The 57,671-nt window shown below is 54.7% G+C and carries 53 protein-coding genes (2 of these 53 only partly in view); 29 read left to right on the top strand and 24 right to left on the bottom strand.

What is annotated here, in order from left to right; translation table 11 throughout:
* Window positions 1–2,320: the 5' portion of an inverse autotransporter beta domain-containing protein gene (locus tag HHI26_RS04520; protein ID WP_171148677.1), read on the bottom strand. 296 nt of this gene lie to the left of the window's left edge; the window shows 2,320 of its 2,616 coding nt (coding positions 1–2,320); it begins with the start codon at window positions 2,318–2,320; the stop codon falls past the left edge of the window.
* Between the two features lie 34 nt (window positions 2,321–2,354).
* Window positions 2,355–2,909: a LuxR C-terminal-related transcriptional regulator gene (locus HHI26_RS04515; protein WP_133843312.1), complete on the bottom strand. Its 555-nt coding sequence runs from the start codon at window positions 2,907–2,909 to the stop codon at window positions 2,355–2,357.
* 291 nt (window positions 2,910–3,200) lie between these two features.
* On the opposite strand from HHI26_RS04515, the gene HHI26_RS04510 reads away from it, so the two are divergent.
* The 6 genes from HHI26_RS04510 (at window position 3,201) to HHI26_RS04485 (ending at window position 7,056) form a co-directional block, all read left to right on the top strand.
* Window positions 3,201–3,947: a winged helix-turn-helix domain-containing protein gene (locus HHI26_RS04510; RefSeq protein ID WP_133843314.1), complete on the top strand. Its 747-nt coding sequence runs from the start codon at window positions 3,201–3,203 to the stop codon at window positions 3,945–3,947.
* A complete protein-coding gene (locus tag HHI26_RS04505; RefSeq protein WP_133843316.1) occupies window positions 3,944–4,414 on the top strand; it encodes a hypothetical protein in 471 nt (156 codons plus the stop codon). The genes HHI26_RS04510 and HHI26_RS04505 overlap by 4 nt, the downstream gene beginning before the upstream one ends.
* A 213-nt stretch (window positions 4,415–4,627) precedes the next feature.
* Window positions 4,628–5,047: a translesion error-prone DNA polymerase V autoproteolytic subunit gene (gene umuD / locus HHI26_RS04500; RefSeq protein WP_133843318.1), complete on the top strand. Its 420-nt coding sequence runs from the start codon at window positions 4,628–4,630 to the stop codon at window positions 5,045–5,047.
* Window positions 5,048–5,049: 2 nt separating this feature from the next.
* Entirely contained in the window at window positions 5,050–6,312 is a 1,263-nt protein-coding gene (umuC, locus tag HHI26_RS04495) for a translesion error-prone DNA polymerase V subunit UmuC (protein WP_171148676.1), read from the top strand.
* Window positions 6,313–6,493: 181 nt separating this feature from the next.
* Window positions 6,494–6,772, top strand: a complete 279-nt coding sequence (locus tag HHI26_RS04490; RefSeq protein ID WP_171148675.1) for a type II toxin-antitoxin system RelE/ParE family toxin — start codon at window positions 6,494–6,496, stop codon at window positions 6,770–6,772.
* Complete coding sequence (locus HHI26_RS04485; protein ID WP_133843350.1) at window positions 6,772–7,056, top strand: HigA family addiction module antitoxin; 285 nt, start codon at window positions 6,772–6,774, stop codon at window positions 7,054–7,056. Before HHI26_RS04490 ends, HHI26_RS04485 begins: the two co-directional genes overlap by 1 nt.
* A gap of 34 nt (window positions 7,057–7,090) precedes the next feature.
* On the opposite strand, the gene HHI26_RS04480 is transcribed toward HHI26_RS04485, so the two are convergent.
* Window positions 7,091–7,237 (bottom strand): hypothetical protein, encoded by a 147-nt coding sequence (locus HHI26_RS04480; protein WP_159337277.1) that lies wholly within the window; start codon window positions 7,235–7,237, stop codon window positions 7,091–7,093.
* A 274-nt stretch (window positions 7,238–7,511) separates the two neighbouring features.
* On the opposite strand from HHI26_RS04480, the gene HHI26_RS04475 reads away from it, so the two are divergent.
* From HHI26_RS04475 to HHI26_RS04460, 4 genes are all read left to right on the top strand, one after another.
* Window positions 7,512–7,892: a putative holin gene (locus HHI26_RS04475; RefSeq protein ID WP_133843352.1), complete on the top strand. Its 381-nt coding sequence runs from the start codon at window positions 7,512–7,514 to the stop codon at window positions 7,890–7,892.
* On the top strand, window positions 7,879–8,166 hold the full coding sequence (locus tag HHI26_RS04470; protein ID WP_133843354.1) for a phage holin family protein: 288 nt from the start codon (window positions 7,879–7,881) through the stop codon (window positions 8,164–8,166). The genes HHI26_RS04475 and HHI26_RS04470 overlap by 14 nt, the downstream gene beginning before the upstream one ends.
* Before the next feature lie 179 nt (window positions 8,167–8,345).
* Window positions 8,346–10,097, top strand: coding sequence for a glycosyl hydrolase family 28-related protein (locus HHI26_RS04465; RefSeq protein ID WP_133843356.1), 1,752 nt, complete (start codon window positions 8,346–8,348; stop codon window positions 10,095–10,097).
* A 300-nt stretch (window positions 10,098–10,397) separates the two neighbouring features.
* Entirely contained in the window at window positions 10,398–10,598 is a 201-nt protein-coding gene (locus HHI26_RS04460) for a hypothetical protein (RefSeq protein WP_133843358.1), read from the top strand.
* Window positions 10,599–10,609: 11 nt separating this feature from the next.
* Here HHI26_RS04460 and HHI26_RS04455 read toward each other — a convergent pair whose 3' ends face one another.
* Both HHI26_RS04455 and HHI26_RS04450 read right to left on the bottom strand, forming a co-directional pair.
* On the bottom strand, window positions 10,610–10,858 hold the full coding sequence (locus HHI26_RS04455; RefSeq protein ID WP_133843360.1) for a hypothetical protein: 249 nt from the start codon (window positions 10,856–10,858) through the stop codon (window positions 10,610–10,612).
* Window positions 10,859–11,124: 266 nt separating this feature from the next.
* On the bottom strand, window positions 11,125–11,370 hold the full coding sequence (locus HHI26_RS04450) for a DinI-like family protein (protein WP_133843362.1): 246 nt from the start codon (window positions 11,368–11,370) through the stop codon (window positions 11,125–11,127).
* A 154-nt stretch (window positions 11,371–11,524) separates the two neighbouring features.
* Between HHI26_RS04450 and HHI26_RS04445 the strand changes: the two genes are divergently transcribed.
* Window positions 11,525–11,749: a YgdI/YgdR family lipoprotein gene (locus HHI26_RS04445; protein WP_133843364.1), complete on the top strand. Its 225-nt coding sequence runs from the start codon at window positions 11,525–11,527 to the stop codon at window positions 11,747–11,749.
* A gap of 55 nt (window positions 11,750–11,804) precedes the next feature.
* Here the strand turns inward: HHI26_RS04445 and HHI26_RS04440 are convergent, their stop codons facing one another.
* A complete protein-coding gene (locus tag HHI26_RS04440; protein WP_133843366.1) occupies window positions 11,805–12,479 on the bottom strand; it encodes an MBL fold metallo-hydrolase in 675 nt (224 codons plus the stop codon).
* Window positions 12,480–12,499: 20 nt separating this feature from the next.
* Window positions 12,500–13,423 (bottom strand): muramoyltetrapeptide carboxypeptidase, encoded by a 924-nt coding sequence (ldcA, locus tag HHI26_RS04435; RefSeq protein ID WP_167864558.1) that lies wholly within the window; start codon window positions 13,421–13,423, stop codon window positions 12,500–12,502.
* Between the two features lie 196 nt (window positions 13,424–13,619).
* Between ldcA and emtA the strand changes: the two genes are divergently transcribed.
* Window positions 13,620–14,255 (top strand): membrane-bound lytic murein transglycosylase EmtA, encoded by a 636-nt coding sequence (gene emtA / locus HHI26_RS04430; RefSeq protein ID WP_159337275.1) that lies wholly within the window; start codon window positions 13,620–13,622, stop codon window positions 14,253–14,255.
* Between the two features lies 1 nt (window position 14,256).
* Here emtA and HHI26_RS04425 read toward each other — a convergent pair whose 3' ends face one another.
* Entirely contained in the window at window positions 14,257–14,997 is a 741-nt protein-coding gene (locus HHI26_RS04425; protein WP_133843371.1) for a flagellar brake protein, read from the bottom strand.
* Between the two features lie 200 nt (window positions 14,998–15,197).
* On the opposite strand from HHI26_RS04425, the gene HHI26_RS04420 reads away from it, so the two are divergent.
* Complete coding sequence (locus HHI26_RS04420; protein WP_133843372.1) at window positions 15,198–15,446, top strand: GlsB/YeaQ/YmgE family stress response membrane protein; 249 nt, start codon at window positions 15,198–15,200, stop codon at window positions 15,444–15,446.
* A gap of 54 nt (window positions 15,447–15,500) precedes the next feature.
* Here HHI26_RS04420 and HHI26_RS04415 read toward each other — a convergent pair whose 3' ends face one another.
* From HHI26_RS04415 to HHI26_RS04395, 5 genes are all read right to left on the bottom strand, one after another.
* Entirely contained in the window at window positions 15,501–17,630 is a 2,130-nt protein-coding gene (locus HHI26_RS04415; protein WP_159337274.1) for a TonB-dependent siderophore receptor, read from the bottom strand.
* Window positions 17,631–17,889: 259 nt separating this feature from the next.
* Window positions 17,890–19,572, bottom strand: coding sequence for an alpha,alpha-trehalase TreA (gene treA / locus HHI26_RS04410; RefSeq protein ID WP_171148674.1), 1,683 nt, complete (start codon window positions 19,570–19,572; stop codon window positions 17,890–17,892).
* Window positions 19,573–19,783: 211 nt separating this feature from the next.
* Window positions 19,784–20,713, bottom strand: coding sequence for an N-acetyl-gamma-glutamyl-phosphate reductase (gene argC / locus HHI26_RS04405; RefSeq protein WP_171148673.1), 930 nt, complete (start codon window positions 20,711–20,713; stop codon window positions 19,784–19,786).
* Window positions 20,714–21,539: 826 nt separating this feature from the next.
* On the bottom strand, window positions 21,540–22,259 hold the full coding sequence (locus HHI26_RS04400) for a DUF3142 domain-containing protein (protein WP_133843379.1): 720 nt from the start codon (window positions 22,257–22,259) through the stop codon (window positions 21,540–21,542).
* On the bottom strand, window positions 22,229–24,385 hold the full coding sequence (locus HHI26_RS04395; RefSeq protein ID WP_171148698.1) for a hypothetical protein: 2,157 nt from the start codon (window positions 24,383–24,385) through the stop codon (window positions 22,229–22,231). The genes HHI26_RS04400 and HHI26_RS04395 overlap by 31 nt, the downstream gene beginning before the upstream one ends.
* Window positions 24,386–24,694: 309 nt before the next feature.
* On the opposite strand from HHI26_RS04395, the gene HHI26_RS04390 reads away from it, so the two are divergent.
* From HHI26_RS04390 to HHI26_RS04365, 6 genes are read left to right on the top strand one after another with little or no spacing between them, the layout of a single operon-like run.
* On the top strand, window positions 24,695–30,319 hold the full coding sequence (locus HHI26_RS04390; RefSeq protein WP_171148672.1) for an Ig-like domain-containing protein: 5,625 nt from the start codon (window positions 24,695–24,697) through the stop codon (window positions 30,317–30,319).
* Between the two features lie 32 nt (window positions 30,320–30,351).
* Window positions 30,352–31,848, top strand: coding sequence for a TolC family protein (locus HHI26_RS04385; RefSeq protein ID WP_133843514.1), 1,497 nt, complete (start codon window positions 30,352–30,354; stop codon window positions 31,846–31,848).
* Between the two features lie 16 nt (window positions 31,849–31,864).
* The gene (locus tag HHI26_RS04380) at window positions 31,865–32,656 is read left to right on the top strand and encodes an efflux RND transporter periplasmic adaptor subunit (protein ID WP_241008202.1); all 792 of its coding nucleotides are present in this window, start codon (window positions 31,865–31,867) and stop codon (window positions 32,654–32,656) included.
* The gene (locus HHI26_RS04375; RefSeq protein WP_133843384.1) at window positions 32,653–33,972 is read left to right on the top strand and encodes an HlyD family efflux transporter periplasmic adaptor subunit; all 1,320 of its coding nucleotides are present in this window, start codon (window positions 32,653–32,655) and stop codon (window positions 33,970–33,972) included. The genes HHI26_RS04380 and HHI26_RS04375 overlap by 4 nt, the downstream gene beginning before the upstream one ends.
* A 2-nt stretch (window positions 33,973–33,974) precedes the next feature.
* Window positions 33,975–36,077, top strand: coding sequence for an HlyD family efflux transporter periplasmic adaptor subunit (locus HHI26_RS04370; RefSeq protein WP_171148671.1), 2,103 nt, complete (start codon window positions 33,975–33,977; stop codon window positions 36,075–36,077).
* A 33-nt stretch (window positions 36,078–36,110) separates the two neighbouring features.
* Window positions 36,111–36,776, top strand: coding sequence for a tail fiber protein (locus HHI26_RS04365; RefSeq protein WP_133843388.1), 666 nt, complete (start codon window positions 36,111–36,113; stop codon window positions 36,774–36,776).
* A gap of 157 nt (window positions 36,777–36,933) precedes the next feature.
* Here the strand turns inward: HHI26_RS04365 and HHI26_RS04360 are convergent, their stop codons facing one another.
* The 3 genes from HHI26_RS04360 to HHI26_RS04350 form a co-directional block, all read right to left on the bottom strand.
* Complete coding sequence (locus HHI26_RS04360; RefSeq protein ID WP_171148670.1) at window positions 36,934–38,511, bottom strand: methyl-accepting chemotaxis protein; 1,578 nt, start codon at window positions 38,509–38,511, stop codon at window positions 36,934–36,936.
* 214 nt (window positions 38,512–38,725) lie between these two features.
* Entirely contained in the window at window positions 38,726–40,372 is a 1,647-nt protein-coding gene (gene fumA, locus HHI26_RS04355; protein ID WP_171148669.1) for a class I fumarate hydratase FumA, read from the bottom strand.
* Window positions 40,373–40,552: 180 nt separating this feature from the next.
* Window positions 40,553–42,064 carry a DASS family sodium-coupled anion symporter gene (locus HHI26_RS04350; RefSeq protein WP_133843393.1) on the bottom strand — a complete coding sequence of 504 codons (1,512 nt, stop codon included), beginning with the start codon at window positions 42,062–42,064 and terminating at the stop codon, window positions 40,553–40,555.
* 593 nt (window positions 42,065–42,657) lie between these two features.
* Between HHI26_RS04350 and HHI26_RS04345 the strand changes: the two genes are divergently transcribed.
* Entirely contained in the window at window positions 42,658–45,435 is a 2,778-nt protein-coding gene (locus HHI26_RS04345; RefSeq protein WP_133843395.1) for a flavocytochrome c, read from the top strand.
* Window positions 45,436–45,806: 371 nt separating this feature from the next.
* The gene (locus HHI26_RS04340; RefSeq protein WP_171148668.1) at window positions 45,807–46,769 is read left to right on the top strand and encodes an FAD:protein FMN transferase; all 963 of its coding nucleotides are present in this window, start codon (window positions 45,807–45,809) and stop codon (window positions 46,767–46,769) included.
* Here HHI26_RS04340 and dcuR read toward each other — a convergent pair.
* From dcuR to HHI26_RS04320, 4 genes are all read right to left on the bottom strand, one after another.
* On the bottom strand, window positions 46,750–47,469 hold the full coding sequence (gene dcuR, locus HHI26_RS04335) for a two-component system response regulator DcuR (RefSeq protein WP_133843399.1): 720 nt from the start codon (window positions 47,467–47,469) through the stop codon (window positions 46,750–46,752). The genes HHI26_RS04340 and dcuR overlap by 20 nt on opposite strands.
* On the bottom strand, window positions 47,466–49,106 hold the full coding sequence (locus HHI26_RS04330; protein WP_159337267.1) for a sensor histidine kinase: 1,641 nt from the start codon (window positions 49,104–49,106) through the stop codon (window positions 47,466–47,468). Before HHI26_RS04330 ends, dcuR begins: the two co-directional genes overlap by 4 nt.
* A 183-nt stretch (window positions 49,107–49,289) precedes the next feature.
* Window positions 49,290–49,520 (bottom strand): YgdI/YgdR family lipoprotein, encoded by a 231-nt coding sequence (locus HHI26_RS04325; protein WP_133843402.1) that lies wholly within the window; start codon window positions 49,518–49,520, stop codon window positions 49,290–49,292.
* A 15-nt stretch (window positions 49,521–49,535) separates the two neighbouring features.
* Window positions 49,536–49,766, bottom strand: coding sequence for a YgdI/YgdR family lipoprotein (locus HHI26_RS04320; protein ID WP_133843404.1), 231 nt, complete (start codon window positions 49,764–49,766; stop codon window positions 49,536–49,538).
* Between the two features lie 341 nt (window positions 49,767–50,107).
* Here HHI26_RS04320 and HHI26_RS04315 point away from each other — a divergent pair, with 341 nt between their 5' ends.
* Complete coding sequence (locus tag HHI26_RS04315) at window positions 50,108–50,311, top strand: hypothetical protein (protein ID WP_133843406.1); 204 nt, start codon at window positions 50,108–50,110, stop codon at window positions 50,309–50,311.
* 24 nt (window positions 50,312–50,335) lie between these two features.
* Here the strand turns inward: HHI26_RS04315 and HHI26_RS04310 are convergent, their stop codons facing one another.
* The 4 genes from HHI26_RS04310 to HHI26_RS04295 all read right to left on the bottom strand — a co-directional run bounded on the left by HHI26_RS04310 (window position 50,336) and on the right by HHI26_RS04295 (window position 52,263).
* Window positions 50,336–50,584, bottom strand: coding sequence for a biofilm/acid-resistance regulator YmgB/AriR (locus HHI26_RS04310; protein ID WP_133843407.1), 249 nt, complete (start codon window positions 50,582–50,584; stop codon window positions 50,336–50,338).
* Between the two features lie 46 nt (window positions 50,585–50,630).
* Window positions 50,631–50,930 (bottom strand): hypothetical protein, encoded by a 300-nt coding sequence (locus tag HHI26_RS04305; protein ID WP_133843409.1) that lies wholly within the window; start codon window positions 50,928–50,930, stop codon window positions 50,631–50,633.
* Window positions 50,931–51,104: 174 nt separating this feature from the next.
* Entirely contained in the window at window positions 51,105–51,350 is a 246-nt protein-coding gene (gene ycgZ / locus HHI26_RS04300; RefSeq protein ID WP_133843411.1) for a regulatory protein YcgZ, read from the bottom strand.
* Between the two features lie 235 nt (window positions 51,351–51,585).
* On the bottom strand, window positions 51,586–52,263 hold the full coding sequence (locus tag HHI26_RS04295; protein ID WP_133843413.1) for an XRE family transcriptional regulator: 678 nt from the start codon (window positions 52,261–52,263) through the stop codon (window positions 51,586–51,588).
* Window positions 52,264–52,395: 132 nt separating this feature from the next.
* On the opposite strand from HHI26_RS04295, the gene HHI26_RS04290 reads away from it, so the two are divergent.
* The 7 genes in view from HHI26_RS04290 to HHI26_RS04260 are tightly spaced (at most 19 nt apart) and all read left to right on the top strand, a layout consistent with a single transcriptional unit that may run on beyond the window.
* A complete protein-coding gene (locus tag HHI26_RS04290) occupies window positions 52,396–53,313 on the top strand; it encodes a carbon-nitrogen hydrolase family protein (RefSeq protein WP_171148667.1) in 918 nt (305 codons plus the stop codon).
* Window positions 53,306–54,088 (top strand): ABC transporter ATP-binding protein, encoded by a 783-nt coding sequence (locus HHI26_RS04285; protein ID WP_133843417.1) that lies wholly within the window; start codon window positions 53,306–53,308, stop codon window positions 54,086–54,088. The genes HHI26_RS04290 and HHI26_RS04285 overlap by 8 nt, the downstream gene beginning before the upstream one ends.
* A 19-nt stretch (window positions 54,089–54,107) precedes the next feature.
* On the top strand, window positions 54,108–54,944 hold the full coding sequence (locus HHI26_RS04280) for an ABC transporter permease (RefSeq protein WP_241008201.1): 837 nt from the start codon (window positions 54,108–54,110) through the stop codon (window positions 54,942–54,944).
* Between the two features lie 2 nt (window positions 54,945–54,946).
* Window positions 54,947–55,957 carry an ABC transporter substrate-binding protein gene (locus HHI26_RS04275; protein ID WP_133843421.1) on the top strand — a complete coding sequence of 337 codons (1,011 nt, stop codon included), beginning with the start codon at window positions 54,947–54,949 and terminating at the stop codon, window positions 55,955–55,957.
* Window positions 55,958–55,966: 9 nt separating this feature from the next.
* Window positions 55,967–56,188 carry a hypothetical protein gene (locus tag HHI26_RS04270; protein WP_133843423.1) on the top strand — a complete coding sequence of 74 codons (222 nt, stop codon included), beginning with the start codon at window positions 55,967–55,969 and terminating at the stop codon, window positions 56,186–56,188.
* Window positions 56,185–57,558, top strand: a complete 1,374-nt coding sequence (locus HHI26_RS04265) for an amidase (protein WP_133843425.1) — start codon at window positions 56,185–56,187, stop codon at window positions 57,556–57,558. Before HHI26_RS04270 ends, HHI26_RS04265 begins: the two co-directional genes overlap by 4 nt.
* Window positions 57,555–57,671, top strand: partial view of a DMT family transporter gene (locus tag HHI26_RS04260; RefSeq protein WP_171148666.1) — the 5' end (the start) only. 765 nt of this gene lie beyond the right edge of the window; the window shows 117 of its 882 coding nt (coding positions 1–117); the start codon lies at window positions 57,555–57,557; its stop codon lies beyond the right edge, outside the window. Before HHI26_RS04265 ends, HHI26_RS04260 begins: the two co-directional genes overlap by 4 nt.

Raw genomic sequence — 57,671 nt, 5'->3', positions numbered from 1 at the left:
CGCGACTCATTATCATTTCCCCTGAATTGATAAACCAGCTCTCCAGCGTAAAGCTGTAGCTCAGCGTTTTACCGACGGCAGGCGTCGCGGTGATTGTCACCGTTTTCGATCCGGAGGAGGCCTCACCCGCAAAAAGGACGTGTCCCAGGGGATCCACGGTGACCCAACTCTGATCCGATGCCCAGCTAAACTGGCGCGGATCGGCCCCGGGTGTGAGTTTGACGGTGAAGGTCGCACCGCGGAAACCCGTTTTCGGGAAAGATCCCGCGGGAGGAAAATCGGTTCCGGCACTATCCAGATGGGTGTTTATCCCCACAATCTTTGTCTGCGTCAGGGGGGCGGTTAGCATGATCTTCGCCGCGAGTTGATTAAAATCACCCTCGGTATCGCCTGCATATTCGGGTATCAGAGTAAATTGTCCAGCTGTGGTTCCTGATAGCGCTGCGCTGTAAACACCGGGTGCGGTCTCCTGAAGATCGCTGAGGGTGGGCAAGGCAGAAGCGTTCCTCATCACATCCTGCCTGATCGACAGATTGATCCGCTCCGCATGGCGACTGAGGGGCTGGCCGTCGCGATCTTTCAATTCGATGGTCAGCGTACTGGTTTCAAGCCCATCGGCTTCGATAGTGGAGGGCGATAAGGTGAGCGTCGAAGAGACTGCAGAGGGGATTCTGCTGACAATTTCCACCTGAGCGGGTGAGGATATCAGCCCTCTGGCGGAGGCGGTTAACGTCAGACGCTCTTCCTGCATGCCGGCGGTGACGGTCAGCGTATAGACGCCCGCTGACCGTCTTTTTAGCGCCGAAACGAGAGCTGTGGAGGACGCAATATCCGACTCCACGTGAAGGATTATATCGTCCACTGCTTCATCAATGGGTTTTAACTGCTCGTCTATCAGGGTTAACACCAACTCCCGCATGCTGATGCCATCGGCGGGGAGCTGGCTTCTGGCTGGCATTATGCTGCTCTGACTGACGCCGGCGCCAGGATTGTTGACCGTAATCACCAGGTTCTGAGAGAGGGAACGGTTCCCGCGTTTATCCACGGCAATGGCCGAGACCTTATAGATGTTGGCCACCGGGTCGCCGTTGCGCCACGGCGGCAGTATCACATCCTGCTGATGGGGTGTCATGCCACTGATGATTTTTCCGCCCGCTTCCTGCAGTGAGGCTGAAGACCATTCAAGATGGGAAAACCCATGCCGGGCATTTACGCTGATCCCCAGCGGCTTACGTTCACCTGCAGCGCCGTTAAGCGCACCTGCCATCATGAAAGTGATAACCTGCTGTTTACGATATTCCAGAACGATAGTGTTGTTTCTTTCGACCATGTCATTGCGACTACCCGCAAGGCTGCGTCGTGATGATACGGCTGCGGGCGAAAGCTGTTGCTGCAATGAGGAATCCAGCCCCACGGTAAACTGAAGAGACAAATGACGGTCTTTGGTATTCGATTTTCCCTGGCGATGTTCTGCACTGAAGGTCAAAAGGGGAAAAGGCGTATAATTTAGTCCGACCGTTATCGCATAAGGATCTTTCAGCCGGTTCTCAATGTTAAACAGCGCGACTTCATCCCCGTAATATTGTTCAAACATCAGCATCGCCCCCAACTGCGGCCAGGCAGGAAGCCAGGCGTTAGCGCGCGTATCCCAGCCGTTAGCGGGGCGTGCATCATAGTCTTCACGGGTTTTCGCCGATCGCCAGTCAGAGAGGGGAGTGTAATAGTTGGCGCTGAGTTTCAGATCATCACGCCAGTGCTCAATGCCCGCCCCCAGACGGCGGTGATACCCTGACAGGTCATAATCAAAAAAGATGTTGCCGCCATACATCACGCTATCGCTGAAGTAACGTAGCCCAAGCCCGACATTAAGCTGTGCGCGATCGTCGCTACGGTGCAGGCTGGTTTGATTAAAGGTCATCGCATGTTCAGTTTGCCAGAGGGGAATAAGCAGATCGAAGGCGGAGTTTTTTAGCGAAATATTTTCATCGCTTTCTATCTGTACACGGGCGGTGCCAAAGGGGTTGAGGAAGGACTTGAGCTGCTGGCTGACTTCACTGTCGATCTCACGCTGGAGATAGCGAAGTCCCGCTGCGCTGTCTGTTTTAGCCGTAAGAAAATGAATACCCGTATTCACTGCCTTTGAAAGGGCGGTCGCGTTGCTGTCGTGGGTTGGCGTATTTTGCGGGGTGTCATTGAGGGTGAGAAAATCCTCCTCTTGCGGAAAACCGGGGAAATCAGCGGAGGATGCAGGGAAAACAAAAACAGCGGAAGTGATGATAAATACGACGGTTGACGAAAAAATGTTTTTTATAAGTTTCATTTTTATTTAAGTCTGGCTGTGTTTTTTCAAATAATCAAAATCTGATGTTATGCGATGAAATTTGATGCAATAATTCATAGGTGGTTCGGACAGAGAGTTTCTCTCTGGCGCTGCTTATTCTGCTGTAAATGGTTTTTACGGGAGTTTTTTGTATTTCTGCTATCGCATTGACGGAATGTCCGCTGGACAACATTTTTAACATCATGTTTTCAACGGGCGTCAGATCGGCATGTAAAGTGGCTGGCGTAGGGGTGTTTTCATTTTTATCGTTTACCATCAGGTTTTCCATTATTCTTATCATTTCACTTTTTACCGACTGGATATCATGATGAAGGTCGATGGTGAAATCTGCGATCCTGGGTGATAGTTTATCTCTGGCGATGCTGCTTAAGTAAATTCGTGGGGCAGGATTTTCCTGTATACTCAGAGACAGAATGTCGACACAACGCAAATCAACAATCAGAAAATAACCCGTAGCAATATGACCTTCGTTGTTAATCTCCGCCATTATCTGCATTAATGATTTTTTAAGATAGATGCAGTCAGTGAGAATATTATATTTAATTCTGCTTCCAGGTGCTGATGTCACGTTTTATCCTTCTCGAATCCTTAAGGGAAATGCATCTTAGCGGGTACATAAAGTGACAGCAATCAGGCGGGTTAAAAGTAACAAGAAGGGCATTTTATTTTTTATTTTTTGTTTTAAATCATAATCTTATTAGTTCTGTTACACGTGTTACCTGTGTCAGGATTGCCTGTTACATCAATAAAGACAGGCGTCATGGAAAAAATATTTTCTGAAGTGGGAAAAATAAATATTCCACAAGGTAATGTAACTTACTATAATTGAAAGAATTTCGCTTTCAGAAGGGTGGTCGAAATGGGGGCGTATTTTGACCCAGTGAACAGTACTTTAAATAATGGTGAAAAGTATATTAAGCTCACCATTCAGGAAGCAAGATGTCTCGATTTTTTCCTGAGAAATGAAGATATCTTTATCAACAGAAAGACGCTTTTAGAAGAGTGCTGGCTGAATCGCGGTGTTATTGTTTCTGATACTGCTGTAAGGCAAACGCTGTATCGCCTGCGACGGGTATTTGATGAGGCAGGGATTGCAGACGATGTCTTGATTACCCAGCCAAGGAAAGGACATCTTCTGCAGAAAGGTATTATTCTGTTCCAGAATACACCTGTTAATGGCATAAATTCCCAGCCAGAAGATCGCCAGGAAGATGCAGTAGAGGCAGAAAATAATCGGGAAGCCCTCACTGTTAGCCGCAAACCTATCCTTCGAATAGCGATGCTTATCACACTAGCTGTTATTTTATTTCTGAGTGCTGCTTATGTCAGAAAGCTAAGCATGGTAACGGAGATAAATTACTCTCCTCCCGTTGAGATTGACGGCACATTTTATTTCTATCTTAACAATAAGCCATACAGCAGAGAAGCGCTGTCCAGAGTGAATTACTGGGTTAAGAACCACTACGTCGCATTAACCAGTATGAAATATGTCTATCTGAATAACGCAGGGCCAGACAATTTATCCTTCTATCTTTGTCACAAGGAAATGGGTAGTGCAGACAGCGACTGCCTCTCTTTCACCGTTATTGGACACCACCGTTCATGAAGATCCTGCTGATGCTCGCCGGAGCATTGATGCTGTGTGCCGCCGGATGGTTTTTTGCCCCCTACCTGATATTTCTGGCTTCAGGGGACTGCGCTTCCAAATCCGTTTTGATTTACGATGAACCCGACAGATACATCGTTAGCCAGGGAAACTGGTTTACCTACCGTGGTGGGAAAGAACACACCTATTCCGCCCGTATCAGTATTGCTGGCCCGGGTAACGCGTTTGAAGATTTCGCTTCAGTCAGAACCATTGAAACAGAAAATCATTTTAAATATGACTCTGTGAATGTCCGCACCGTGAAGTCGTTCCGGATCGCCGGGCCGTTAACGTCAGACCCACGAATAGGTCGCTATATCGATCCCCTCGCCGAAGAGGGATTTACCGGGCGTATCTATTTTTTCCGCTATAAAAATAGCGGCCTGTTAACCGGATTTAAAGGACGCCCGCTGGGCCTGTGCCAGTGATGATTGTCTGCGTTCACTGCTCTTCGTCTGTTCCGGCTCAGGGCGAGTTTCACGCAAGCCGGACCAGGCATAAAGCGTATTAACTCACTCTGAGTGGAACCACTAAATTTCCCGCCACTTCAGGTGCTTTCCAGAATCTCATCGCAAGGCGCTTGATCGCAGCACAGATTCAGCGATACTGTATATAAATACAGTATTATTGAGATTCCCCTTATGCAGTTCATCCGCCCGACCGACAGTTATCACGCCCTGCACCTGCCTTTATTCCTTGAGCGCGTTCCGTGTGGCTTTCCCAGCCCGGCACAGGACTATGTTGAAGATCGCCTCGATCTCAACAAGTTTGCCATTAAGCACCCCAGCGCCACCTACTTTATCAAAGTCAGCGGGGACTCGATGCGTGGGGCAGGGATCGGTGACGGTGATCTGTTGATCGTCGATCGTTCACTGACCGCCGTGCATGGCGATATTGTGGTGGCGGCTGTGGCCGGAGAATTTACGGTCAAAGAGCTGCGTACCCGGCCCACACTGCAACTGGTTCCCCATAACAGCGAGTATTCCGCGATCGTCTTTTTGAGTGAGGAAGAGCTGGAGATTTTCGGCGTGGTGACCTTTACCCTTAAAGCACACAAATAACTATGTATGCGCTGGTGGATGTGAACAGTTTCTACACTTCCTGCGAAACGGTTTTCCGCCCGGACCTGCGCGGGCAACCCGTGGTCGTGGTATCCAATAACGACGGGTGCGTGATCTCCCGCTCGGCGGAAGCCAAAGCGCTGGGGATCAAAATGGGTGCGCCTTATTTTAAGCTGAAACAAGAGCTGCAGCGCCAGCATGTGCATGTGTTCAGCTCTAACTACGCGCTTTATGCCGACCTCAGTGAGCGGGTGATGATGTTACTGACGGAGATGTCCCCGGGCATTGAGATTTACTCGATTGACGAAGCCTTTATTGATGTTGCCGGGGTGGAAAATTGCATGCCGCTGGAAACCTTTGGGCACCAGATGCGCAGCCGCGTATTGAAAGAAACGGGGCTGACGGTGGGCGTGGGAATTGGGCCGACGAAAACGCTGGCAAAACTCGCCAATTATGCGGCGAAAAAGTGGCGCAGGGCTGGCGGCGTGGTTGACCTGTCGAATGTTGACCGCCAGCGTAAGTTACTGGCGCTGGTGCCGGTAGAAGAGGTGTGGGGCGTTGGTCGGCGGATCAGTAAAAAGCTCAATGTGATGGGCATAGAGAATGCGCTGCAACTGGCGGAATCGTCCCTGTGGGTGATCCGTAAAAATTTCAATGTGGTGCTGGAAAGAACCGCGCGTGAACTGCGCGGTGAGCCGTGTCTCGGGGTGGAAGAGTTTGCCCCCACCAAGCAACAGATTATGTGCAGCCGCTCGTTTGGTCACCGTATTACCGACTATGAAGAGATGCACCAGGCTATCTGTGCCTATGCCGAACGCGCCGCCCAAAAATTGCGGCAGGAAAAACAGTTCTGTCGTTTTATCAGCGTTTTTCTGCGCACCAGCCCGCATGCGGAAGGGGAGGTTTTCTATGGCAACCAGGCTTCCGGCACGTTGTTGATCCCTTCTAACGATACGCGTGACATTCTCCGTGTGGCAACGGAGGCCCTCGATCGTATCTGGATTGAAGGGCATCGCTATATGAAAGCCGGGGTGATGTTGGGGGATTTCTTCAGCCGGGGCGAGGCCCAGCTCAACTTGTTTGATGAGTATCAGCCGAAGCCCAACAGTGAAGCACTGATGCAGGTGCTGGATGAGTTGAACCAGTCGGGAAAGGGGAAGGTATGGTTTGCCGGGCAGGGCATCGAAAAATCCTGGGCGATGAAGCGGGAAATGTTATCTCCCGCGTATACCACCCGCTATGCCGATTTCCCGGTGGCGAAATAGCCTGATCGTATCTATCTCATTTATATCAACCATAACAAACTACATCTATCACGACATCACAGCCCTCGCTCTGCCAGGTCGCCGCTGTTTCCACGCGCTGTCGAAAGGTGATGCCTTTTGACTGTTGCACGAGGTGGAACACCTGCTATGATGTTCCACATCACGGAACAAGGACTGCGCCATGATTAAAAGCTTTAAGCATAAGGGACTAAAAAAATTCTTTCTAAAAGATGATAGTAGCGGTATCGAACAAAAGCTGGTGGGTCGAATAAGGAACCGCCTGAGCGTGATTGATGCGGCAGAAAAAATCGGAGCGATCGATATGCCTGGTTACGACCTGCATCCGCTCAAAGGTGATCGGCAGGAAATGTGGTCAGTTAGCGTATCGGGTAACTGGCGTATCACGTTTACGTTTATTGATGGCGATGCTGAGATTCTTAACCTGGAGGATTACCACTGATGAAAATGGCTAACCCTGCTCACCCTGGCGAGATCATTGCAGAAGCACTGGATGATATGCGCGTTAGCGTCCGCCAGTTCGCCCGGGCAATGGAAATTGCACCCTCAACGGCCAGCCGGTTGTTGTCAGGATATACGGCGGTAACACCTGAGATGGCGTTGCGTCTCGCTATCGTTGTCGGGAGTACGGCGGAAACCTGGATGAAAATACAGACAAATTACAGCCTGCATCAGGCACGGAAAACACTGGACACCCGTCATCTGCATCGACTATCGGCAGCCTGAAAAACACAGAACAGCCCGCCTGCAAAGGGCCGGGCTAATGTCTGCTTCTGAGATGCATTCGCTCTTCAAACTGATGCCATAACGCCAGCAGAACGCCCGGCAGGCAAATACCGATAATCACTAAAAAACCAATTAATGGCCCACCGATCAGCAGCAGAGAAAAGAGTAGTGCAGCGTTCATGTTGTTCCTTCGTTATCAGGCTATCGCTGAGATTTTATGCTGTCCCAGCCATGCACAGCATGTTTTGATTACGATCATGATTGATGATTTTGGTTATCGGCGGCACTAAAAAAAACATAAAAAATAACATCCCCGACTCACGCGTACGCAAAAACCGATGTAACTTTATAAAAACACAGTTACCGACATGACAGCGCTAACTGTTTATCAACCCGGCATTTGCCGGGTTTTTTTTATCCCTTAATCGGTAAGAGGGCACAGCAAAGGGGGCAACATGGCAGCAATGATATTCGCAGTGAGCCTGGGGGCTGCAGTCACCAAAGGTGCTGGTGTGGCCGGATTTATCGGCGCCACCGACTACGGTGTTCTGTTTGGCGCTTTTGCCGGTGCCGTTTTCTATGTTGTGACGGCAGCAGAACTCCAGGTTATCCGTCGGGCAGCCTATTTTATGGTGTCCTGGATCGTGGGTATTTATGGCGCAGGACTGGTCGGGGCGAAGATGGCGCTACTACTGGGGTACAGCGATAAACCGCTGGATGGCCTGGGGGCGGTGTTGCTGTCGGCGCTGGCGATTAAAACGTTAACGTTTTTCAGCCAGCAGGACCCGTCAAAGTGGCTGGCGCGCTGGAGAGGAGGACCTCATGGTAACAAATGATCCTATGGTCATCACCAACGTGGTGGTGTGCTCAGCAATCGTGCTGCGCCTGATGTTCTTCTATAAAGCCGGGGCCCGGCATCAGCGGTGGGCATCGTGGCTGGCCTATATGATCATTCTGGCTTACGCCTCTGTGCCTTTTCGTTTTCTCTTCGACGTCTATGCCCATACGCACTGGGCGGCGATTGTCATCAATGTCATTTTTTGCGCGGCGGTCTGGCGTGCAAAAGGCAACGTTGCACTGATTTTTCAGGTGCTGCGCCCACGGCAATAAAAGTCACGCCAACGGACTGAAGATCACCAACATCAACCCGACAATCTACTGAGGAGGTATCCCCAACATCCCGACGTCAGTCACCTTTCCGTGCCGCTTCCCGGCATCGATGACCACTCCTTTCTTCTTGCCCACAGGGCATTCCTGGCAGGTTTTCCTGTCTTTATCCGGAGGTTTATATGATTGAAGTTAACTGCTTTGCCGATCTGCGTACCACCGCACCCGCGAAGGCTGGCGATATTGCCATGCTGAAACGTTATTACGATAAAGACTCGACCTTTCACGGTGGCGGCGATTTTGTCGGCTTCCTCGGCACATCGCCATTGAGTGATGACGGGGGCAGTGTGGCCAAAGGTAACGGCTTTTTCTGGAAGCGTATTATTAATGATACCGAACAGGTGAACCTGTACCACTTTGGTGCCCGCGGGGATGGAGTTACCGACGACAGCGATGCTTTCCTGCGTATGTTCAAGTGGTCGCAGGGATACGATACCAATGCGAAAAACATTGGTGTTCGCTTTCCGGCCGGTAAGTTTTTGATCAACCCGATTGATCTGACGGCCAGTGAGATTGCCTGCTTCGCCCTGTACGGTGATGACAGTCCATACGGTGTGACACCGCGTACGGTGATCGTGTCGGATAAGTCGATTAACCCGGTGCTCAAAGTGAATGCTCGTCGCACGGTGATCCGTGGCATTAGCTGGAATGGTCAGGCCAGCGCCGATACCACCGTCAATACCGGGGCGATCACGCCTGATATGTTGTCGAACGTACAGCCCTTCTTTGAAAACATCACCATTGAAGGGCAGTTCGTTAACATCCGCTGTTTCCGCGTGCAGAATAACGGCGGCACGGCGGTGAAACTGCTGGATACGCTCGACAGTCGTTTTGACCAGATCTATTCGCAGACGACCTATGCCCGCGTCTTCGATATCGGCTGGTCGAACTCACCCCGGGGCGTCTGGGACCATTCCACGGCGGTCGAGTTGACCAACGCCAACTTCCAGAGTGGTTATGGTGATGCCACGCTGATGATGCCGAGAATGACCCAGGGGATTATTCGTAACGTATGGATAGAACATACCCGTTTCCCTGGTGATCTGACCAACGGACAGTGGATTGTTGATGCCCTCAGCGTCGAGAACTGCGACAACCCGCTGTATATGAGTAACAGCCGGGCGCTGGTCCGCCAGCTTAACCTTCAGGCGGGGGCGAAAGTGAACCTCGATAACGCCCCGGGCCGCTGGCTTTCCGGCTATGAGAACGGCTGGCGTCGGGATGAAAACTACGGCACGGTGATGACCGGTTCGATGAAGGCGGGCTGGTACAGCGGCTATAAACTGACGAACACCACCACCAGTGATAAATGGTTCAAGGTGGGCAAATTTATCTTTCCGAAGGTCAATCAGCAGTGGACGATCGAACTGCTGGGCAAAATGTCGACGGCCAATCCTTCCGGCGTCGCGGGTAATCCCACGCAGGCGGTGTCCAGCGGGATGACCTGGTTGAACTTTCAGCGCTGCGCCACTGCCGTATGGGGCGATATGTTCCATCGCGGGCAGCCGGCAGTGTTGGATGTGAAGTACAAACGTAGTTATGAAAATATCGTTGAAGTGTGGGTCAAACTGAAGGCGGGGAGTGGTGACACGATGTTTAATTTACGCTCAACCGGCCCGACGCGTTTTGAGGCGGGCGAGTGTTCCTTGTTTACGCCGGACCTGACGGAAGCGCTGGATGAAACGGAGATCGGTACGGTCACGCCGAATGCCCGTCTCAGTTTACATAACGGGCTGGCGGGCTTTGGTGCAAATGAAAACGGGGTCGCCACGATGGCCACCAGCGTCGCCTCCGCCCCTGCCAGCAGCGTACCGACAGGGTATGTGACACTCAATATCAATGGTGTTGACCGCAAACTGCCGTACTACAGCTGATAAAAAAGTAAATACATTAACCGCCCTTAGTTGGGCGGTTTTTTATTTATCATGATCAATTGTCCGAATCAGACTCTTTTCCTGATAAACCTTAGTGAAACAAGTGATAAATTTCCCTCTGCGAGTCAGTTTTTCCGCGCTTTCAGGCTGGCATTAATCTGAATTAAGGCAAGGAAACGCCTTTTTTAAGCGATAAACGCTTGAAAAGCAGGCAATGGCTGATTTAAATCCAGCGGCGGGGTTGTGATGACGTCACCAGGCTACGTAAAATAGGTCCAAAAGGTAAATCAGGAGAAGATCGTGTCTGAAACTGCATCTGGCGAACATCAATTTGAACGGCTTGAAGAAGCTAAAAATATCGCCCTCGGCTGGCGTATTGTGGGGCAGATGCCACCACAGACCCTTGAAGAAGCCATTCAGATGCTGCGCGACAGCTCAGATTTTGCCGCGAAAGTGTGCGATTTGCTGACAGAAGAGCTGGCTGCGAATAAGCGACGCTAAGGCGCATCGTTTTAATCAGATGACAGCCGCGCTGTTTCACCGCGATGTCGAAAGCGGGACCACTCGTCCCAGCAGTTTTCCGGGTTTATATCACTGAAGTTCTGTGACGGATCGAGCGCAAAGGCGATACGATCGGGAATAGACACACACATGGCGGTATCGCGCAGTGCTTCTACCTCTTCGCGCGTCAGGCTCGCCCCTTTCTGTCGTTCCGCATCGCTCAGTAATCCCATCAGTGAGGGAATATAAATTGTGGCCATAGCATGCCCCATTGGTCTCTTATTGTGATGGTTAATTTTTCGGCATCGCAGAGGGGAACTTTAGTGGCAGGGCTTGCATAGGAGGCTAACTGGTTACAAAAGCTGATATTTTAGACAAAAAAAAGCCCGCTAAGAGCTTTAATGCGGGCCAACACCAGGGAAATCGATTAAAATAAATAATAAGACGAATCTGAATAAATGCAAATGAAAAGCATCTTTTTTACGCATTAAATTCAAAAAATTTGGCATGTCACCGCACATATACATCAAAATTCTTCTGATACCATCCACTGATCGGCTTCATCGAACATCTCTTCAACGATGCGTAACAGCGTGGATTTATCGCTTTTACTGGCGTCGCTCTTCACACCGTTAGCCTGCATGGGTTTTACCTTGACCTGTGCGTCAGGAAACACTCTCTTGACCCGCTTTTCCAGCTCATTAAGAATAAGTTGTTCGGCATTGGCCAGACCAGCTACGTTGCGCTTGTCATAAATCAATTCAACAAACATTTTTGCTCCTTGTGCATTTTTGCTGGATAAAAATACAGGTATCTTATGCCGGGTTCAAACACTATTTCCGCTCTGGCAGGAAGAAAGGCAGCAAACCGCAAAACAGGGCTTCCAGCGGGACTAGAATAGGGCACCGGTTAAAAAGGAGAGCAGCATGAACAAGATGATGGCAAGTGCGATGGTGTTAATGATGATGGGAGTGTTGGCAGGGTGTACCAGCGACCACATCTTGCATATGCGGGATGGCAGTACGGTCGTGGTGGAAGGTAAACCTCACCTGGATAACGCCACTAAAATGCTGGTCTATACCGACGCAACCGGGCGCACCCAGGCCGTGAACCTGGACGAAGTGCAGGGGATGTCCCGGCTGAAAAACTGATCGTCATCCTTATCTGCCAACCGATGCTGAGCGGAAAGAAGAGCAGAATACCCCGCTAATGTCCGCCAATCGGCAGTACCGAGTGGCGCAGATCCAGCACATTATTTTCCGCTTCATCCAGCAGCGCCAGCCACTGGCGCACATCGACCTCCTTCCATGCCAGATGCCCGGCAGTGGTGCCCATCAGGACCACATCCGGGCGTAACGCGCGATAAAACTCCAGCGTCTGCCGCAGTTCACTCTCATTACTTTCATCGACCAGCACGGTGACCCAACGATCATGGGATAGCGTGACAGTGTCACCGACAAATAAATACGTTTTACCATGAGGAGAAGCATACAGATAGCTGGTGCTGCCCGGCGTATGCCCCGGGGTGGGCACCACATGAAAACTACCGCAGTGGACCTCCGCTGCATTGAACGTGGCATCGGCTTCGGCAAAGTGGCTGACCTGGCCTAATGCACGCGCATGACAGTAGAGTGCGGAGTTGAAACGTTGCTGTAAGCGCCGCGTACCCGGACTGGCTTCGTGCCAGTGCGTCAGATAGTGGCGAATAATGCCCCCCTGATCCGCAATCACCTGGTGGTCCTCCGGGTGTTCAACCCGTGATATCAGCAGGTTGCCACGCACATGTTGCAGTAAGAAACCATGCATCATCAATACGGGTTCATCGTCACTGGCAGGAAATTCCGGGGTGGATACCCAGAGATCTTCATATAACTGTTTCATCTTTTTTGCGCTCCCAACGATCAGCGCAGCACAGGATGTCCTGATACCTGTAACGAAGCGGCGGTATTCTCCACCGTCAGCATTCCCTGGGCGCCAAGGGGCAAGGTGACGGTGTCCGCACTGTGGCCGAACGCTAACCCGGTAATTACCGGAATACCCGTCAGATCGCGTATCAGGTTCCAGACACTGGTGAAATCGTAGCCATTGTCGTAATCCGTAGAAGTGGTTCCGCTAAAACTGCCGATAATAATGGCATTCTGGCGGGAAAGAATACCGCTCTGATGCAGTTGCAACAGCATGCGTTCGATACGGAAAGGATGTTCATTCACATCCTCGATCACCAGAATGCCGTCCTGAATATCCGGCATCCACGGTGTGCCGATCAGTGAAGCGATCATCGCCAGGTTGCCGCCCCAAACTGTACCGGTTGCCTGAACGCGTTGTGAGACTGTCGTCCACTCCAGAGTTAATTTAGGCGAAGTTAGCGCGCGCCAGAAGTGTTCAATGGTAAAATCAGACAAAACCTCAGCGCCGAAATTACCCGCCAGCATCGGCGCGCTGAAGCTTTGCATCCCACTTTGCGCCAATAACGCCAGCTGAATGGCAGTAAAATCGCTGTGGCCGCAGAGGGCGAGCGGGGCACCGGCCAGCCGCTCACGCAGTGCCGCGTAGTGAATATGTGGTAAAAGTCGGCTGGCACCATAACCTCCGCGTACTGCCAGAATGATATCCGGCAAGGGATTAAGCTGTACCAGGCCGTTGATATCGGCCAGACGCTGGCTGTCATTACCGGCAAAACGTTGCTCGCGGCGGGCAATAATGCCGCTGTTATCAACCCGGTGGCCATCAGCCTGCAAACGTGTCACACCGCGCGCTGCGGCCGCAGGATTGTGGCAGTAGCCGGAAGGGGCAACCAAATGGATCGTACGTGGAATTGTCGACATAACGCTCACTTTGATGATTTTTTATGCGCCAGCAGTGAATTATTTCGAACCGGGCGCTGTCCAATTGATTCGATGATGACGAATAGCCGCTATGAAGTCACCAGCATGCCGCACAATTTAAGAGTTACGGTAATTTCCTAATGGCCGGCAACCCGTATGATAGTCGCGAAGCTCGGGCTCAGAGGATAATAAAAACGTGAGAAAAAGCGTGAAAATGGCGGCGATGATCGCTGCATTATTGCTGGCAGGTTGTGCCAGTGAACCCCAGAGAAAAATTGTTCGTCAGCCGGATACTCCCTTAACTCAGGCCCCTCCTTCGCAGGTGGCCAGTGCCTGGTCGATGATGACCGAGCAGGCAGCACAGCGGAATGGTGTGGATCAAAAGCTGGTGGAAGCGATTATTAGCGTAGAATCGGGCGGCAACCCCACGGTCGTCAGCAAGTCGAATGCCGTTGGATTGATGCAGATAAAAGCCTCTACGGCAGGGCGGGAAGTGTATCGTTCACAGGGCCGACGTGGGCAACCAACGAAGTCGGAACTGCGTGACCCGGTGAAAAATATCGATATTGGTACTGCGTACCTGCGTATTCTGCAAGAGCAGCAGCTGGCGGGGATTCGTGATCCGAAAACCCTGCGCTATGCCACTATCGTCTCCTACGCTAACGGTGCAGGTGCTTTACTGCGAACCTTCTCTCGTGACCGCGATCGTGCTATTGCGATGATTAACGCCATGACCCCGGAAGCGTTTTACCAGCATGTGCAGGATAAACATCCTGCGGCCCAGGCGCCACGTTATCTGTGGAAAGTCACCACCGCCTATCGCACAATCTGAATCACTCCTGGAAGCGGTTGGCTTTATCACGCGCCAGCCGTTCCAGCGAGAAAATCACCTGTTGCAGCTCACGTTCCTGCCCGGCATTCAGCGACAGGAAGCGGAAGCTGAGGCGCGGTGTTACGATTGTCTCGCTTTTACTGCCCACCACGCTGCGTTTACCAATGGTAATCAGCTGTGCATCCACTTCAAAACGGCCATATTCCCCCATCTCCACGCGCAGCTTTTTAATGCTGTCGCCGATTTGTAGCGTCTCCGGCAGGGCATTATCGGACAACACGCCAACGCCGCCCAGTGAGAGGTCTTGCAAACGCAGGCGACCTTCACCTGATCCATCAGGCCAGGGGATATAGCAGTAAAACACCGGATTGAGCGGTGCCGTTACGCGGAAAAATTCGCGGCGCTGGATCATCCAGAGCAATTCAGGCAGCTCGGCAGAAAATGCCGGTAATCCTTCGTGCTCGTCCTCGCCAAGGGCCACCAGGGCAAACTCAACTTTGGCACCGCGTGTTTCTGCGGTGATATGCAGATTCCGGGCCTCTTTCGCCAGCTGATTGTCGTAATCATTACTGCCGAAATCGAGCAACATGTTCTCTTTATCCGCGTACAGTAGTCGTGTGATGAACTGACCGCGAGCGTGCGACACCATCACGGGTGTTTGACTGTCCAGCAGATCGCGCAGGACGGCCAGAACTGCCAGCGGCCCACGTTTCAGGTATTGTTCTTTGTCGTCCTCTTTCACATCCGGCTCCAGTCGAATAGCAAATCATGCGCGTTAGCGACCCTGTAACGGTTATCGGCAACCCCTTCAAGGGCTTTACAATTATTTTACGCGATAGACAAAGAAAGTTTAGATTTAAATCACAGGCTTAGAAACCTCGCCTATACTTAGTGCGTTTTATTAGGCGAAGCGTTAAATCATAAGATTATAAGGAGTGACTAATGGGTATTATTTCATGGATCATCTTTGGTCTGATCGCCGGTATTATCGCCAAATGGATTATGCCGGGTAAAGATGGCGGTGGTTTCATCATTACCGTGGTTCTTGGGGTGGTGGGTGCCGTTGTGGGTGGCTGGATCAGCACCTTCTTTGGTTTCGGCAGGGTAGATGGTTTTAACTTCGGCAGCTTTATTGTCGCGGTGATTGGTGCGATCGTGGTGCTGTGGATTTACCGTAAGGTACGCAGTTAACACAACGGTTTAGAAACAAGGGAGGCTGAGGCCTCCCTTTTTACTGTCTGGCGTTTAGAAATCGTAACCCACGGTGGCGATCACGCTGCGTTCAGCCCCCACGTAACAGTTGGTGGTGCTGTAACAGGCGGCGATATAGTCACGACCAAACAGGTTATTGGCATTGACCTGCACATAAGCCCCTTTCATGCTGCTGTTCCAGTCGCCCAGATTGGCACGTACAGAGGCGTCGACCAGCGTGACGGAGGGGACCCGTGCGGTATTGTCGTCATTGGCCCACTGTTTACCGATGTAACGTACCCCGGCACCGGCACTGATGCCGTAGTCAAACTGATAGTGTGCCCAGGCAGAGGCCATCTGATTGGGTGTCAGCAGTGGCGTGTGGCCATCATTGCCGTCCTGCAACTCTTTATAACGTACGTGGTTCAGCGTATACCCGGCGATGGTGCTCAGACGCGGGGTCAGCTGATTACGTGCTTCCAGCTCAAGTCCCTGAGAATGCACTTTCCCGGCGGGAATGTAGGTGGCGCTGGCAATATCGTTAGAATCACGTGCCGCGACATCTTTCTGCGTCAGGTCATACACGGCAGCGGTGTACAGATCGCTGGTGCCCGGGGGCTGGTATTTCAAGCCGGCTTCATACTGCTCAGACGTAGACGGTTTCAGCAGGTTGCCATCTTTGCCAGGAAGAATGGATGGCGTGACCGCCTGGCTGTAGCTGACGTAAGGCGACAGGCCGTTTTCAAAGGCATACAACAGCGATGCGCGTCCGCTGATGTGATCATCCTGCAGACGATGTTTAACATCGGTGGTGTGATTATCCTGCTCTGACACCATGCGATCATAGCGGCCGGACAGCGTGGCATGCCAGCGATTCCATTCCAGCTCATCCTGCAAATAGACGCCGGACTGATAGTAGCGGCGAGTGGTGTTGTCCTGAGACGTGACCGTTACGCCGTGAGAGGCGGTGGCGCCGGTGAACGGATTAAGTGGGCTGGCACTCCCGTATCCGCTCCAGACATCGTTTTTATACTGATGGTATTCCGCACCCACCACCAGCTTATGCGTCACGTCGCCAGTGGCGAAATCCGCTTCCAGCTGATTATCCGTTGACCAGGCATCCAGTGAACCGCGTGAGCCACTGTAGCCACGTGCTAACTGGTCACTATCATCGATCCAGCCGTTCTGATACACCTGATCCAGGGCAACGCTGCTGTGCGTGTAGCTGGCATCAGAGCGCACTGCCCATGTCTCATTGAAGCGGTGCGAGAAGGCGTAGCTGTAAACCTGTTCACGTCGTTTGTACTGGTCAACGCTGCTTTCGCCTTCGTTAAAGCCATCCTTTAACCATTTGCCATTATGCTGAGTCAGGTTACCGGAGAGCGGTGTGGAGCCGTGATAACCACCAGAGGGATCTTTTTGCAGGTAGGCACGCAGCAACAGGGAGGTGTCTTCTGACGGCTGCCACAGCAATGACGGCGAGATCGTGTAACGTTCTTCACGTGTGTTGTCATACTGCGTATCGCTGGTGCGCGTCATGCCGATCAGGCGGAAGGCCCACTGGTCATTAATCGCATTGGTATAATCAAAGGCGGCCCCTTTGGTGTTTTGTGTTCCACCGGTCAGACGGAAATGCCCTTCAGAGACAAACTGCGGACGTTTCGAGGTCATATTCACCAGCCCGCCGGGAACGGTCTGACCATACAGCGCAGAGGAGGGACCTTTGATGATATCAAGGCGCTCAAGGAACCAGGGATCGACCTGCATAATATTATGGCTGCCGCCGTCGCTCATCAGGCGCATACCATCGAGGAACAGATTATCGACATCGCCGCCGTGGAAGCCACGCAGGGCAACGGTGTCAAAACGGGTGGCACCCCCACTGAAGTTAGAAAACACCCCTGGCGTGTAATTCAGCGCCTGGCCAACGGTATTGGCGGCCTGATCGTCAATCTGCTGGCGGGTGACGACAGATACTGACTGACCCGTGGTGATCAGCGGCTGATCGGTTTTGCTGGCGCCGGTAGACGTGGTCGCGTTATAGCCACGTGTTGGTGAATCGGCGGTCTCCGCGGGCGCTGCCGTCACCACCATCTGGCTGTCAGCAGCGAAAGTCATGCCAGGGGCGGTCATCGCAATGGCGCAGCACAGCACCGATCGCTTCAGGTTAAAAACCAGAGTCATCTTCTTTCCTTGTAGGGTTGAACGAGGGAACTGAAAGCCGATCAGATCCCTCGGGAAACGGCATTCTTACATAAAATTAACAAAATGCGAGAATAACAATGAGAATTGTTATTGTTCTCGTTGATTATTTCAAGCGTAAGTTTTATTTCAGTATCGGAAAGTGTCTGGTGGGCTGCGGAGTCTGGCAGCGTGAAGTGAGGGGGGCCGGGAACGATAAAAAAAGGCGGCACAAAGGCCGCCCGGTCAGGGTTAATGCAGGTTAAGGTGCCGGTTTAGCCGTGCTGATATCCCCCACGTCATTACAGGTCACGCCTTTAGGACAGTAGAGATCCATTAATTTTAGCGTTACGCCATTGGTCCAGCCAAAGCCATCCTGCAACGGATATTCGCCACCGCCGCCGCCGCCCAGCCCTTTACCTTCGACAACGTATTTCTCGACCAGCTTGTGTTCTTTATCGTAGGTGGCCTGCACGTTTTGCAGGAAGCGCATACCGATCTCTTTCGCCAGGTCCTGCTTACCATAGTGATTCAGCCCCTCAACGGCGGCCCACTGCAACGGTGCCCAGCCGTTAGGCGCATCCCACTGCTGGCCGTTGTTGACGGTGGTGGTCACCAGGCCACCTTCTTTCAGCAACTGCGCTTTCACGGCGCTGGCCGTACGGTTAGCGTGATCGTCCGTCGCGGCCTGCACATAGAGCGGGAACAGCGTGGCGGCGGTTAACTGCGGACGGACCTGCGCTTTCTGCCAGTCATAGTCGGCATACCAGCCCTGTTTCTCATCCCACAGATAGCGGTTGATCGCGTCACGACGCTGTGTGGCACGCTCGGCCAGACGCTTGCTGGCACCTTCATTTTTCGCCACCTGGTAAGCGTGGGCGAGGGTATTCTCCAGGTGGAACATCAGGGCATTCAGGTCCACCGGGACAATGCGGGTGGTATGAATGGTAGCCAGGTCACCCGGTTTATCGAACCAGCGAGAACTGAAGTCCCAGCCCGATGCGGCCCCGGCTCGCAGGTCGCGATACAGCCCGGCTTTATCGCGTGACGGGTCTTTCCCGGCGGTGGCGATATCGTCCATCCAGGATTCGGTACGCGGCACATCGCGGGCATCCCAGTAGCGGTTGAGCACGGTGCCGTCTTTAAGCTTCACGACACGTTTGCTGGCCGATCCGGCGGTTAACGTGCTGCTGTCGGCATCGGCCATCCAGTAGTTGTACTCTTTTTCCAACTGCGGCAGATATTTGCTGTAGACCGCTTCACCCTCATGTTTTGCCAGCAGATCCACCATCATACTGAAGAACGGTGGCTGCGAGCGGCTGAGATAGTAGCTGCGGTTACCGTTGGGGATATGGCCGTATTTATCCAGCTCAGAGGCAAAGTTATCGACCATATCCTGCACCCGATCCCAGTGACCGCTTTCCGCCAGCCCCAGCATGGTGAAGTAGCTGTCCCAGTAATACACTTCGCGGAAGCGCCCACCCGGCACCACATAAGGTTTCGGCAGCGGCAGCAGCGAATCCCACTGATTGGCCTGGCTGGCGGAACGCGTCAGCACGGGCCACAGGCCGTTGATATGTTCACGCAGGCTCTGACCCGCGGGCGGAACATATTTCTCCCCCTCTGCGGGCAGGATAAAATTCGTGGCAACAAACCGCTTTAAATCGAAATTGCGCTGCATTTTCTGCATTTGCCAGTCGGTAAGAATGGCCGTCGGATCCTGTTTGGGCACGGCATCAGCAAAAGTTTTCTGGTCGGGGAAAATTTTTGCCGCCTGCACCGCGTGGAACAACGGCCCGAGGCGGATGTCCGGTGGCTGCGGGTTACTGCTCAGCATACGTTGATTATCTTCCGCCTGAAGCGTGAAGCTGGCGGTCAGCGCGGCGGTGAGCAGCAGGGGGGTAAACAGGCGTGTATTCCATTGACGTTGTTCGACTCTTCTCATTAGCCATTCTCCATGTCCAGACCATGCATGATCTGTAAGTAGTTGAGCAGATTAAAACTTTAGTCGAATTTAACGAAAGGGTAAGGGATCGAAGGGGCAAAGTGTGAGTCAGGTAGGGGTTTTAACACCACAACGAGCTGAATGTGGTTGAAAAAAATACAGTGGGAATGGCAGGAAAACACGGGGACTGGCAGGCCCCCGTGAGGCGATATTACAGATTCACGCAGGTCTCTTCCGGCAGGCCAAGCATCAGATTCAGGTTCTGTACCGCGGCACCCGAGGCGCCTTTGCCGAGGTTATCCAGGCGAGCAACCAGAATGCTCTGGCGCTGCTGTGCATGGCTGAAGACAAACAGTTCCATATTATTGGTATTATTCAGCGCTTCCGGCAGCAGGTAAGGGGCGGTATCAGCATCCAGGCTGTTCAGTGCGTTCACGTGAATAAACCGCTGGCCGTGATAGAAATCAGCCAGTGCCTGCTGTAACGCTTCGCCATCCACATCATTCAGCGGAATAAACACCAGCATACCCTGCGCATAATCACCGACGGACGGCTGGAAGATCGGCTTGCTGCTCAACCCACTCCACGCCTGAATCTCTTTCAGGTGTTTATGATCAAAGCCCAGGCCGTAGGCGGCAAACCCGGTGCCTGCCTGCTGGTATTTTTCGATCATCGCTTTGCCGCCGCCGCTGTAGCCGGATACGGCGTTAATCGCCAGCGGTTGATCGGCTTTCAGCAGTCCGCTTTGGGTCAGCGGTGCGAGCAGGGCGATAGCGCCGGTAGCGTAACAGCCCGGATTGGATACATGGCTGGCAGCACGAATTTTCTCGCGCTGGTCGGCCGCCAGTTCTGGCAGACCATACACCCAGCCCGCTTCTACGCGGTGCGCAGAACTGGCATCCATTACGCGTGCACCCACCTCATCGGCCAGTGCCACGGCTTCACGTGCAGCAGCATCGGGCAGGCAAAGGATGCTGACATCCGCCTGTTTCATCAGCGCCTGGCGGGCAGCGGCATCTTTACGCTGCGCCTCATCAATGCTGAGCATTTCAATCTGAGGGTGACGGGCCAACCGCTGCTGGATCTGTAACCCGGTGGTGCCTGCCTGACCGTCGATAAACACGCGATATTTCTGACTCATTACCGTCTCTGCCCTGACTTCGTAAAAAAAAGAGTGGTGAGAGTATGCGAGATTTAGGGCGAAGGGACAATAAAAAATGACTGAATATCTGTTTTATTTGCATAATAAGTCATTATTGTTCGAGTGGACAGGTCAACATCCTAAGGTCAACGTCTTAAGGTCAAGGGCGTTTCGCTTTCCCGCTGTCGCGGGCTGAGCGACAAGGGGCGGCCAGTCGCCGCCGCCCCTTGACCCCGGGCTTGCGGCAGGCGCTGCGCCCGTTTCACGGGTGCCTTCGTCAGTTCCGTTCACCGACGGACCGCTCGTGACGGCACTTCCCTGTGCCGGCCCGAGCTTTCACCGCCGTCCTGGCGGTTCATCCTGGTTCACATCACTTCCTCAGCGCCGCTTAATTGCCGCCTCAACATCAAAACCAAAAACCTACAAGATTAAATAAAACCAACAAATACCAAAAATGGCTCTTTGGTATTTGGTTTATTTTTAGTCCGTCTTTGATTGTTCTTTTGACCTGGCCGTTGACCTTTTGAGCGGCAATTAAGCCTCGCCGAAGGAGGGCGGATTTCCAGGACGAGCCGACAGGACGTCGGCGAGAGGGTGAGCCGGGACAGGGATGTCCCGTCACGCCCGTTCCGGCAGGAAAACCGACCGACTGAGGGAACCCGCGTCAAGCGGGCGATGCGCCTGCCGCAGCCCGGATTCCTAAGGGCGGGGCGACTGCCGCCCTTAGGTCGCTCAGCCCACGAAGTGGGAAAGCGAAACGCCCTTGACCTTAAGACTTTGACCTTAAGACCTTGACCTTCAGACCTTGACCAGACCTTTAAGCCGATCAGCGATTCAACATAAACACCACGCTGCCGCGATACCACGGCGAAGCCAGCAGGTGCTGCTCATCCTGCTTATCCCAGCGGCCGTTCTGCACCAGCCCCAGCCGGAAGGGAATGCGCAGCTCCGTCAGCGCCGGGAAGTAGTCGGCGTAGCGGTTCACCGTCTGGCGACCCTGATAGCTCTGGATCACCAGCTCATCCACCGGCAGCGCATTCAGCGTCGCCACGTTACCGGTTTTTGCCCAGTCCAGCAGCCCGGTGACGCCAAGGGCATACTCCGCAGGCAGCACCGTTCTCAAGCGTTGCAAAAACGCGCTGTACTGATCGAGGCGGTGGGTCGCGGCATCAAAATCAATCTGTATGCCGATCACCTGATTGCCTGCCTGCGACCAGCGCTGCGCCAGCCGCACCATCCGTTCCAGCATCTCATCCGGCACCGCCAGTGTTTCCATTCGCACGGTGACCCAGATATGCGGAAACGTTAAGCGGCTCACCGGCAGGCCCATACGAATAAACACCGCCTGACCCTGCTGCGTCACCACTTCACCCTGATGCAGATACACGGTGTGAGCGGCTTTCAGCTCGGGTCCGGGGCGTACCCCCGACCAGAGCCAGAACGCCTGGTAATCGCTGGCATTAACCTGTTGTGCAGCACGAACCGGAAGGCCGCACAGGGCGGCCAGCAGGAGGCTTACCAGTAATACTTGAGCTTGTTTGCCCACGTGCTTCCCGGATACTGTTTTTTCAACTGAGTGAACCAGCGCTGGCGCTGTGTTTTATCGACCTCTTTGCCGCCGCAGTCGTTATAACCTGACGGTGCGTAACACATGACGGCGCGGTACAACGCGTAGCTTTTATCTTCCGGTTCGGTTTTGCTGTTGCCGATCACCTGCTGATAATAGTGCTGGCGATCCGGCTGACCCGTGCGTTTCTCAGTCGTCACCGCGTTATCCAGCGTACCGTTACCGCCGCTGTCGGGCCAGGTGGTGACCGAAACGTTCGTCGTGCGGAAGAACTCGCTGAGGCAGTTCAGCGCATGGCTGTTGTCGGCGTGCTGGCTCAATTGGGTGACCACCGTTTCCAGCGTCGGGCAGGCGTAGCCTTTTTCAGTCTTTTCGCCCGTCCAGTCAAAGGCACTGAGCTGCACATCGGCAAATGCGTCAGTCACCACGGGCTGCGTAATATGCTGGCTCAGTTTGCGGTCCTGCAACCATTCGCCGTAGCGCGCCTCGGTCAAATCGCTGACCAGCAGGGTGTGCAAAGCAATGGTGCGTTCTTCATCGTTTGGCCCTTTGCTGGCCTGCTGACGTAGCAACTCTGGCGTCGCGCGAGTCTTCAGCACCAGCGAACGGTAGCGCAGGTTCGTCACCCGGCTGTCTGAGGCAAAAATCTGTGCCACTTCATTGCCGGAAACCAGCGCGGCCGCCAGTCGGGCCTGAACAAACTGCTGCTGTTCCGGGTCCTTACTCAGCGTTAACAGATGCGCCCAGTGGTCGCGGGCGGCGGGCCATTGTTGCTGCGCCATCAGCGCATCGCCATACAGCACCTGCTCGCTGAACGCGACAATGTTGCGGGCGGGCAGTTCGGTGATGGGTTTGATGTTAGCGATCACCGCAGGATAATCCCCGGTGCGGAACGACTGCATGACCGTCAGATAGTGCCAAAGCGGTAGCTTGCGTGCCTGGTCAAATGACGGCATCAGCGCATCAAGATACGCCTGGTCCACACAGGGCAGGCGCGGATTACACTCTTTGCTGCGCATCAGACGTAATGTCTGGGTAAAGGTCAGCAGCGGGGCGTTAGTGGCGCTGATAAACATCGCATCGCCGCTTTGATCTTTGCTTTGCAGCTTCAGATCGTTTTCTGCGATCAGCGCAACAATCTCATCATTATTCGTGGCCGCTTCCAGCGCCTCCTCATAGTGATCTGCCAGCAGGTCCCAATCCTCCCGATACCAGTCGATACGGCGTAGCATGCTGTAGGCGGAGTGCGCATATTGCCCTTTGGGCCAGGCGGTCAGATAGGCCAGTGCTGCCGTACGCGCCTCAGTGGCGGCATTTTTGTCGACCTTTTTGACATCGAAATCACCGTATTCACCGTTGGCATTCTCGCTGCTCTGGTTGAGTGCCGTGCGCATCAGCATATAACTGGCGGTTTCTGCCACCCACGGCTGTTTTGCCGTTTGCAGCGCCGTGAAGGTCTGCGCGGCAGCCGGATAGTCGCCCTGATAGAAGTCGCTGGCGGCCAGCAGATAATCACGGAAGGCGCGTGCCGATGATCCTTCAGGATAATCCAATGCCCCCGTCTGCTGGCGGTATTCAGCGCTATCAGACAGTGACATACGGGCAGTGCCCAGTGCCTGGCGCTGTTCTGCGCTTAGCGAGGTATCCGCCAGCAGTGCCCCGAAGAAAAGCGAAACGGTAGTCAGCGTATAAGAGACAAAACGATTTTCCTCTTCGCCGGGGGCCATCGGGGTAACTTTAAGGATGCTGTCGTTCAGACCCAGCGCGGCAATCTGATTTTGCAGTGTTGCAGACAGGGTATCTTCGGTAGCAGCAGGGCTGGCAGCGGCAGGAGCGGCATCATCATGGTAGCCGAAATAGAACGAGCGGCTGCGCGTCATATCTTGCGGTATGGGCTGCGACGTCAGGGTGACAGCTTTGGTTTCGCTGACCAGGCGTAGCAGGTTGTCACGGGTGTCGTTGGTCACGTCCAGCACAGGAGGGCTGACAATAAAACAGTCTTTACTGCCCCACATACAGGCCTCGATATCTGAAGAGGCAAACGTCTGGAAACTGGCGGTTAATGACGCCAGCACGGTCAGGGCAATCCTTGATTTACGCATAATCCTTTTCCGGCAGATGATGAAGCGTTGATAAGCTGGCGAATTCTAAGCTGAAAACGGGCTTTTCATCAATGTGATAACCCCGCCACTGTAAACTTTTGTTAATTTATTGAAATTTTTGCACACAAAAACATTTCGAAAATAACACTTTTATTAATTAATGTTTTTTGATAAAAGTCTGTTTAGTTAGTGTTATTAATAGGACTTTTCTTAATGTCGGTCATGCCAGAAAGCTTCTGAAATAGCGCTCAGCCCAAAAATGTTCAAATTTATAGCCCATTGCCAGCGGCTGTGTGGCTCAGGAGTCTCATCATGGCATGGCAAAACTGGTTCACTGGCGCGAAGCTCTCTGCGGCCAAAAAAGCAACAGATAATAAAGCATTCATAAATAATTCATCCGATCGCATCCTGCCTTCCGCCTGGCTGCTGGAACCGCGCATGCTATTCGATGGGGCGATAGCCGCCACGGTCGCGGATACTGCCGCCAGCACGCCTGCGGCAGATGCCCACGCCACGGCTATTGCAGACAGTCAGGCAGAGAGCAGTGACAGCAGCCACACCCAGGCCACAGCGGACAACAGCAGCGACACGGCAACGGCTAACGATCAGAGCCAGACCAGCGATACCCCGAGCGATGCCGTGGCGACCAGTGCCAGCTACACGCGCCACGAAGTGGTGTTTATCGATACCTCCCTCAAAGATTATCAGACGCTGGTGGATGGCATTCAGCCGGGCGTCGAGATCGTGTTGATTGATGGCAGCAAAGATGGCTTGCAGCAGATCGCCGACTGGGCCTCGACCCACAGCGGTTATGATGCGATTCACATTTTCTCGCACGGTTCGGAAGGCACGCTTAACCTTGGCAGTACGGTTCTGACCGACACCTCGATTAAATCCGCAGATGTGCAGGCGGCGCTGGCGATCGTCGGCCAGGCGCTGACGGCGGAGGGCGATTTGCTGCTGTACGGGTGTGATGTCGGTGCTGGAAAAGCGGGCGATGCACTGCTTACCGATTTAGCCACGGCGACCGGTGCCGATGTGGCCGCTTCAAGCGATGCCACAGGCAGCAGCCTGATTGGCGGTGACTGGGTGCTGGAAAAAACCGTGGGGGATATCGACACCGCTGCACTGCATGTTGATGGTTATCAGGGGGTGATGACGGTACTCAATTTCAATGAGTCTCAGGATGACATTGCCAGCGGTGCAAACCTCAGCGTTGTTCGCGTGGTTGATGGACAAAATATCACGTTTTCTTCCGACAGTTATCTGGGGCTGGATTCGACATTGGGGCCGGTTGGAATCTATTCCTACGATGGTGCTTCGGGGACATCTGCGACAAAACTGGTGATCAGTGCGCCGACGGGCTATACCTTCGATCTCAGTGGATTAAGCGCGGGGGGATATAACGGAATCCTGCATTTTGTGCTCACCTACGCGGACGGCAGCACCAGCGCGTTTGATGTGTCGATGGACCCGGCAGCTTTAAGCGCGATTAGCAGTTTACCGAGCATTAACGATGTGACTCAGGTGGTTATTTCGTCCGCAAGTTTTTCCGTGCTGCAAGATATCAATATTGTCGATGTTAAACAGATCGGCCCAACGGTCAGCGCCGTGAGTTCCTCCACGGCAGACGGTGCGTATAAAGCCGGGAGTACGGTGCTGGTCAGCGTCGACTTTTCTACGGCAGTGACGGTAAACACCACCGGCGGGACACCCACACTCCTGCTGGAAACCGGGGCCACCGATCGGCAGGCGACCTATGTCAGCGGATCGGGCACGTCAACGCTGGTGTTTAGCTATGTGGTGCAAAGCGGCGATCAAAGCGCCGATCTTAACTATGTCAGCAGCAGTTCACTGGTGTTGAACGGTGCCACCATCAGTGACAGCAGCAGCGGGAAGAATGCTTCAGTGACGCTGCCGGACGCCGGGGCGCTGACTTCGTTGGGTGGAGCAAAAAATATTGTCATTGATACCCAGTTGCCAACGGCAACTGTCTCGCTCAGTGATACGGCACTAACAATCGGCGAGACCGCGACGGTGACCATTACGTTTAGCGAAAAGGTCAGCGATTTTAGTAATGCGGATCTGACGGTCTCCGGCGGCACATTGAGTGCGGTCTCCTCAGCCGATGGCGGGACGACATGGACAGGCACGTTTACGCCAACCAACGGCACCACCACCAGTGGGAATCAGATTACCCTGAACATGACTGGGGTGCAGGATGCGGCAGGTAACAGCGGCAGCGGCACCGTCAGTTCCGCCAGCTATGCCGTTGATACCGTACGCCCGACCGCCAGTATTGTGGTGGCGGATAGCACCCTGATTGCCGGTGAAACCTCGCTGGTGACCATCACCTTCAGTGAAGCTGTCACCGGTTTGACTAATACGGATCTGAGCATCGCCAACGGCACGTTAAGCACGGTCAGTTCGTCAGACGGTGGCCTCACCTGGACCGCAACCTTCACGCCGAACACGACTGTCCAGGACACCACGAATATCATAACGCTGGATAATACCGGTGTGGCGGACCAGGCAGGTAATGCCGGTACAGGCACTACCGATTCAAACAATTACAGCATTGATACCCAGCGGCCGACGGCTTCGATTGTGATGGCAGATAATGCGTTGCGCATCGGGGAAACCTCGCTGGTCACCATCACTTTCAGCGAGGCGGTAAGCGGTTTTACTAATCAGGATCTGAACATTGTCAACGGCACGCTGACCGCCGTCAGTTCAGCTGATGGCGGCATTACATGGACGGCGACATTTACCCCGACCAGTAACGTGACGGATGCCACTAACCTGATCTCGCTGGATAATACCGGTGTGGTGGACCAGGCCGGCAATGCCGGTACCGGCACCACCACTTCAAACAATTACAGCATCGACACCCAGCGGCCGACGGCCACCATCGTGCTCGCGGATAATGCCCTGCGCATTGGCGAAACGTCTCTGGTGACCATCACCTTCAGCGAGGCGGTGACCGGCTTTACCAACGCCGATCTGATCGTTGCCAACGGCACCCTGAGTGCAGTCAGTTCAGCCGATGGTGGCATCACCTGGACGGCGACCTTTACGCCAGCGGCTGGCATTACTGACAACACCAACCTGATTACGCTGGATAATACGGGCATCAGCGATCTGTCGGGTAACGCAGGCAGCGGCACCAGCGACTCCAATAACTACGCCATCGATACCCAGCGTCCGACCGCCACCATTGTGATGGCTGACAGTGCGTTGAGCACCGGTGAAACCTCGCTGGTGACCATCACCTTCTCTGAAGCTGTCACCGGGTTTACCAATGCAGACCTGACCATCCCGAACGGAACATTAACGAGCGTCGTCTCATCGGACGGCGGCATTACCTGGACGGCGACCTATACGCCCAATATTAACGTGCAGGACACCACAAACCTGATCGTCCTCACTAATACCGGCGTAAGCGATCTGGCGGGAAATGCGGGGAGCGGTACCACCAGCTCGGGTAATTTTACCATTGATACCCGGCAGCCGACGGCCACCGTTGTGGTTGCTGATAGCGCCCTGCGCATCGGTGAAAGTTCGCTGGTGACCATCACGTTCAGCGAGGCGGTGACCGGCTTTACCAACGCCGATCTGAGCGTTGCCAACGGCACCCTGAGTGCGGTCAGCTCATCCGATGGTGGCATCACCTGGACGGCGACCTTTACGCCATCGGGCAATATTGCTGATGTCACTAACGTCATCACCCTGGATAACAGCGGCGTACAGAACGCCGCGGGCAACGCGGGCAGCGGCACCACCAGTTCCAATAACTATGCCATCGATACCCAGCGCCCGACGGCCACCGTTGTACTCTCGGATACGGTGCTGTCCATCGGTGAAACCTCACTGGTGACCATCACCTTCAGCGAGGCGGTGACCGGCTTTACCAACGCCGATCTGATCGTTGCCAACGGCACCCTGAGTGCAGTCAGTTCAGCCGATGGTGGCATCACCTGGACGGCGACCTTTACGCCAGCGGCTGGCATTACTGACAACACCAACCTGATTACGCTGGATAATACGGGCATCAGCGATCTGTCGGGTAACGCAGGCAGCGGCACCAGCGACTCCAATAACTACGCCATCGATACCCAGCGTCCGACCGCCACCATTGTGATGGCTGACAGTGCGTTGAGCACCGGTGAAACCTCGCTGGTCACCATCACCTTCTCAGAAGCGGTCACGGATTTTGATAACAGTGACCTGTCGGTCTCTAACGGCACGTTAAGCGCCGTCAGCTCCTCAGACGGCGGCATCACCTGGACCGCGACTTTCACCCCAAACCAGAATATCCAGGATGCCACCAATTTGATCAGGCTGAATAACAGCGGCGTGTTGGATTTTGCAGGCAATGTGGGCGTTGGCACCACGGAATCGTTGAATTACAGCATCAATACCGTCCGGCCAACGGCCACCATTGTCATGGCAGATCATTCCCTTTTGGTCGGTGAAACCTCGCTGGTCACCATTACTTTCTCCGAAGCCGTCTCGGGCTTCAATAATGGCGATCTTACCGTGAATAACGGCACGCTCAGTAGCGTCAGTTCCTCTGATGGTGGCATCACCTGGACCGCGACGTTTACCCCGGGCAGCAACGTGACAGATAGCAGCAACATCATCACCCTGGATAACAGCGGCGTGTTCAATGCCGCGGGTAATGCCGGGGTGGGCACCACTGACTCCAATAATTACGCCATCGATACCCAGCGCCCGACGGCGACCATCGTGGTGGGTAACCCGAATATCGGCATTGGCGGGACATCCCAGGTGACCTTCACCTTTAACGAGGCGGTGAGCGGCTTCAACCTGTCCGATGTGTCCATCGCGAATGGCACGCTGAGCAACCTCACGTCAGCGGATGGGGGGATCACCTGGACCGCAACACTGACACCAACCTCTGGGGCCACCGATACCACTAACCTGGTGGTCCTGGATACCTCGGAGCTACAGGACCTTGCCGGCAATACGGGCAGTGGGATAGCCATTTCCAACAACTACGCGGTTGATGCCACGCCGCCTGTCGGCACCATTACCCTGAGCGACAGCCAACTGACCGCCGGGGAGACGGCTCAGGTGACGATTACCTTCAATGAAGCGGTCACGGGGTTCAGTAATAGCAGTCTGACGGTGAGCAACGGCACACTCAGTGCGGTCAGTTCTTCCGATGGTGGCAAGACCTGGACGGCGACCTTTACCCCTGCGGCAGGGATTGCCGCGTCAGGCAATCTGATCGTACTGGATAACAGTGGCGTGACCGATCTGGCGGGTAATACCGGCAGTGGCAGCAGCAGTTCCCCCGCATTCAGCATCGACAGCCGTCCGGTGGAAACCGGCACTGTCACCATGGCGATGAACGCGCAGTTTATGTTAACCGACGGCATGCCAGGCGCGTCCATCCCCACCGGCGGTGAGGCTCCGCGCAGCCAGATTGACTTGATTGCATTACCGGCGGCGTCCGGTGTGCCGTTAACCGGAGGCGCGTCGATCTTCGGTGCTGCCCCGGGGATCAGCACCACGCCATCGGCGGCCATTGTATTCAGTCAGACCGGACAGGGCGGCGGAGCGGCTGCGCCCTCTGCGCTGGCGGCAGTCTTCAGTCAGAACGATGTCAACCATTACGAGCCCGGCATTGTGCGTAGCCAGGTCGTCGACCTTAATCAACCGATGGGCGGCCGATCAACGCTGGCCGGGCTGTTTGGCGACATCCCGCTGCCGGGCAGCACCGCGCTGGAAGTGTTCTCCGGCAGCAGCTGGCAGAACGTGTCGGATAACACCCTCACAGGCACGATTGCCCCGACTTCGGTGTTTGGTGCGCCCGTGTTCAGCCAGCAACTGCAATGGCTGGACGAGGTTCAGTCTCAACAGGTGGCCTCGCTTGAAGTCGCGCTCAAAAACAATAAATCAGCAGTTTGAAAATAACGCAGGTCTGGGGTAAGGAATTGATGATGCATAAGTATGGAAAAATCTTCACCATCAGCATGATTGCATTACTGGTGAGCGGCTGTGCGGTCTCCACGCAGCCGATCGATAAGCAAGCCAGCCAGCAACGTGCCGATGCGGACCTCAGCGCGATGTTCAGCCAGCAGGATCCGGTCACCGCGCCGATCACCCTGCATGATGCCATGGCGCGCGCGCTAAAATATAACCTTGAAGCCCGCCTCAAAGTGCAGGAGCAGGCGCTGTCACAGTCGCAGGTGGATCTCTCGCGCTTTGACCTGCTGCCGAAAATGGCGGCGGAAGCCGGGTACGTTACGCGCGATAACTACAGTGCCTCCAGCAGCCGCAGCGTGGAATCGGGTAACCAGTCTCTGGAGCCGTCCACCTCGCAGGATCGTACCCGTCAGGTCGCGGATCTCACCATGGTATGGAACATTCTTGACTTCGGCGTCAGCTACGTCACCGCACATCAACAGTCGGATAAACGCTGGATTGCTGAAGAGCGCCGCCGCAAGGTCACGCACACTATTGTGCAGGATGTCCAGTCAGCGTACTGGCGTGCCGTGGCCGCTGAACGTCTGTTAGGGCGTATTGATGCCTTAATCGGGCGCGTGAATATGGCGCGTGAGAACAGCCAGAAAATGTCGACGCAAAAAGTGGGTGATTTGATTGAAGCCTACAGCTATCAGCGCGCACTGCTCGATGCCACTCGTCAGTTGGAAGAGCAGCGCCGCGCGCTGTCGCTGGCCAAAACCGAGTTGGCCACCCTGATGAACCTGCCGCTGGGCAGTGCCTATACGCTGGCGCTGCCGGACCGTGAACAGCTGGTCGAGCCGGTACTGAACGTACCGATGAACGATCTCGAAAAAGCCGCACTGGTTAACCGTCCCGAACTGCGTGAGCAGGATTATCAGGTGCGTATCAGCGCTGCCGAAACGCGTAAATCCCTGCTGCGTATGCTGCCAGGTATCGAACTCTCTCTTGGCGGGAACTATGACAGCAACTCGTTCCTGGTGAACCAGAGCTGGGTTGATGCCGGGGCAAAAGTGACCTGGAACCTGTTCAACCTGATCTCCGGCCCGGCGGCCTATGACGTAGCGAAGGCAGGAGAAAGCGTGTCAGAACTGCGCCGTCAGGCGATGTCGATGGCGGTGCTGGCCCAGCTGTACGTGGCGCGTGCTAACTACAATGAAGCGCTGCGCCAGTACCATACTGGTAAAGAGTTGCAGGTGCTCGACAGCGAAATCCTTGCCCAGCTCAATAACCGTTACAAAGCGGGCAGCATTGGTGAGCTACAACTGATCCAGGGCGAACTGAACGCGGTGAATACCTCACTGCGTAACGACCTCGCCTATGCGGAACTGCGCAATGCCTACGGCCAGGTATTTGTCACCGTCGGCCTTGATCCCTTGCCGGAAGCGCAAAAACTGACCGATATTTCGTCGGTTGGCCAGGCGCTGGATCGCACCGAAAAACGCTGGGCAGCCGGCAATATTTCACTGTAGGACGCAGGGTGATCTGTTGAACAACCATATTCGAAGTTCTCTACTGATGCTGGCCGCACTCTGTGCGGCCCCCTTGCACGGTTATGCCGCCAGCGAACTCCAGCTCGACCCGGTTCCTGCTGCGGGGGTGAAAGCCTCTGAAGAGGGCAGAGAAGCGCGTGGCGTACTGCGGGCGATTGACCAGGCGATGCTGTCCAGCGAGCTGAACGCCAAAATTATTGAGATGCCTTTCCGTGAAGGGGAGGCGTTTAAAAAAGGCGATCTGCTGGTGCGCTTTGATTGCTCTGCCTATCAGGCACAGCAATCAGCCTCTCAGGCGGCGATGCGTGCCGCGCAGCAGGAGTTAAGCCAGAACCGCCAGCTGGCAGAGATGAAATCCGTGGGCCGTAATGCGGTGGCGCTGTCTGAAGCGCGGCTGGCACAGGCGGCGGCGGAAAGTCAGGTGTACCAGATCCAGACCAGCCGTTGCCGCATTGTGGCACCGTTTGCCGGGCAGGTGGTGTCGCGCAAGGCGCAGGTGTCGGAATATCTGGCACAGGGCGCACCATTACTGGAAATCGTCGACAACCGCCATCTGGAAATCAACCTGCTGGTGCCGTCAAGCTGGCTATCCAGCCTGAAGCCGAAACAGACCTTCACCTTTACCCCGGATGAAACCGGCACCCCGTTACAGGCTGAAGTGGTGCGCGTCGGCGCGCGCATTGATGAAAGCAGCCAGACGCTGGTATTGATTGGCCGTGTGACGCAGGTGGACAGCGCTCTGATCGCCGGGATGAGCGGCAGTGCACACTTTACGGAGCTGAAGTGAGCGTAACGCCCCCAGTAGCACCGGAGCGGGTATTTGCCGAGTTCTTCCAGCTTGAACGCAAGGCCCGCGCGGCAAAGACCAGCGAAACCCTCGCCTGGTCGATGGTTAACGACGGTCTGAAACTGTTTGGTTTTCGTCATGTGGCGCTGATCATCAACGGCCGTGTACGGGCAGTGACCGGCGTGTCCGTCCCCGATCCTCACGCGCCGTTTATCGCCTTTATCGAACGTGCCGCGAAGCAATTGATCGCCGGAGGACATGCCGTCGAGGCTGCCACCATCAAAGCCGACTGGCTGGATGCACAGTCACAGCGTGACTGGCAGGCGTTGTCCGCCGCCGAAGCACTGTGGGTGCCGCTGAACGATCGTAACGGACAGTTGATTGGCGGCTTATGGCTGGCGCGGGACATGCCGTGGCAGGAGAGTGAACGGCTGCTGGCACAGCAGCTGGCGGATGTATACAGCCATGCATGGCTGGCGCTGGAGCCACATAAAACCTGGCAGCCCGGCTGGCCTAAATTCAAACTGCTGGCAGGTGTGATTGTGCTGGTGGGCGTGATGTTGATCCCCGTCAGGCAGTCGGTGCTGGCCCCAGCCGAAGTGGTACCGCAAGGGGGGCGAGTGGTGACGGCACCGCTCGACGGGGTGATCGCTGAATTCAGGGTGAAACCCAATCAGCCCGTGAAACAGAACGATCTGCTGGTGCGTTTTGATAATACGGTGCTGAAAGCGCAGGTTGACGTGGCCGAACGGGCGTTGGATGTGGCGGAGGCCGAGAGGCGCACCGGCGGCCAGCGTGCGTTTCAGGATGCCGACTCCAAATCCAAACTCGACCTCCTTGCTGCTCAGGTGGAGCAGAAACGGGCGGAGCTGAACTATGCCCGTGACCTGCTACAGCGTAGTGAGGTGCGCGCTGAACGTGACGGCATCGCCGTCTTTGCCGATGCAGATCGTCTGGTGGGGAAACCGGTCAGAACCGGGGAACGCCTCATGGAACTGGCCGATCCACAGCAGGCTGAACTGAAAATTGAGCTGGACGTGGGGGATGTGATCCCGTTTCCGGCCGATGCGGGCGTGGCGCTGTTTCTCGACAGCGATCCGCTGCAACGCCATGATGCGCAGCTGACCAGCGTTGCCTATGAAGCGGGGATGACCGCCGCCGGACTGTTGGCTTATCGGCTGGATGCGCGTTTCCTCAACAGGGCCCCACGCATTGGATTACGCGGTACGGCCAAAATCTACGGTGAATACGTTCCGCTGGCGGCCTATCTTTTCCGTCGCCCGCTGGCCGCGCTGCGTAAAACGGTCGGCCTGTAAACATGGCGGCACTCCCGGCATTACGTGACGACCTGCAACTCTGCGCGGCAGCGCCTGCACTGGATGGCTCACCGCAGTGGACGCTGGCGGATTCGCTGGCCGGGCGCTATTTCAAACTGAACGGCAGTGCGATCAGGCTGCTGCGCCACTGGGCGCTGGGGGATGACCAGCAGGTGCTGGCGGCGGCGAATCGCGAGCCGGGCATTCCGTTGCAGGCAGAAGAGTTGGATGATTTTCTGCGTTTTCTGCGCACCCACGATCTGGTGAGCGGCGGGGATGCTGAACAGCGTGCCAGCTACGATCTAAAGTCGGCGGCACGTCGCCAGAGCCTGTTTAAAAAAGTCCTGCATCAGTATCTGTTCTTTCGCATTCCGCTGTGGCGGCCCGATCCGTTCCTGAATCGAAGCTGGCCCTGGCTGGAGAAGTTCGGCACAGGCCTGCTGCGCTATCTCTTTCCGCTGCTGTTAATGACGGGGCTGTTTCTGGTCAGCCGCGACTGGCCGCGCTATCAAAGTTCGTTTTCCCATCTGTTCACGCTGGGCGGGGCGATGGCCTTCGGCTGTACGCTGGTTGTGGCGAAATTCATCCATGAACTGGGGCACGCGTGGATGGCAAAGCGGGCAGGTTGCCGGGTACAAAGCATGGGGGTGGCATTTATCGTGATGTTCCCGATGTTTTATACCGATGTCAGCGATGCCTGGCGAGTGCGGGAACATCGGACTCGCCTGCTGATCGGTGCCGGAGGGATTCTGGCAGAGCTGCTGCTGGCGGTCGTGGCCCTGTTTGCCTGGTCGCTGCTGCCGGAAGGTCCGCTGCACACCGCCGCATTTCTGCTCTCCAGCGCCACCTGGGTGACCACCGTGATCATTAACATCAACCCGCTGATGCGTTTTGATGGCTACTTCATGTTAAGCGACCTCTGGCGCATCGATAACCTGCAAGGCCGTGCTTATGCGCTGTGCCGCTGGCATCTGCGTGAAGCGCTGTTCGGCTACGGTGAGGCCCCCCCGCAGCGTTGGTCAAAGTGTATGCGTCGTCGGCTGCTGATCTGGGGATATGCTTCCTGGCTGTGGCGCTTCTTTTTATTCATGGGGATTGCACTGACGGTCTACCACTACTTTTTCAAAGTGCTGGGGCTGTTTCTGATGATGGTGGAAATCGGCTGGTTTATTGTGCTGCCGGTGATACAGGAGATGGGGATGTGGTGGAAACAACGTCAACAGTCGCGCCGAAAAACGTGGATACGTAGCACGCTGCTGTTGGCCCTGGTCCTGACGGTGCTGTTTGTGCCGTGGCGCAGCGGGATTGAGATCCCGGCGCTGATGGAGGCCAGCCGGGTCAGCACACTCTATGCTCCGGCCCCGGCGCAGATTGTCACATTACACGTGCACGACAGTGAGCAGGTCAGTGCCGGGCAACTGCTGCTGGAGCTGGCCTCGCCCGACCTCAATGCCCGCTTAATTATCGTGCGACAGCGCGTGGCCATTTTGCAGCTTCAGATCCGCCGTCAGGCGGCCCGGCAGGACACGGTAGGCGACATGCTAGTCCTGCAACAGGAACTGGCGGCGTCGCTGGCAGAGCATCGCGGACTGACGGCCCAGCAGGAGCGCTTACAGGTACGCGCCCCGCAGTCGGGCGTGGTGCGCGATATTGCCAGCGATCTGACGCCGGGCCGCTGGCTGTCGCCGGAGGCTGTCCTGCTACGCATCGTTGGACAAGAACAGAGCCGGATTTATGGCTATCTGCGCGAAGATAATCTGCAACGGATTGCCCCCGGAAACGGTGGGCGGTTTATTGCTGATGACCCGGCACTGGCGGCGATCCCGGTGCGCCTGAAGGCAATCGATCCGACCGGCAGCCCGTTCCTGGAAGAGGAGAAACTGGCCTCTGACCGTGGGGGGCCGGTGGCGGTCAGACGCGATGAACAGAAAAGGGCGCGTGCGGTGCAGGCGTGGTATGGCGTCAGTATTGAACCGATCGACCAGGCCGTGGCACCGCAACAACCGGTGCGCGGTGTGGTGGTCATTAAGGGTAAAGCGGAATCTCTGTTTACCAGTGCATGGCGACGTGTTGCCGCGCTGGGTCTGCGGGAAAGTGGTTTTTAAACCTGTTATCAACGGCATAAAAAGGAAGTGACGATGAAATTCTCAATGAAACTGGCGTTATCTCTCACAACATGCGGTCTGGCGCTGATGTCGGTCTCTCAATCGGCAAAGGCGACCTGTAGTGCGGAACCTTATACCGGGTCGATCTGTTATACCGCGGCAACCTATTGCCCTCAGGATTATCTGGATGCTGATGGACGTGACATGCAGATCAATACTTATCAGGCATTGTATTCCCTGATAGGCGTTCAGTATGGCGGTAGCGGCAGTACCTTTAAACTGCCCGATCTGCGCGCAAGGCTGGCAATCGGCCAGGGGCCAAACTTACCTCAGGGGACACAACGAGGAGCAGATAGCGTGCAATTAACGGTGAATCAGATGCCAGTGCATAACCATGCAGCGGTGCGGACCACGCCGCTCGTGACAACGGTGGTGGTTAATGCCAGCGCCAGCAATGGTACCTCGGCGGCACCGACGGCCGCTGAGAACCAGCTGTCAGCGTTGACCGGTCCTGCGGCGAAAGCGTATGTCGCGCCTGGCGGCACCCAGGTTGCGCTGAGCGGCACCAGTGCCACCACCACCGGTGGGGCCATTGGGGTGTCTAACAGCGGTTCGAGTCAGCCGTTCAGCATTATCCCGACAGAGACCACACTGCGGGCCTGCATCGCGGTTAACGGCTTGTATCCGCCAAGACCGTAAATCGTCACTGAGCGGGAAGACCCGATATGGATTATCCCGCTGATCATGGTGCTCTGGCTTTGCTGTAAGAAAAACGTTATGCCATCCGGCGTGGTGGAATAAGCCGATTTTCGGCCCATTATGCAGTTTCAGCATGCCGGGCCGCTCACGCCGTCTGTTACTCTTCCCGCAGTTTAAACACTCGCACCATCTCTAACAGCTGCTCAGCCTGCTGCTGCATTGCCTGCGCGGCGGCGGCCGATGCCTGAGAGAGCGTGGCGTTCTGCTGGGTGGCGGCATCCATATGCACCACGGCGATATTCACCTGATCGATGCCGCTGCTCTGCTCGCCGCTGGCCATCGAAATGGTTTCCACCAGCTGGCTGACGCGCTGCACGCTGCTGACGATCTCTTCCATCGCGCTGCCCGCTACTTTCACCAGCGAGTTACCCTCATTGATGCGGGTGACAGAGCTGTCGATCAGTGTGCCGATCTCTTTCGCGGCGGTGGCAGAACGCTGTGCCAGGGCGCGCACTTCGGCGGCGACCACGGCGAAACCGCGTCCTTCGCTGCCTGCACGCGCCGCTTCAACGGCGGCATTCAGTGCCAGAATATTGGTCTGGAAGGCGATGCCGTCAATCACGCTGATAATATTGCTGATCTGAGTGGAGAACTGGTGGATATCGCTCATAGTGCGTACCACCTGTTCCACGACTTCACCGCCCTGGCTGGCGACGGCACAGGCTTCAATGGAGATATCGCTGGCGATACGCGAGTTCTCTGCATTGTTTTTGACCACTGACGTCAGCTCCTCCATTGAGGCCGCGGTCTGCACAATGGCGCTGGCCTGTGCTTCATTGCGCGTGGACAGTTCGCGGCTGCCAACGGCAATTTCGCTGGAGGCCGACGCAATGGTTTCGGTGCCGGAACGTACCCCGGACACAATACGCGTCAGGTTGCCGTTCATCTCCTGCAGGGCATGCATCAGTTCGGCGGTTTCATCGCGGCCGCTGACGATAATCGGCGTCTGCAAATCACCGGACGCCACCGCTCGTGCAATCGAGACAGCCTGCGCCAGCGGGCGGGTGATGCTGCGGATCAGCCAAAAGGTGATCATAAAGCCAGCCAGCAGCGTCAGACCCATTGCCAGCAGCAGCATCATGCGCGTTTGCTGATACAGATGCTGGTTACGCGCATTACTCTGCTCGCGGATCAGCACCGCCTGTTGCAGCGTGGCGGCAACCATTTCATCGATCATCCGCGTGGGCTCACGGTCAATTCCGGCGACCAGACCATCGACTTTGTGCGCGCTGTCGCTGTCCTGAATGCTGTACTGTTGCAGGGCTTTTAGATAGTGCTGCTCCAGTTCGGCGTGCAGCGTGCGGGTTTTCAGTACCTCGCTGTTGCTCATGCCAATCTCAGGGAGCAGTGTGCTCAGCTGGCCCAGCAGCACCTGGGTTTTCTGGCTTTGTTTAACAAAGGCATCACGGTACTGATTGAATTTCGCTTCGCCCTGCGTACCGCGCAGCAGGGTGTTCTTCCACTCCTGCACCTGAATTTTGAACTGCACCTGCGCATTGCGTGCGGTATCAATGCTCTCTGCGATGGTCTGCTCCGTAGCCATAATATGCTGATTCTGCGTTAACCCGTCGGCGTTAACCGTCAGACCGCGTATACCGATAAACAGGGTGGCCAGCAGCAAAATGGCCGCCAGCATGCCGAGGCGTTGCCCGATAGAGAGATGATTAAGTTTCATAGCGTCAGGATTTCCCGGTGAATAAAAAATGCAAAAAAAGCTCACAGTCGCCAGAGATATCGACCTGGCGGGCAGCGACTTTAATCGGGAGAAGGGGGGATAACAGAGGATGTGAAGGCTAACTGACTCATCTGTAGAGAGAAGTCTGGTTTATGACGTTTTCGTGACAATTGCATTCCCCTCCTGAAGCGGAGGGGAATGCCGCCTCAGGCGGTTACTTCACGCATTTATCGCACTGATTCTGTTGGATCTGAGCGAAGAAGTCGTTGCCCTTATCATCGACCAAAATAAAGGCCGGGAAGTTTTCGACTTCGATTTTCCAGATGGCTTCCATACCCAGCTCAGGGTACTCAATGCACTCCAGACTTTTGATACTTTGCTGTGCCAGCACCGCCGCCGGGCCACCGATGCTGCCGAGGTAGAAACCGCCGTGTTTATGGCAGGCATCCGTCACCTGTTTGCTGCGGTTGCCTTTCGCCAGCATGATCATACTGCCGCCGTTGGCCTGAAGCAGGTCAACGTAGGAGTCCATACGGCCTGCGGTGGTCGGGCCGAGGGAACCGGACGCATAACCTTCCGGGGTTTTCGCCGGCCCTGCGTAGTAGATCGGGTGATCCTTGATGTACTGTTGCAGATCTTCGCCACTATCAAGGCGCTCTTTCAGCTTGGCATGAGCAATATCACGGCCCACGATAATGGTGCCGCTCAGAGAGAGGCGTGTGGAAACCGGATACTCAGAAAGATGGGCCAGAATCTCTTTCATCGGACGGTTCAGGTCAACATGCACTACATCGCCTTCGCCCTGCTGGCGCAGTTCGACAGGGATATACTGGCCTGGGTTATCTTCCAGTTTTTCAATCCAGATGCCTTCGCGGTTGATCTTCGCTTTGATGTTACGGTCAGCGGAGCAGGAAACCGCCATCGCCAGCGGGCAGGATGCGCCGTGGCGCGGCAGACGGATGACGCGGATATCATGTGCGAAGTATTTACCGCCGAACTGTGCGCCCAGGCCCAGCTCTTGTGCGGCCAGCAGCAGTTCCTGCTCAAGTTGCACATCACGGAAGGCCTGGCCGTGTTCATTACCTTCGGTTGGCAGCTCGTCGTAGTAGTGTGTTGAGGCCAGTTTCACTGTTTTCAGCGTGCTGTCGGCGGACGTACCACCGACCACAAAGGCGATATGGTACGGCGGGCAGGCGGCCGTGCCGAGGCTGCGCATTTTCTCCGTCAGGTACTCTTTCAATTTACCCGGGGTGAGCAGCGCTTTGGTTTCCTGGTACAGGTAGGTTTTGTTGGCTGAACCGCCGCCTTTCGCCATACACAGGAATTTATACTCATCACCGTCAACGCTATAGAGGTCGATTTGCGCAGGCAGGTTGGTGCCGGTGTTGACCTCTTTGTACATATCCAGCGCGGCATTCTGCGAGTAGCGCAGGTTGTCTTCGGTGTAGGTGTTGTACACCCCCAACGCCAGGGCGGCTTCGTCACCGCCGCCCGTCCAGACGCGCTGGCCTTTTTTACCCATGATGATCGCGGTGCCGGTGTCCTGACAGGTTGGCAGGATCCCTTTGGCAGCGATTTCGGAGTTTCTCAGAAACTGCAAGGCAACGTACTTATCGTTCTCACTCGCTTCCGGGTCGGCCAGAATGGCGGCCACCTGGCGCTGGTGGGCCGGGCGTAGCATAAATGAGGCATCATGAAACGCCTGTTGCGCCAGTAACGTCAGAGCCTGAGGCTCTACTTTCAGGATTTCCTGCCCGTCGAATTCGGCCACGGAGACGTGATCGCGGGTTAACAGGTAGTATTCGGTATCCTCTTTTGCAAGAGGGAACGGGGTCTGATAATGGAAAGGTTTTTTCGACATTGTGCTCTCACTTAATGATGTGCTGCCCTCCTTCTCGGATGCGGAGGCTCGGCAACATTAATGGCGATATCTGTTTTATTGTTTTCCTGCCGACCCTGAGTCAGGTCGGCAGGTCAGGAATGGTATAACATTGTTGCAACAACTGCATGTCTGAGTGCGTGATTAACCGTTAAGCGCGCATCAGAACATCATCACCATCCACGGATAGCCAATCAGCATCAGGGCGCAGAGGAAGAAGGCCCCGAAGATGGTCCCCAGACGCCAGTAGTCTTTGGTTGGCAGGTAACCACTGCCGTAGTAAATCGGGCTTGGGCCTGTACCGTAAGGGGTGATGATGCCCATCAGACCAAGTGAGGTACACATCATCAGGCAGAATACCGGCATATTGATGCCCGGAATCGAGGCGGCAATGGTCAGCATGGCCGGTAACAGCGCGGTGGTATGCGCAGTGGTACTGGCGAACAGGTAGTGCAGCAGGAAGAAGGCGATCATCAGTACCACGGCGGAGACCTGCGGGTCGTAGCCTTGCAGCAGCGTCCCACCTTCTTTACCCAACCAGGCGATAAAGCCAACGCGTGCCAGGCCATCTGCCAGTGCCACCAGGGTGGCGAACCAGGCAAAGGTGTTCCAGGCCGGTTTGTTACTGGTAATGTCATTCCAGTTGAGTACGCCAGTCCACAGCATCAGCACGACGACCAGCAGGGCAGCCATAGCCGGTTCAATCCAGGCGGTGGCGAAGATCCACATCAGCAGGGCAGAGACCACAAACACCAGCAGCAGGATTTCGTTACGGGTCAGTTTGCCCAGTTTTTCCAGCTCACTGATGGCCCAGCGCGGCACTTCATCGTTGAACTTCACTTCCGGCGGATAGAGCCAGTAAGCCAGCAGCGGCATGGTCAACAGCAGTAACAGACCTAACGGCAGGAAGGCCAGGAACCACATTCCCCAGGAGATATCAAAGCCCACCACACTTTTCACCAGCGCCAGGGCCAGCAGGTTAGGGGCCAGCGCCGACAGGAACATCGAACTGGTGATACAGGCGGCGGTGATCGCTACCCACATCAGGTACGAACCAATCTTACGGGCGCTGGGGTCGTTAGGTTTTGAACCATACAGCGGCGGCAGGTTGGCAATAATCGGGTAGATTGTGCCCCCGCTGCGTGCGGTATTGGACGGGGTGAACGGGGCCAGCAGCAGGTCAGCGAAGGTAATGGCATAACCGAGGGTCAGACTGCGACGCCCCAGATATTTCACCAGAATCAGCGCCAGGCGGCGGCCGAACTGTGTTTTGTCATAACCCGCGGCGAACATAAAGGCGCCAAAGATCAGCCACACCGTAGAGTTACCGAATCCGCTGACGGCCCATTTAAATGCCTGAGCGGCCGTTTTGAATTTCGGGTCGGCCAGTTCTGCCGGGCTGAACAGCACCCACTGACTGAACAGCGCGATGACCACCACGCCGGTAAGGCCGATCACCGCACCAGGCAGGGGTTCAAAAATCAACCCAACAATCACCCCCACAAAGATAGCGAAGAAGTACCATGCATGAGGTTCCAGCCCCTGAGGTACCGGCACGAGTAGCAGTAACACCGCAACCAGTACAGGCAGGAACAACATAAGCAGGCGTTTTTTTTGCCCCGCAGCGGCAGGAGGTGCCTTTGCGGTTTCACTGACCATAGATGTCTGTTTCATAGTTTTAGTCTGCAAGTTAATAAGAATTCGTTAAGTGTCCCGGTAGGTTATAACTGATTTTTTTACTTTCTTTTCTATTTATTTAGTTTTTCTACCGTGAATCTTGAAGTCGTTTTCGTCTTTTCCCAATGAAAAAGCATCTATTTATTGGGTTGATATAAATATAATGCGACATCCTTAAATATAGACTTTGATCTGGATCAATAAAAATTGCAGCACCCTTTTATTTTTAACAACTGGCTATCATTTATTAAGCGTTGTTTTCATTTAAGAGGCTTAATCTTCATCTTAGTGTACATTTTATTTCCAGTAAAGTCAGATTTGTTTTGTTAAGAATATGATTTTATTGATTATAATTTTTCTGTAAACGATAGGTTGATTTTTTGTGTTCATTAGTTAACAATTAATAAAACTATTTGTAGCATTTCGGGTAAATAAAAAGTATTCGTTTATTTAAAAGTTAAATAATTAAAGTTATCGATTATATAGCTAAAGAAATTGTTATATTAGCATCATGACGTCGGGCTATTAATATAAATAATAAAATAGCTGCCCGCTAAAGAATTCAAAACTTTTAATTTGGAGTACACCTAATGAATACGCTAACCCCTATTCTGAACCCGTTGACCCTGCCAAACGGGGCGGTTCTGAAGAACCGCCTGCTGATGGCGCCGATGACCACCTGTACCGGTTTCTACGACGGCACCGTCACCAGTGAACTGGTTGAGTATTACCGCGATCGTGCCGGCAGCATAGGTACGGTGATTGTTGAGTGCTGCTTCATCGACCCGAAAGGCCCGGCCTTCCCGGGGGCCATTGCTATCGACAGCGATAACAAGATTTCGGGTCTGGCGAAAATTGCCAGCGCTATCAAGACCAAAGGGTCTAAAGCTATTCTGCAAATCTATCACGGCGGCCGTATGGTTGAGCCGGAACTGATTGGCGGACGTACGCCGGTCGCGCCAAGTGCCATAGCTGCACCGCGTGACGGTGCGACCACCCCGCAGGCGCTGACTGCCGAAGAAGTTGATGTGATGATCACCAAATTTGGTGATGCGGTTAACCGTGCAATTAAAGCCGGATTTGACGGCGTGGAAATCCACGGTGCCAACACCTACCTGATCCAGCAGTTCTACTCACCGAACTCCAACCAGCGTGATGACAAATGGGGCGGTAGCCGCGACAACCGCGCACGCTTCCCTCTGGAAGTGCTTGAAATAACGCATAAAATGGTGGAGCGCTTTGCGGATACGTCCTTCATCATTGGTTACCGCTTTTCACCGGAAGAAATTGAAGTCCCGGGCATCCGCTTTGATGACACGCTGTATCTGCTGGAAAAACTGGCTGCACGCGGTCTGGACTACGTGCACTTCTCTGTGGGGCAGCTGTTGCGCTCCTCGATTGTTGACCGCGAAGATCCGACGCCACTGATCACCAAATACCTGGCTGCACGTTCAGAAACCCTGGCAAAAGTGCCGGTGATTGGCGTGGGCGGCGTGATCAACAAAGCGGACGCTGAACAGGCGCTGGAATACGGTTTTGACCTGGTCGCGGTAGGTAAAGCCTGTATTGCTTACCCGGACTGGGCCGATCGCATTATTAAAAACGATCATCTTGAACTGTTTATCGACAGCACCCAGCGTGAAGCGCTGAACATTCCTGAACCGCTGTGGCGCTTCTCACTGGTTGACGCCATGATCCGCGACGTCAGCACCGGTGGCCGTAAATATAAAGCAGGGGTGTACCAGGAGAAAGTGGAAGCCGAAGCGCTGAAGCTGAAAATCAGTGTCACCCTGGATACCGACCGTATTACCGATATTTCACTGGTGCCGGATGACACCCTCGACGTGGACTTCACCACCACCTTTGAGAGCCTGCGTACCCGTATGCTGGTGGCGAACAGCCCGCACGTGGATGCCGTGACGGGTGCCACTACACAGAGTGAGGCGCTGAAAAAAGCCGTCTCCCGCGCCATGGCCACCTCAAGCAAAGAGCATGTGATTGAAGAGGGGGGCAACCCGCAAGCCCCGCAGAACTACGATGTCGTCGTGGTCGGCAGCGGCGGTGGCGGCCTGGCGGCGGCCATTCAGGCCAGCGATGCGGGCGCGCATGTGGTGATCATCGAGAAAATGCCAACCATTGGCGGGAACACCATTAAAGCCTCGGTTGGGATGAACGCCGCGGAAACCCGCTTCCAGAAGCTGAAAGGCATCGAGGACAACAAAGAACTGTTCTATGAAGAAACGCTCAAAGGCGGCAAGTTTAAGAACAACCCGGAACTGCTGCGCGAGTTTGTTAACCTGGCACCCGAAGCTATTGAGTGGCTGGCGACTAACGGTATTGAGCTGAACGATATCACCATTACCGGCGGCATGAGCATTGACCGCACGCACCGTCCGGCTGACCGTTCTGCGGTCGGTGGCTTCCTGATTAGCGGCCTGGTGAAAAACATTAATCAGCGCGATATCGAAGTGCTGCTGGAAACCTCCGTGGCGGAAATTCTGCTGGAAAATGGCGCGGTGAGCGGCGTGAAAGTGGTCGATGAATATAACGACACCCGCATCCTGAATGCCAAAAGCGTGATTGTGGCGACCGGTGGCTTCAGCGCCAACCGTGAGATGGTGGTGAAATACCGTCCTGAGCTGGATGGCTTTGTCACCACTAACCACAAAGGGGCCACCGGTAGCGGCATCGCCATGCTGCAAAATATTGGTGCGGATACCGTCGATATGGGCGAAATCCAGATTCACCCGACCGTGGAACAAACCACCTCTTATCTGATTTCGGAAGCGATTCGCGGCGGCGGTGCCATTCTGGTCAGCCAGGCCGGCCAGCGCTTCTACAACGAAATGGAAACCCGCGACAAAGTCTCCGCCGAGATTATTGCGCTGCCAGAGAAGAGTGCGTGGATTATCTTTGATGACCAGGTGCGTGCGAATAACAAAGCCGCCGATGAGTACATCGCCAAAGGCTTTGTGATCAGTGCACCCACGCCGCACGAGCTGGCCGTAAAAATCAATATGGACCAGGAAACCCTGCAAACCACGCTGGGTCGCTACAACCAGTTCGTTGAACAGCAGAAGGATGAAGACTTCGGCCGTACCACCGCGCTGCGTCATCCGCTAAACAAGGGGCCGTACTTCGCTATTCGTATCGCCCCGGGCGTGCATCATACGATGGGCGGCGTGACCATTAATACCGACACCGCGGTGCTGGATGCGCAGAAACAGGTGATTAACGGCGCCTGGGCTGCGGGCGAAGTGGTCGGCGGTATTCACGGTGCTAACCGTATCGGCGGTAATGCGGTAGCCGATATTATCATCTTCGGGATTCTGGCAGGGCGTAACGCGGCGGCGTACGCGAAACGTTAAACCCCCGGGCCGGGCATGCCCGGCCCCTACCGGACGTCGTTGGTGCCGTATATTATCCGGCCCCGACAGAAAGCATCACATCGTGGGGGTAGGATAATCCCCGGCCCCGACAGAAAGCATCACATCGTAGGGGGAAGGATAATATCCGGCCCGACAGAAATCATCACATCGTGGGGGTAGGATAATCCCCGGCCCCGACAGAAAGCATCACATCGTAGGGGAGGATCATACCCGGCCCGACAGAAAGCATCACATCGTAGGGGTGGGATAATATCCGGCCCCGACAGAAAGCATCACATCGTAGGGGAGGGGCATGCCCCTCCCATTGACTCCGGGCCGGGCATGCCCCCCGTTGACCAGAAGGAGACCCAATGTCCGCAGGTTCCTACGCTTACTCCGCTGTTCTGATGGGATCGCCCATCCTCCTCAAACTGTTTGAACATGACGAGGCACTCGCAGGGCGGGTGTTTCGTCTGATCAAGCATCAGGAAAATCTGTTTACCGTTAACCGTGCACCCTCGGAAGTGATGGCGATCAATCACGCGGCGGGTCTGCATCCGGTCGTCGTCAGCGCGCCAGTCTACCAACTGATTAAACGCGCCAGCGAGGTCAGCACGCGTGCGGAAAGCTGTTTCAACTTCGCCATTGGCCCGCTGGTTAAACGCTGGAAGATTGGCTTTCAGGGGAATACGGTGCCGCCTGAGAGCGAGTTACAGGCGCTGCTGGCCCTGACCAATCCCCACCAGGTGATTCTCGACGATGCGGCACAGTCCGTGTTCCTGCAACAGGCAGGCATGGAGATCGACCTCGGTGCGATTGCGAAAGGTTACATTGCCGATGTGGTGCGTGATTATCTGCATCAACAGCAGGTCACGAACGCGTTGATCAATCTGGGGGGCAATGTGCAGACGCTGGGGCATCCGGCGCAGCAGGCATGGGGGATTGGCCTGAAAAAGCCTTTTGCCGGGCCTGATGCCCTGATTGGCGTCATCCACGTCACTCACCATTCCGTAGTCACTTCCGGGGTGTATGAGCGGTATTTTGAGCTGGCAGGGCGTTGCTATCATCACATTCTTGACCCGCGTACCGGTTACCCGCTGGATAACGAGTTGCTGAGTGTGACGATTATTTCCGATGATTCCATCGACGGGGATATCTGGACCACATTGCTGTATGGACTTGGGGTAGAAAAAAGCCTCGTCTGCTTGCGAGAGATGCCGCAGATCGAGGCTATTTTTGTCACCCGGGACGGTCAGGTGATCTGTTCTTCACAGCATAAGTACCGCTTCACGCTACTGGACGACAGTTACCGGGTTACTGGCAATACTGTTTAAGCAGGGCGGTATGCTCTGGCTGGAGGCGGTAACGATAAACCGGACGACCGGTGGCACCATAGTGGATGCTGGTGAACAGAATATTGCTGTGCGCCAGCCAGATGAGGTACTTACGGCAGGATACGCGCGAGATATTGACTGCAGCCGCGAGATCGTCGGTGGAAAATTCCTCATTCGGATGGGCGTCAATCCACAGGCACAGAGTGCGTAACGTCTGTGGCGTTAACCCCTTTGGCAGGCGTTTATTATCCTCAACTGCCGGATGATTACCGTGAATCAACTGATCGACATCCGCCTGTTCATAGAACTGATGGTTATCCATCATGGTTTTTTTCTGTTTCCAGCCGGTCAGCGCTTCTTCAAAACGCGAGAACTGGAACGGCTTAATGAGATAGTCGACCACGCCATAATGCAGAGACTGTTTGATCGTAGCGGCATCGGCGGCGGAAGAGATTACAATCACATCCACCGGACGCTTTGCTTCGCGTAGCGCAGGCAGAAGATCCAGCCCGTTATCCTGCTGCATATACACATCCAGCAGGATCAGGTCGACCGCCAGTTCGCTGTTCAGCACCAGATCTTTCGCCTGCTGCAAGGTTGAGGCAACGGCGCAGCAGGCAAATCCTGGCAGTTGGGCGACATAGCAGCGGTTCAGTTCTGCGACCATCGCATCATCATCGACGACTAAAACATTGATCATGCGTTTTTACTCTCTCCATCCCAGGGCAGTTGTACAAAAAATTGCGTATAAACGCCAGGTTCGGACTCTACAATAATTTTCCCGCCAAGGCTTTCAGTTTGTTGTTTTACCAGAAACAGCCCGACGCCCCGTTCATCGCCTTTGGAAGAAAAACCCTTCTCAAAAATCGCCTCTAACTGGCTGGCCGCAATGCCGGGGCCGTCATCGCTGACTTCGCAGGCCAGGAAACCCTTCTGGTAGTGCAGTAATACACTCACCTCGCCCTCAGCGCTGGGGCCAAGGGCATCCAGTGCATTATCAATCAGGTTACCCAGCACGGTGATCAGCGTGGCAACCTGCTGTTCGCTGCCGCTGTCCGGCAGCCTACAGTCATCGCTGATCAGCAGGTGGTTGCCTGTGTCCGAGGCGCGATTCATTTTACTTAACAGGAAACCGGCAATAACCGGTGACTTGATTTTTCCTAACAGAGAACCGATCTCTGTCTGATAATTATTAGCCGTTTTAAGAATATAATCCTCTACTTTGCCGTAACTTTTCATATGCAACAGACCGAGGATCACATGCAGTTTGTTCATAAATTCGTGGGAGCGTTCGCGCAGGGCATCCACATAGCTCACCATGCCATCCAGCCGCTGCATTAGCTGGCTGATTTCTGTTTTATCCCTGAAGGTACAAATGGCACCGATGATCACGCCGTTGCTGCGCACCGGCATGGTATTGCAGAGTAAGATGCGGCCTTTAAAATTGATCTCCTCATCGCGCAGTGGCACGCCGTTGTTCAGCACATCGCGCAGGTTGGAGATCAGCGGGCCTGAGGCGGCCACCATTTCGCCGACGTCGATGTTCACCGCCTGCTGACGGTCGGTTTCACGCAGCAACTGCCGGGCGGCACGGTTAATCAGCGTCACCTGCATATGATCATCAACGGCGATCACCCCTTCTTTCATGGATTGCAGCATCGCCTGACGTTGTTCAAACAGCGTTGAAATCTCATACGGCTCCAGCCCGAACAGGATACGCTTCGCGGCCCTCACCAGCAGAAACGTGCCGATGGCACCGACCAGCATGCCGCACAGCGCGGCCCAGATGATATTCCAGCGGCTCTGGCTGATCTGTAAGGCTACTTCGCTTAACGAAATGCCGATAGCGACCACGCCAATCTGCTTATGCTGACTGTCGTAAACGGGGGTGAACAGCCGCAGTGCTTCCGCCAGTTTACCGTGGTTGATCGCCATGTTTTCGCGCCCTTGCAGGGCCGGAATAATGTCCTCACCGATGAAATGCTGGTTAATCAGTTCTGCTTTTGGGTGGGAATAACGAATGCCGTCCATATTGGTCACCACCACAAACAGCAGGTCGTTGCTTTCCTGCACCGCGCTGGCAATCGGCTGAATCACGCCGCTGTCAGGAGGAAGCAGCAGCGCGCGCTGGATCTCAGGGGAGTCCGCCAGGGTGCGTGCCACTGCCAGCGCCTTATCTTTGACGCTCTCCTGGGTCACATGGCTTATCTGGAAAAAATAGAACAGATGAACAATCAACAACACCGTTGCAATCACGGCGCTGACCATCAGGCTGACGGACGTACTCAGTTTCATCGGACGCTTGCGCACAACAGGCGGCTGCAGCGGGTCGCTCATGGAGACTCCTGAAAGAAGGGAACCAGCGTTATCTCTGGCTAATATAGCGCGGGACGCTATGAGGCATGATGATTTTACATCAGAAAATCAGCGGTCCGGGCGAGTTTTTCAGGTAGAGGAGGAGGGAGCAATGGCAGCAGGTAAAAAGCAGGCAGTAAAAAGCCCCGTGAGGGGCTGTAACGATTATTTCGGCAGCTCACTGAGCTCTTTAACGTCACCTTTATTAATCTGTTGTTCAGTGCCGTTAGCATCGGTGTAAGCTATCAGACCCGTTTTAGCGTCTTCTTTCGGTTTGCCGTCACTGATAATCGTTCTGCCATCGTTAGTATGAATAGCATAACTGCTGCGGGTGCAGCCAGACAGCGCGGTCACACAAAACAAAGCTGCGAGAGAAAGTGCCATGATCTTTTTCATCTGAACTCCTGTTATTTAGTTATCTAGTTCACTCATGTTTTTAATCTGCTCACGATTAATCTGTTCAGTCTTACCCGTTTCGGCATTCTTATAAGAGACCAGTCCGGTTTCATCATCGACCTGCGGTTTACCATCGGTGACGATCGTTTTACCGTCGGTGGTTTGAATGGACTGATTTGAAGCACAGCCAGCAAGCATGAACAGAGACGCTGCGATAAAGGTCGCTTTAAACAGTGTGACTTTCATTTGGGATTTCCTTATAGATGTCTTTCTCATTCGAACGTTTTAATTATAGAAGGGTTTGGCGATTTTGCGCATTTACATTTAAAAATATGAGAAGAAACGGAATATTCTGAAAAGATTAAGTCCGGCTTGATTTTTGTTATCGTTATTGCCATTCAGTAGTTAGCGAAAGGGGGTGTGAATTTACCCTTCGCGAAAATTGATAATAAATCGTTGAAAATCAATTTGTTAATCTTTTTTATTATGACGGTTAGCATATTGTAGCGGGGTGTTTAGTGCAGCATGTGCATTATTTAAGGTGAAATGATAATATGTAAGTACATACAGCCAGATAAGGGGTGCATGTGCACGGTAATAATAAGGACTATCCAAAAGAAATTTATGCAGTTATTGGCAGGGCAGTCTCAGAACTGATTGCGGCCAACCAGCCTCTGGATAAGAAGAGCGTATTAATTATGCTCCAGGCTCACAGCACCAGAGCAAAAGATGCCCACACTCAGGGCATCTATCGACAGGCATTTCGTTATCTGCTGGAAAGCTTCCATTGATAACCCTCATTAATAACAACGCGGTTACGCATCGTCAGGCGTCATGCCCACCACAACTTCCAGCACCTGACGATAGACATCCAGTTGGATCACATCGGTGGTGGTCTCCAGCTTCTCAATCAATTTCAGGATCATGGCTTTATTGCTGACGTGAATGCCCTCAGCGGAGAGCTCCTTAATCACAGCCCCCAGAACCTGCACTTCGTGTGAATACTTTTCACCGCCGCCCTGAAAGTAAGACAGGATTTCGGATTCAGGGGATATCTGCTGCATGTGCTCCATGCTGTTCGCCTTATCAATAAAGTTAAAGTGGAAACGCTCAGTGTTTTTTGGTGCCGTCAGCCGGGCCTTCACTGGTAAACAGGTGTGTGACATTGTCGCGATCGCGAATCTCTTGCGTATCGCTGTCACGAACAGGAGCCTGGTGATCCCGGACCTCCGCAATCGCCCGCCGGCAGGCGCGTTGCCGCGAGGTATCTTGCTCTGCGGCAGCCATCATTTGTAACTGGCGAACCAGGGCTGCACTGCTGATGGCGGCATCGGCTTTCAACAGAACCATCACCGCTTCACCCAAAATAATATCGGAGAGTAACTCTTCTTCGTCTTCGTTTCTGTACATACCAACTTCTCTGAATCAGTGATACGGGCATAGCGTACATGCCCGCAGGAACCTGCATCCCGTTAATGCCATGCCTGCTTAACGCTGGCGGCCAGGACGGTCAGATGGTCGGACTGAGTTGTAACCTAACGCGTACGTCAATGTCGTTAATCCGCAAACATACTGCTTTGAAACTCAGTCCCCGCGGCCAAACAACAGGCCGATCAGTTCTTGATAGTGCCGTTCCTGCTCCGGTCCTGATGCCAGTTCAAGGCGCGTCAGCAGCTTTGAACAAATAGCCTTCCGGTTAATTTGACGCCCTGAACGCAGGATCTCAACCACAATCTGGCCAAGCGTTTCCTGCTGAGAAGGCATCGTTACTTCGCTAAAATAACGGCTGATGTCATTTTCAATCTTCGGGTTGGAACCGTCCTGACGCATAACAATGTCCCTCAGTCGTAAATCAATATAGTCAAAATTTCCGCAATAAAGTTATACATCTATGATTAGTTTGTACAGAAATAGTGAATTTTCATTCGCTATTTGCTTGAGCAAAAAATGCTAATACTTATATATCATGGGGTTATAAGCGGGTTTATGCATAAATGATACATTTCTGTATTGCAGGGAAAAGGGGGAATAGTCTGAATTTCAGGGTGGATCGCGAGGATCACCGTCATGACTGACGGTGATCCTCGGGTCTATGTGTCTCTGCGCTGAAATCCAGTTTCTCCGTCAGGCAAATCGACAGCAGGCTGGCATCATCGTCACTCTCACGCACAAAGGTATGCGCCATTGTACTGTCGATGTAGGCGCTGTCACCCTGATTGAGCCGCAGGGGGGTATAGAACAGGGTATGCACGCTGACACTGCCGCTCAGAACATAAATAAACTCTTCTCCTTCATGCTCTGACCAGGCCTCACGCGGCGGCAACTCACGGGTTTCAATGCGCATCACCACCGGAATCATCCCCTTCACCAGCAGCTCTGCCGCGTGTACTTCGTAGTGAAACCACGGGTTGGTGAACATCAGGCCTTTACCCGCCAGCGTGTAGGTACGGCGCCCCTGGATGGCCACGGCGGCAACCGGCACCTGCGGGAGGTCTTGCGCGAACAGCTCTGCCAGCGAGTAATCAAATGCCCCGGCGATTTTGGCGATGGTATCGAACGACGCAGATACCTGACCTTTTTCGATTTTCGACAGCGTAGAGATCGAGACCGAACTGACCTCGGCCACCTGTTCCAGCGTCATCTCCCTTGCCAAACGGATCGCTTTGATGCGCATACCGAAATCTTTTTCGTTCGTCAGGGCGGCCCCCAGGCCGGTGGTTTCATGTTGTCTGGATGTTTGCATCGGTATCAAAGTCCTTGAATGCCTGTGATTGTTATCATTTTCTCATATATGACAAAAATTATCCTATAAGAAAATTGTATTGGTGGGATGAGAAAGGGGTGCGTAGTTTAAGAAAAAACAGCAGGAGGGGTTATGTCAGAGATTACCGTGGCCAGCATCACACTTCCGGCATTTTATGATAAGTCGCGCAATCTCAGCCAACTAATGACGTGGATGACGCGCGCTGCCGATGCCGGAGCCGATTTAGTGGTGTTCCCCGAACAGATTTTGCAAGGGTATCTGCCCGATACCCTCAACTGGAGCGCAGACGCGGTGACCTGGCAGATGGCGCAGGCAGAGGTGATCCCGCAGGGAGAGAGCGTACAGGCGCTGTTACAGCAAGCCGCGCAGCTTGGTTTACACCTGGTATTTGGTATGACTGAACGCCATCCGGACCATGACGAAGTGCTGTTTAACAGTGCGGTGCTGGCTGGGCCGGAAGGCCTGATCGGCGTCTATCGCAAAGTGCACCAGCCGGGTGATGAGAAACATATTTATTACCCGGGGGATGATTTCCCGGTGTTCAGGACTGCGCTGGGCCGTATCGGTATGTTGATTTGCTACGACAAAGTGTTCCCGGAGAGTACCCGCGAACTGGCATTAAAAGGGGCAGACATCATGATCATGCCCACCGCCTGGGGCTTTGGCGGCGATGGCAGTGCAGGGGATGCCGACCCGATGGTGGACAGCTATACGCTGTTTGGCCGCGTACGTGCGCTGGAAAATCAGTGCTGGATGATTGAATCCAACCTGTGCGGCCATCACGGCAATCTTCGCTATCACGGCCACAGTCGCATTATTGATCCGATGGGCACCATTATTGCGGATACCGGCGAACAGGAAGGCATGGCGATCGCCACCATTGATGTGCGCCAGGCCATCCGGCGGGCGCGCAGCACGGACTACATCGGCTACCACTTCTTAAAAGACTATGTGCCGGTCCAGGCGCCGCCGTCATCGTTAACCGTTTTCAACCGCCATGCGCGGCCTTTGGGAGGACAGGATGAGTAAAGTGCTGGAGGCTGCGGGGATCTGTAAAGCCTATCCCGCTGCGGGGGGCGAGGTGACGGTGCTGAATAACCTCAATTTTTACGCCAACCGTGAGGAGTTTGTGTCGTTTGTCGGGCCAAGCGGCTGCGGGAAATCCACGCTGTTCAATATCATCACCGGCCTGCTGATGCCGGACAGCGGCAGCATCGTGCTGAAAAACCGCGAAACCACCGGCACGCCATCGCCGGAGCTGGGTTATGTTCTGCAAAAAGACCTGCTGTTTCCGTGGCGCACGGTAATGGACAACGTGATCCTCGGCCTGGAAGTGCGCGGCACGCCGAAAGCTGAAGCCTGTGACCGGGCACGAAAACTGTTTGAGCTTTACCACATGCAGGGCTACGAGAAAAAGTTTCCCTCACAGCTCTCCGGCGGGATGCGCCAGCGTGTGGCGCTGATGCGCACCATGGTCACCAACCCGGAAATCATCCTGATGGATGAAGCTTATAAGGCCCTGGACTATCCGCTGAAAATCGCGCTCGAGAGTGAGCTGCTCGGGGTAGTTAAAGAACAGCATAAGACAGTGATTTTTATTACCCACGATATCGAAGAGGCGGTGACGCTGTCGGATCGTGTGTATGTGATGAAAGCGCGTCCGGGCGAAATCGTGCAGGAGATTAAGGTCGATCTGGGGGTGCAAAGCCTGTCGATCCCGGAACGCCGTCTGTCGCCGCGGTTCAATGAATATTACGAACATATCTGGCGCAGCATCGGCACGCAGCCCGCTGCCGTTAATTGAAAAAGAGGAACCTATGGTGATGAACACTGTTTCACCCCGTCCGGCGGTGGCCAGCCGCTCTGGCCGCACCTCGGGAGAAGCCTTTTTCCGTTCGGAGAGCGCCCGGCGCTACACGCTGATTGTCCTGCAAATTGCCATTGTCGCCAGTCTGCTGGGCGGTTGGGAGTGGGGTGCACGCAGCGGCAGCATCAATCCGTTTCTCTTCTCCAGCCCGTCGCAGGTGTGGGAGGTGCTGGTCGCCCGATTCCAGTCAGGTGAGATGCTGACCGATATCGGCGTCACCGCCAGTGAAACGCTGATCGGCTTTGCGGTGGGGGCGATTGGCGGTTCCGTGCTCGGTCTGCTGTTGTGGTACTCACGCTTTATTTCCGATCTTGCCGCGCCGTTTATTGCCGCGATTGGGGCCATTCCGGTGCTGGCGATTGCGCCGATTACCATCATCTGGTTCGGCACCGAGATGCTGTCAAAAGTGGTGATTGTCGCGTTCTCCTGCGTGGTGGTGTCACTGACCACCTCGTACAAAGGCGCGCTGCGTACTGACCCTGATTTGATCAATCTGCTGCGTTCGTTTAACGCGAGACGCGGCACCATCTTTATCAAGCTGGTGGTGCCCTCCGCGATGCTGTGGGTGCTGTCGGGTTTACGTCTGAACGTGGGATTTGCCCTGGTCGGGGCGATTGTCGGGGAGTACATCTCTTCCGATAACGGCGTGGGTCATATGATCCTGCTGGGCAGCTCCAACTTCGGTATGAACATCGTGCTGGCCGGTATTGTGCTGGTCATGCTGATGATGCTGTGTTTCAACGCGCTGGTGGCCTTTATCGAACGCCTCATTCTCTCCTGGGACAGGAAATAATCATGAAAACATTTCGTCTTCACACGCTCGGTACTGCACTTTCTTTGATCGCCCTGAGCTCCTCTGCGCTGGCTGCCGAGACGCCGGTGCGGATTAACCAGGCATTCCAGTCGCTGCTTTATCTGCCGCTGTATGTGGCGCAGGAGCAGGGATTTTTCAAACAGCAGGGCGTGGCGGTGAAAATCAGTACCGCCGGGGGCGGATCGCAATCCTGGGCGGCGGTGATTGGCGGGTCGGCTGAATTTTCTATTCAGGACCCGGTATTTGTGCCGAAAACCCGTGAAAATGGCGGGCAGGGCGTGGTGGTCGCCGGCGTACAGAATGCACCGACGGTATTTATCTTTGGTAAAGACAGCACCTCATTACAGAACAACCTGTCGCTGCTGTCAGGCAAACGCGTGGTCACCAGCCCGCAGCCGGATACCACCTGGGCGTTTATGAGCTACCTGATCAAACAGGAAAAGCTGAAAGACGTGAAGCTGGTGCATGTGGCGATTGGTAATGAGATCCCGGCAGTGGCCGCAGGGCGCGCCGACTATGCGCTGGCCGTGGAGCCGCAGGTCTCAATGGCCGAACAGCAGAACGGTCTGCATGCAGTTTATTCCTTCTCCGGCGCACAGGCTTGGTATCCGTTTGCCTTCTCCAGCCTGACGACCACGCAGCAGTATATCGACAAGAACCCGCAGGCGGCGCAGGCGGTGGTCACTGCGTTTGAACAGGCCTCCCGCTTTATCTATCAGCACCCGGACGAAGCGGTGGTGATTGCGCGCAAATACTTCCCGGCGCTGCCTGCAGACCTGGTGAAGAAAGCGGTACAGCGTGAAATTGATGCGAAGGGTTACCCTGAAAATGTGCTGGTGTCGCAGAAAGCCTGGGATAACAACATGAACATTGCGCTGTATGCCAAAAATATCAAAGCCTATCCGTCTGAGGCGACCTCATACCAAAACAACGTCAATACGGCGCTGGCGACCAAAGCCAAAGAAGTGGTTGATGCGCTGGGCGATAAGTAAGGAGCGGGTATGAACGATGAACTGATGATGAGGCTGGCGATGATTCGGCGTTATTGTCCTGCGGCGGAAGCGGAAGCACTGCAACCGCTGCTGGCCGATGTTGCCCTGCGAGTGCAGGGCGTTACCGCCTTTGCTGCCAGCCAGTTTTCGCCGACGCTGCTGCCCGCGACGGCATGGGTTTCTCCGTTGCATGCGCCGACAGCCGATTTGTTGCAGGCAGGTGAGCTATGAGCATTCTTGACCGCTCAATGCTGACGCTGGGCCAGCAATTACGCAGCCGTCAGCTCAGCGTGCCGGAGCTGGTGGCGGCCTGCCTGGCGCGTGAAAGCGCCACGCAGGATCTTAACGCTTTTAACGAAGTCTACCGCGAACAGGCACAGCAGCTGGCGCAGGCCAGCCAGATCATGCTGGAACAGGGCTACGATCTCGGGCCGCTGCACGGGATGCCGATTGCGATTAAGGCCAATATCAATCTGGCCGGGGAAGAGATGCATGCGGGCAGTCAGGTACTGAGCGGATCGATTGCACAACAGGATGCCAGTGTAGTAAAGCGCCTGAAGCAAGCGGGCGCGATTATTATCGGCAGCACCAATATGCATGAGTTTGCCTGGGGCGGCACCACCAACAATCCGCACTATGGCGCCAGCAGTAATCCGTGGGATGACACCCGCATCCCGGCCGGTTCCAGCGGTGGTTCTGGGGTGGCGGCAGCGGTGCGCAGTGCGTTGGCGGCGCTCGGCACCGACACCGGCGGATCGATTCGCCTGCCAGCCTCGATGAACGGCATTACCGGTTTGCGTCCCGGCGTCGGGCGTTTAGCCACTGACGGTATTTTTCCGCTGGCCGCAAGCCTGGATACCGTTGGGCCGCTGGCACGCTACGCGGAAGAGTGCGAGCTGTTGTTCAATGTGTTGAACGGTCAGCCGAATGCGGGCCTGCTGCATCCACTGCCCGATTTGCGTGGCCTGCGTATCGGACTGCTGGAGGATCGCCATCTTGAGGTACAGCCGGGCGTGGCTTCCGCCTATCAGGCAATGGTGGCGTGGTTTGTCGCCGCCGGTGCGCGCTGTGAAACGGTGAAGTTCAGCGGGCTGGAGCAGGCGGTGAATGCGCTGGTGCTAATCAATCTGGCTGAACCCGCTTCGCTGCATGCCCCGTGGCTGGCCGACCGTCCTCAGGAGTACGGTGAGGATGTGCGTGCACTATTGCAGGCCGGGCTGGGCATCAGTGCGGTGGAGTATTTGCAGGCACAGCGCTACCGCACCGGATTGCGTCAGCAGATGATGCAGCAGTTGCAGAAGGTTGATCTCTTCCTGATGCCGACGCTGCCGTTCACTGCGCCACGCAAAGGGCAGGAGCAGGTGCGCATCGGTGACCGTGACGAGAGCGTGCTGACCGGCAACATGCGTTTCAATGCGCTGGCCAGCCTGTCTGCGCTGCCGGGGATAAGCCTGCCCGCCGGTTTTGATGCTGACGGCTTGCCGGTGGGGATGCAGCTGGTGGGGCGCGACGGCAGCGAATCACAGCTGCTGGCCCTCGGGCGTGCTTTCCAGCAGCAGCATGATTTTCACCAGCGTATGCCTGACAGACTGCGCGCATGACAGCCTTGCGGCCGCGTGACGTGCTGATCCTCGGGCTGGTGGTGTGTGGCTGGGCGTTCAATGTGATTGCCATGAAGCTGGGGCTGACGGAGCTGCCCCCGCTGTTTATGCTG

It is taken from the genome of Erwinia sp. JH02, from assembly GCF_013074405.1.
Taxonomy (GTDB): Bacteria; Pseudomonadota; Gammaproteobacteria; order Enterobacterales; family Enterobacteriaceae; genus Erwinia; species Erwinia rhapontici.
This window is presented reverse-complemented; position numbering and strand designations above follow the sequence as displayed.

What these genes read in the sequence shown, in the direction of transcription:
- umuC (WP_171148676.1), top strand. Translation starts at nt 5,050, where the DNA reads ATGTATGCGCTGGTGGATGTGAACAGTTTCTACACTTCCTGCGAAACG.
- HHI26_RS04290 (WP_171148667.1), top strand. Translation starts at nt 52,396, where the DNA reads ATGTCAGAGATTACCGTGGCCAGCATCACACTTCCGGCATTTTATGAT.
- HHI26_RS04465 (WP_133843356.1), top strand. Translation starts at nt 8,346, where the DNA reads ATGATTGAAGTTAACTGCTTTGCCGATCTGCGTACCACCGCACCCGCG.
- HHI26_RS04285 (WP_133843417.1), top strand. Translation starts at nt 53,306, where the DNA reads ATGAGTAAAGTGCTGGAGGCTGCGGGGATCTGTAAAGCCTATCCCGCT.
- ycgZ (WP_133843411.1), bottom strand. Translation starts at nt 51,350, where the DNA reads ATGCGTCAGGACGGTTCCAACCCGAAGATTGAAAATGACATCAGCCGT.
- HHI26_RS04340 (WP_171148668.1), top strand. Translation starts at nt 45,807, where the DNA reads ATGTCCGCAGGTTCCTACGCTTACTCCGCTGTTCTGATGGGATCGCCC.
- HHI26_RS04510 (WP_133843314.1), top strand. Translation starts at nt 3,201, where the DNA reads ATGGGGGCGTATTTTGACCCAGTGAACAGTACTTTAAATAATGGTGAA.
- HHI26_RS04490 (WP_171148675.1), top strand. Translation starts at nt 6,494, where the DNA reads ATGATTAAAAGCTTTAAGCATAAGGGACTAAAAAAATTCTTTCTAAAA.
- argC (WP_171148673.1), bottom strand. Translation starts at nt 20,713, where the DNA reads ATGAGTCAGAAATATCGCGTGTTTATCGACGGTCAGGCAGGCACCACC.
- HHI26_RS04265 (WP_133843425.1), top strand. Translation starts at nt 56,185, where the DNA reads ATGAGCATTCTTGACCGCTCAATGCTGACGCTGGGCCAGCAATTACGC.
- HHI26_RS04350 (WP_133843393.1), bottom strand. Translation starts at nt 42,064, where the DNA reads ATGAAACAGACATCTATGGTCAGTGAAACCGCAAAGGCACCTCCTGCC.
- umuD (WP_133843318.1), top strand. Translation starts at nt 4,628, where the DNA reads ATGCAGTTCATCCGCCCGACCGACAGTTATCACGCCCTGCACCTGCCT.
- HHI26_RS04345 (WP_133843395.1), top strand. Translation starts at nt 42,658, where the DNA reads ATGAATACGCTAACCCCTATTCTGAACCCGTTGACCCTGCCAAACGGG.
- HHI26_RS04310 (WP_133843407.1), bottom strand. Translation starts at nt 50,584, where the DNA reads ATGCAGCAGATATCCCCTGAATCCGAAATCCTGTCTTACTTTCAGGGC.
- HHI26_RS04275 (WP_133843421.1), top strand. Translation starts at nt 54,947, where the DNA reads ATGAAAACATTTCGTCTTCACACGCTCGGTACTGCACTTTCTTTGATC.
- HHI26_RS04385 (WP_133843514.1), top strand. Translation starts at nt 30,352, where the DNA reads ATGCATAAGTATGGAAAAATCTTCACCATCAGCATGATTGCATTACTG.
- HHI26_RS04470 (WP_133843354.1), top strand. Translation starts at nt 7,879, where the DNA reads ATGGTAACAAATGATCCTATGGTCATCACCAACGTGGTGGTGTGCTCA.
- HHI26_RS04360 (WP_171148670.1), bottom strand. Translation starts at nt 38,511, where the DNA reads ATGAAACTTAATCATCTCTCTATCGGGCAACGCCTCGGCATGCTGGCG.
- HHI26_RS04455 (WP_133843360.1), bottom strand. Translation starts at nt 10,858, where the DNA reads ATGGCCACAATTTATATTCCCTCACTGATGGGATTACTGAGCGATGCG.
- HHI26_RS04475 (WP_133843352.1), top strand. Translation starts at nt 7,512, where the DNA reads ATGGCAGCAATGATATTCGCAGTGAGCCTGGGGGCTGCAGTCACCAAA.
- treA (WP_171148674.1), bottom strand. Translation starts at nt 19,572, where the DNA reads ATGAGAAGAGTCGAACAACGTCAATGGAATACACGCCTGTTTACCCCC.
- HHI26_RS04420 (WP_133843372.1), top strand. Translation starts at nt 15,198, where the DNA reads ATGGGTATTATTTCATGGATCATCTTTGGTCTGATCGCCGGTATTATC.
- ldcA (WP_167864558.1), bottom strand. Translation starts at nt 13,423, where the DNA reads ATGTCGACAATTCCACGTACGATCCATTTGGTTGCCCCTTCCGGCTAC.
- HHI26_RS04505 (WP_133843316.1), top strand. Translation starts at nt 3,944, where the DNA reads ATGAAGATCCTGCTGATGCTCGCCGGAGCATTGATGCTGTGTGCCGCC.
- HHI26_RS04440 (WP_133843366.1), bottom strand. Translation starts at nt 12,479, where the DNA reads ATGAAACAGTTATATGAAGATCTCTGGGTATCCACCCCGGAATTTCCT.
- fumA (WP_171148669.1), bottom strand. Translation starts at nt 40,372, where the DNA reads ATGTCGAAAAAACCTTTCCATTATCAGACCCCGTTCCCTCTTGCAAAA.
- HHI26_RS04450 (WP_133843362.1), bottom strand. Translation starts at nt 11,370, where the DNA reads ATGTTTGTTGAATTGATTTATGACAAGCGCAACGTAGCTGGTCTGGCC.
- HHI26_RS04280 (WP_241008201.1), top strand. Translation starts at nt 54,108, where the DNA reads ATGAACACTGTTTCACCCCGTCCGGCGGTGGCCAGCCGCTCTGGCCGC.
- HHI26_RS04485 (WP_133843350.1), top strand. Translation starts at nt 6,772, where the DNA reads ATGAAAATGGCTAACCCTGCTCACCCTGGCGAGATCATTGCAGAAGCA.
- HHI26_RS04445 (WP_133843364.1), top strand. Translation starts at nt 11,525, where the DNA reads ATGAACAAGATGATGGCAAGTGCGATGGTGTTAATGATGATGGGAGTG.
- HHI26_RS04480 (WP_159337277.1), bottom strand. Translation starts at nt 7,237, where the DNA reads ATGAACGCTGCACTACTCTTTTCTCTGCTGCTGATCGGTGGGCCATTA.
- dcuR (WP_133843399.1), bottom strand. Translation starts at nt 47,469, where the DNA reads ATGATCAATGTTTTAGTCGTCGATGATGATGCGATGGTCGCAGAACTG.
- HHI26_RS04365 (WP_133843388.1), top strand. Translation starts at nt 36,111, where the DNA reads ATGAAATTCTCAATGAAACTGGCGTTATCTCTCACAACATGCGGTCTG.
- HHI26_RS04305 (WP_133843409.1), bottom strand. Translation starts at nt 50,930, where the DNA reads ATGTACAGAAACGAAGACGAAGAAGAGTTACTCTCCGATATTATTTTG.
- HHI26_RS04325 (WP_133843402.1), bottom strand. Translation starts at nt 49,520, where the DNA reads ATGAAAAAGATCATGGCACTTTCTCTCGCAGCTTTGTTTTGTGTGACC.
- HHI26_RS04320 (WP_133843404.1), bottom strand. Translation starts at nt 49,766, where the DNA reads ATGAAAGTCACACTGTTTAAAGCGACCTTTATCGCAGCGTCTCTGTTC.
- HHI26_RS04295 (WP_133843413.1), bottom strand. Translation starts at nt 52,263, where the DNA reads ATGCAAACATCCAGACAACATGAAACCACCGGCCTGGGGGCCGCCCTG.
- HHI26_RS04270 (WP_133843423.1), top strand. Translation starts at nt 55,967, where the DNA reads ATGAACGATGAACTGATGATGAGGCTGGCGATGATTCGGCGTTATTGT.
- HHI26_RS04330 (WP_159337267.1), bottom strand. Translation starts at nt 49,106, where the DNA reads ATGAGCGACCCGCTGCAGCCGCCTGTTGTGCGCAAGCGTCCGATGAAA.
- HHI26_RS04390 (WP_171148672.1), top strand. Translation starts at nt 24,695, where the DNA reads ATGGCATGGCAAAACTGGTTCACTGGCGCGAAGCTCTCTGCGGCCAAA.
- HHI26_RS04415 (WP_159337274.1), bottom strand. Translation starts at nt 17,630, where the DNA reads ATGACTCTGGTTTTTAACCTGAAGCGATCGGTGCTGTGCTGCGCCATT.
- HHI26_RS04370 (WP_171148671.1), top strand. Translation starts at nt 33,975, where the DNA reads ATGGCGGCACTCCCGGCATTACGTGACGACCTGCAACTCTGCGCGGCA.